Genomic DNA, 54,849 nt, shown 5'->3' with positions numbered 1-54,849 from the left:
GGATGTCGCAGCCTTCGCCTCTGCTGGCGGACTCGTAATCGATACAATTACACTCTTCGACTTGGTCATCAGAGTTCGCGAAGACCGAATCACCGCTGCTGGTGCCCGTGATCCACTACGAAACGCCACCGGCCGTTTCACCTTGAGCAACGAGGAGAATAGTGGACCTCAAGCAGTCAAGCCCGATGACGACTGAGGAGTAGAATAACGCCAAGGCTACGAGCGCCATGGCCGCACCCTAAGGCACCTCCGTTCTGTCAAGCCACATGTTCCGCGTTTGCGGAAGGGGTGCTCATTCCATGGCCTTACCATCACAGGGAAAGACCTGGAAATTCATTCACACAATGGGTAATTGGCCGTATATCAGCGACTATCGCCGTGACGTTGTCGGGGGCGTCGCAAGCAAGTGTTGCTTGGATCAGGCGTTCGACCGTCTCGTTGGGGTCGCTGATTGACGTCAGGGCCGAGTGGATGTCATGTAGGTCGACGAAGCTACTGAGGCCATCGGAGCAGAGCAGGAGGCGGTCGCCGGCCTTGAGTTCGCGAATGGTGAGATCGGGCGATCGGCCGTCTGCCCGTCCGTCGAGGAACCGGGCGAGCTTCGGCGCTAGGTCGACAATGGTCGCCGCGTCGGAGACCAGCCGCTCGTAGACGTGATCCTCACTGACCGCTGTGAGTTCGCCGTCGCGCAGCTGGTAGATGCGGGAGTCGCCGATGTTGCCGAATACGGCGTGGTCTCCGGACCACAGCACGGCTACCAGGGTTGTCCCCATGCCGGTCACGCTTGAATCGCCTGCAGCTCGGCTGCGCAGAGCGTCGCTGGCCTCGGAGATCGCTTTACCGAGCGTTTGGGCTAGGGACGTCGATCACTGTGCTGCTGGCGCTTGCGTGCGAGACCGACGTGGGTGTGCCGAGGGCGGCTTCGATGGCGAGACTCACGGTTGATCACTCGTTCGTTTCATCGTCGGGCCAAGGGGCCTGAGCGGGTTCATCACGGTGCAGGACATGCACGGTTTCGACGCGGTCGCTGGCCACGATGTACTCGGTCACCTCAATGGGCTTGCCGTCACCGCCAGACGTACCGACCCGCACGATCTCCAGCACCGGCAAGATCGACGGGATCTGCAGCAGTGCCGCCTCTTCTGCGGTGGGCATGCGAGCGCGGTGGATCTCCGTCCAGGAGATCGGCCAATGACCCGCCCGTTCCAGACGGTACAACCAGTCCCCCGGCGCCGGGGTCTGCGACGCCATCTCGGGGATGTCCTCGACTCCGCGGGGATGGATCCACGAGATGTTGATCTGGAACGGGGGCTCCGACACGGGCCCGGTGACACGGAACCGCCGCATCAACCTGCTGCCCACTGGGACACCCAGGAGGCCGGCTATCCGCGGGTCGTTCAGCGGCTCGAACGACGCTTGGGGCTTGATGTGGTGTTTCCACACCTCCTGGCCGGACGCGGGCGGGAAGGTGTAGCCGGGACTGCTGGTCGCGACGTTCCGCTTGACCAAGGTCCCCCGCGGCGTGCGCAACCGCATGGTCCCGTGGCGAACGATGATCCCGCGTTTCTTGACCACCTGGATCAGGCCGTCCGCTTCCAGCAGCGACAGCGCAGACCGCACCACGCCACGCCCGACACCGTACGCGCTGGTCAACTCGCCATAACCAGGCAAGTTGCCCCCGGGCGGATAGTGACCGCTCTCGATCTTCTCCCGAAGCTCAGCGGCGATTTCGCGGTATCTCGCAGTCATCGGACCTCCTCAGATTCGCCGCCTCCGCCGCGCCGCTGCTTCTGGAGGCACGAGCCGAGGGCACGGCAGTCAGGTCTTCCAGGACAACGATGGGTGAGGTTCCCTGGAGTGAAGCACCTCCGAGGGGAGGTCATGATGAGCGAGGAAGATTGTCGCACCTGCAACGGGCAAGGTGGATGGTGGGAGTTCGGCAATGGCCAGCCCGGCAAGTCCAAGCCCAAGCAGTGGATCAAGTGCCGTGACTGTGGCGGGAAGGGGAAGAAGTGACTGGCGACCCCTGGGAAGGCCCCGCCTGCACCGAGTGCAGAGGCGAAGGTGAGGTCGTTTTCACACGCGGGAACCACTGGATCAGCATCGAGTGCGCCCAGTGCCACGGCACCGGCCTGGCCGACGCGCCGCCCCCCGAACCCCGCTACCGAGCGGACGGCTACCGCGTACCCGAGGATGGCGAGGCATACGACCCCGAGCTGCACGGCCCCATGCCCCAATCAAAATGGGCACGTCCCGACTGACACTCCGGGGTCACTGCGAGTCCGTGCATTCGTCCACAAGTGGCATGCTCGGATACAAGACAAGGCCCGCTGGCCGTTGAAACAAAGCGCCTGATTGACGCCACGAACGGTCGACCGTACGGATATGTTTGAAGCCTTGCCCGAGGTAATACTCGTGAAGCTCTTCGTTCGTACGCCATGCGTCGAGGCGCACCCATTTCTTTTCCTCCTTCGCCGCACGACGGCTTACCCAGTCGAGCATTCGCCCGCCTAGCTGTCTCCCCGACCTGCTCCGCAGAACGGACATACGGCCGACATAGAGGGCCGACTGCGGCTCATCTTGCTCAGCCCAGAAATCCGGATCAGCATCCGGGGTCATCGTGATCGTCGCCACTGGCAGCCGCCCCGGTTGCTCCTCCACTAGGAACAGGCTCCCCCGTTCAATCGCAGCAGCGATCCGGTCCATACGCGGCGGATACTGCCACTGGTCTGTTCCTTTGGAAGCAAGCCATGTGGAGGCGTCCCTTAGCAGGTCAGCGATCGCTGGGGCGTCAGAGGCATTGGCCTGGCGAATTCGATGAGTTACTTCCACGTTTCGGGGACATCCAGTTCTAGAGCCATGACGTTACGATCCCCTGGGAAGATGGATACGGCACAGCGGATTGGCTGCCCTTCGGCCGTGAAGGTAGTCCTGACGTGTTGCGCCACTGGGGTTCCCTGCGGAAGACCGAGGCGCTGTGTCTCGGATTCGGTCGGCATTCGAACCCAGATCTCATCGAGATTTCGAGCTTGCTTGTAGCCATGATCTCGAAGGACACGCATCGCACCTTTAGCGATGTCTTCAGGGCGCATGATCTCGGTGTCCTTCACAATCTCGTATGGGAAGTAGGTGTCGTTCAGGTGCGACGCTTCACCATCGAGGAATCGGACACGACGTCGCACTACCGAGAGAGCGTCGTCCTCAAGCTGTAGGCGTTCGCGAACAAGGTCAGGAGGAGATGTCACTGCGACATCGATCGCCTGACTCGGCGTGCGCCCTTCCACCGAGAACCGCTGCAGAAATTGGTCCATCTCCGGATTGGTTGGCCGCGGCTCAAGTTCTTCCTGGATACGAAACACCATTGGCTTGTTGCTTCTGACCCGCCGTCGGCGGCCCTGGCCAGCCGTGATGAGTCCCTCGGAGATCAGGAGCTTGAACGCATCGCGCACGGTCTGACGCGAAACCCTGTGCTGATCACTCAGCTCCCCCTCAGAGGGGACGACGTCGCCGGGCTTGAGCTGGCCAGACATGATCTGCCTTCGCAGCTCTCTGGCCACTTGCGCATACAGAGCATCCGGCGACATTTGACCTCATCCTGTCCGGGTTGACCTGCTTCTCCGTACAAGAAACCTACCAACCCTCTTGACAGACGAACTAGCTTGGCCGGACACTCCAGCTTGTACGTACAAGACGGCCAAGTGCTGATGTTGAGGATCCCGCTGGGACGTTGACGGACGGCGAATTCCTCGGCAGATGCACGTCTGGAGGTACAAGCACCGTGACCACCCCTTCTCTTGAGGCGCCGTCGTCGGCGCGGCTCTACCGGGTCGATGAGGCGATGAAGTTGCTCGCGCTGTCCCGGAGCGTGATCTACGAGCTGATCCGTTCGGGGCGGCTGCGGTCGGTCCGTGAGGGCCGCTCGCGTCGGATCCCGGGGTCGGCGATCGCCGAGTACATCGCGCTGTTGGAACGCGAGGCCGGCTGATGGCGCGTGACCGGCACGCCGACTCCCCTGCCGGTTCGAAGCCCGCGTTGGGGCTGCGGATCCGGTTGATGGGGCTGCCGGAGGAGGTGTCGGCCGGTGCGGATGCCCTGGCCGAGGTCTTCGACGTGGTGGAGGTGTCGTCGCCCTACCCGTGCCGGGGCGCCTCGCAGAACGTGCGCGCCTATCTGCAGGTGCGCTTCAAGAGTTCGCAGACGTAAGGCGGCCCTCGTCCTGGCGACGCAACCGCCTGACGAGGGCCTTGATCGGACCCTTAGGAGGTCCAACCCGATGAACTCTCATTCTTGCACTTCGACGCCGGTGAGCGCCGATCAGGCGCGGCAGATCGGCCGTCACGTCAAGGCGGCGCTGCTGCACCTGGCGACCGCCGACCGAGCCGCCGAGGCCGCGGGCGTCGACCTGCTCGGCGATGATGGCGACTGGCGCGGCTATGTCACCGGGGCCGGGTTCGGTCCGGCGCGGGCTTTCCGGGCCGCGCTGGACGCGGTGGAGGAGCTGGACGACTGGGCGATCGGCAACGCTGGCGTCTGTGGCGCCGGTTCCGAGACCTATGCCGGTACCGAGCGGTGGTGTCACGCCGAGGGCGGTGTGCTGCCGATCGGCAGCGAGGCGGGCAAGGCGGTGTCGGCCGCGCGTATGCAGTCGATCGCTGCGCTCGCCGATGACCTCGCGCACGTGATTGATCAGGCCACGGCGGACTTCAGGTCGATGGCCGACAAGTACCCGGTGCCGGTCGGCCGCGGGACGGCCGATGAGATGGTGCGGCGGGCCGGGTTCCGGCTGCCGGACGCGGCCGGGCAGGCCCGTCAGATCGGCCATGAGATGCGCCAGACGGCCGTGACGCTGGAACGCATTGCGGCGGTGCCGGCCCAGGCGTGCCGGATCTCATGGCCGGCGTGCCCTGAGCACGGCAACACCATCTCCAGTACCGGCGGCCGGTCTTGGTGCCGCGTCCCGGAATGCGGACGTCGCTGGGATTACGACCGCGGCGACATCCCCTGCCCCGAGCCGGTGCACTGGCGGGTGACCGATCAGTACGGCGACGGCGGCCCGATGTGCAACGGCCACGGCCTCGACGCGCGCACGGCTCTGATCGGCGGCACCGTCGTCCCGCTCGGCGAGGACGAGCGGAGGCAGTCGTGATGAGCGCCGTCCTGCTCACCGTCCCGGTCAAGACTGTGCGGCCGTGTTTGGCGTGCGACGTCGCGTTGAGCGCATTGGGCTGTGATGCGGCGCTGGTGATGCTGGCCGACCGGGTGCCCGAGGCGTTCCCGCTGTGCCGGGCCTGCCGGGCTGGCGTGGTGTACCTGCTGCACTTCGCCCAGCCGTACAAGCACGCGCGGCACTACATCGGCTGGACCCGCGACCTGGCCGGACGGCTGGCCCAGCACGAGGCCGGGTCCGGTGCCCGCCTGCTGCAGGTCGTCAACGACGCCGGTATCGAGTGGCGGCTGGCGCGGCTGTGGCCCGGCGACCGCCGCCGCGAACGTGCCCTCAAGCGCCAAGGCGGAGCGGCCCGTTGCTGCCCGCTGTGCGGCATCCGTCCCCGTCCGATCACCCGACAGCGGCCGGGTGGTCAGGCACGTGCAGCGTTGGAGGTGTCGGCATGATCTTCTCCCGCGAGTCCAAGCCCATCCCCGTCGTCGATGTCGCTGAGATCAGCGACCCGGCCGAGCTGACCCGCGAGTTGGGGCGTGAACGCGAGCTCGCGGCCGCACGCCGCGATGACGAGCTTGCTCGACTGAGGGGCGAGGCCGGCCACGCGCGGGCCCGCGCCGACGTCGCCGAGAACGGTCGCCAGGCCGAGCTGGCCCGCGCCGAGCGCGAGGCCGAGGCGGCCGCGGCTGCCGAGCTGGCCAGGATGCACCGTCAGTTCCAGAGCGCCGGTGAACGCATCCGGATCAAGAGCGTGATGTCGAGGTCGGGTGAGGCCCGCGCGCTGCGCTTGGAGCGGCTGCGGTCCCTCAACATCAAGGTTTTGGTGCCGCTCCTGATCGGGTTCGGTGTCTGGTCGACCACTGGTGTTCAGCAGGGTGCGGCCCGATTGATGGCAGTCCCGGCGCACTCGCCGGTGTGGTGGGTGCTGTGGGGCCTGGAGGCCCTGCTGATCGGCACCGTGTGCTGGATCATCGTGGTCCGCGCACGCCTGGCCGCCTCGGGCGGAGAGTTGTCGGACTCGGCCGAGAAGATCGGCGTCGCCTGCCTGACCGTGTCGATCTTCCTCAATCTGATCGCCGCCGTCCCCACGAACGGGCTGCCGACATCGGGTTGGTGGGCGATCCCCGGCTCGATGTTCGCGCACGCGCTCGGCCCGGTCGGCGCCGCCGTCATCGCGCACCTGATCGGTTTGATCGACAAGAGCATCTCTGACGCCGACCCCTGGCACGACAAGGGCGGCCGGGAGGTCCCGCGGCTCGCCGCGATGGACCTGCGTCCGACCACGAGCGCCACGGCGACGAGCACTCCCGCAAGCAACCCGAACGCCGATGTTGAGGGCGCTTCTGAGAGCGCGGAGGAGCCCTTTGCGGTCGTGTGGCCGATCCGGAGCGGGGAGCGCTCCACGCTGCCGATCATCGCGCGCCCGGCGACCGCCAAGGCCGCTGAGGCAGCGCCGCGAACCGGTGATGACCGGCAGGGAGAACCCGACACGAAAGCGCCTCGCGAGCCGCACCCCAAGGCTCGCCGGCCGCGTCCGAACAAGGGTGTGCCGGTGCCCGAGAGCGCCAAGCCCGCGCCGCGTCCGTTGACCGACGACGACCACCTCGAACGTCTGGTGAAGGCGATCGACAAGGGCGACGTGCCTGAGGACGCATCGATCCGCCAGGTGCAGACCGGTCTCGGCCTGGGGTTCGACCGGGCCCGCCGGGTCCGGGACCTGTACCGCGAGCGGCTCGCCGAGCTGGACCGGCAGATCACTGAGTCGGCGCGTCCCGGCCTGGCCGTGGTGGGAGGTGAGCGGCGATGACGATCACTCACCCCAGTCAGGGTGTGCGGGACGCGGGCATGGCCGCGTCCCCGGTTGAGCTGGACGTGCGGCGCCTGCTGCGAGAGGCCCGCGAGGAACTCCGCGAGGTTCACGAGGAACTCGATGCCCGCCGTGAGCAGGAGACGGCGCTGCGCGAGCACCTGGAAGACCTGGCTGTTCAGGCTGGCGCGGCCGAGGTGTGGCGGGCGCGATACACCGAGTTGCACGTGGCCTACGTCGAGCTGTTGACGCGGGCCCGCGCCGAGGTGGCCAAGGCCAGGGCCGATACGCCGTTCCGGGTGTGTCACCTGGTCAGTCACCTGGAGAAAGTCGGGCTGATGCCCGCCGAGGGCGCGACGCCCGATCAGCTCATGGCCGAGGGCCTGGCGCTGGCCGCCAGTCTGGCCAAGCCCAAGACCTCGACGGCCGAGGCGGTGAGCAAGTCATGACCGATCGGCACCTGCCCAAGGTCGTACGGCGCGCCCGCCGAGTGGCTGCCGCCGGCGCCGGCGGGATCGCGTGCGCCTCGGTCCGCGAATACGTGCTGACCTGCACGTGTGCCGGAGTCTGGGAGGCGCACCCGTCCAAGCGGCTGGCCGATGCCGACCGCATAGAGCACTTGAACCAGGTGTGCCAGGTCCCCCTGGAACAGCAGTGCCGGCGGCCGCGTGCGCACAAGCGGGCCGCGGGCGAGTACTGCGAGCTGTGTGTGACTCAGATTGCCCTTGACCTGGGCATTCCCGGCCTGGACGACGGGGCGGTGAGTCTGTGATGACCATCGTGCATCCGGCCCGTGAGGTGTACCGGTCCGCCCCGGCCGGGGCGGCGGCGGCCCGCGCGTTCGTCGTGGACCAGGCGCACGCCGCCGACCTGCCGGGCGGACTGGTGGAGGACCTGGCGCTGGCGGCCTCCGAACTGGCCACGAACGCCATCCGGCACGGCACGCACGCGACCAACGGCGGCGCGTTCACCGTGTCGTCCGAGGTCATCGATGGTCACGCGGCCGTCCGCGTCGACAACCCCGGCCCCTCCCCCATCTCGATTCCGAACGGCCCGCGGATGCCCGGCGTCGACGCCGAGGGCGGCCGCGGCCTGGCGATCCTGCGCGACCTCGGCGCGCACGTCGACATCGCCCCTGGCGGCGTCACCGCGTCGTTCGACCTGGCCCGCTACAGCGCGTGTGAGCGCTGACTCTCCCCACCCAGTCCCCGGACCCCTTGAGAGGAGGAGTCATGGAGTTCCTGCTCGTCATCGCGGCCGTGCTGTTTGTGGCCAGCTTCGTCTTCGGCAAGTGACATCCCTGGCCCTGCCAGCGCAAACACCACCCCTGACGTCTCTGAAACGGAGCGGATTTCATGAAGCTCGTCCTCGCTATCGCGGCCGGGTTCGTGCTCTACGCACTGTGGCCCGACAGCGCCGGGTCGGTCGACCTGGCGGCCATCACGGCGGCCCTGCGGTGAGCCGGGGCCGGCCCCTTGCCCGGACCGGCCCCGCAACCCCCAACGGATCACCTGCAAGTTCCCCAGAGGAGGAACCCCCATCATGACCCTGTCTGTCGGCGCCGAGCCCACCGCCCGCCGCCGCCCTCGTCTGTCCACTCTCGCCCGCGCCGGTCTGATCCGACTTCCCGTGCTGGTCATCGCCGGTATGGCGTTGGGGTCGGCGCTGACGCTGATCGGTGTCGACGTACCGCCGCTGGTTCCGAACGAGGCCCATACGCCGAGCTTCGTCCCGGACCCGTTCCCCGACGTGTCGACGGTCGCGTTCGTCGCGGTCGCATGGGGGATGTCTGTGCTGGTCAACGCGGGTTTCGGCCCGTTCCGCCTGATGTCGCTGTGGGTGCTGGCCAGTGTCGTCGTCGCCGACTACGCCTTGCTCGGCGGCGGCCAGCTCGCCGCCCACCTGGGCACCGACGTCGACGCCGCCCCGGTCGGACGCGTCGTCGCGCCGGCGGCGGCTACGCCCGCCGCCGACGAGCCGATGCCGGTTCTGACGCTGACCAGCGATTTGTGAGACCCGGGGCCGGCTTCGCTAGCCCGGGGCCGGTCCCGCACCCCTCCCGATCCATCCAACCGAAGGACGTCATCATGACCACGACAAGCCCGGCCAGCCTCGCCGAGGCCGCCGTGCACGCGGCGGGTCTGGCCTCTCCAAGCCAGTCCGCCCAGGTCACCGCCCTGGCCGCCGCGCCGCAACAGCAGGCGGCGCCCGAGGTCGCACCGGGCCCCGGCGCCATCGCCGGCGGCACGGCGCTGGCGGTGCTCGTGATCGCCTTTTACTTGTACAACCTCGTCAAGCACAAGAAGCACAAGGTCCCGCCGCTGATCGCGGCGTTCGTCCTGGGCGTGCTCCTGGCCGGCAGCGCGGCCGGCCTGTTGGCTTCGCAGTTCGCCGGCACCGCCGGCCAGACCGCGGCCAGCCTGATGACCTCGGTCACCGGCGGCGGCTCGGGCGGTTCGGGCAGCGCCAGCGGCGGCGGGTCCCGCTCCGGATCCGGGACCGGCGCCAACGGCGGCTCGGACGGCACGTGGCAATACCCGCGCTGAGCCGGTGGCCGCTGACGGCGGGGCCGATGACCGGCCCCACCGACGGCCCGGGCAAGGCCCTCTCAGCCTCGCCCGGGCCGTCTCAGGGGGGCGTCTCACCCCGCCGTCTCAGGCCTCGTCTCACCCCCGCCAAAACCCCCTCTTGACAGGCCCCAAGGCGCGCGCGTATGCGCGCGCGCGAGATGCGTACTGAGACGCCCCACTTTTCGATCATCTGGAGGCCCTTGTGGTGAGCCCCGAACGGACGCCGCGCGAGATCGCGGCCGAGCTTCGCCGCATTGACAACCGCGGCGCGTTCTTCCGCGCCCGCCAGGACGCCGCCAAGGGCCCTCTTGAGCGCGCGGCGGTGGCGTGGGACCAGTGGCGGGCCCTGACCCGAGACGCCCGGCCCGCGCTGGCCGGCCAGCTCGCCGACGAACTGACCGAGTTGATCAATCAGCACATCCGGCAGATGGCCCGGGAGGACTGACCGATGGCCGACCACAACCCCGGCCCGCGCCGGGACGACCGCAGCAACCCGTACCGCGAGACCCTCGCCGACCGGCTCGGCGAGGCATGGGCCGCGCTGCGCGGCCGCCGCGAGGACAAGACCGCTGACGAGCTGTACGCCGAGGCGTACGGCAGCCCGCCGCCCGCCGATCCTGCCCAGGTCGCCCCGGCCAGCTCGCCTCGGGCGGTGGACATGACCAAGCCCGCCCCGGCCGCCGAGGGCACCGCGCAGGGCAAGGGTGAGGACGGCCAGGACACCGAGGTGGCTGGCGGCCTGGTCCGCCGGCACTGGGCACGGGTGACGTGCGGCGGCCGCGTCACCTCGGCGCGCGTCCGCGCGTGGGTGACCACTGCGGACGTGTCGGCGGAGGAGTTGGCCGAGAAGGTGATCGCTGATCTGGAGGCCGAGGCCGCCGCCGAGCGCGAGGCCTTGGAGGCCGACCGCGCCGAGTACGCAGGTCGGCGCGGCCGCGGTTACAGGCCGCGGCGCCGCCGCCCCGAACCCGAGCCCGAGATCGTGCCGACGCCCGCCGAGCTGGACAAGGCCCGTGGCCGCATGAAGTGGATGCGCGGCGGCGGCTTGGCCGTCCTGGTCGTGGCCGGCCTCCAGATGCTCGGCAGCAATGCGCGGACCGGTCAGTGGTGGCTGGGCCCGGTGCTGGCCGTGGGCGTCACGGTCTACTTGTGGCGGATCGGCGGCAAGGAGGCCGAGCGCCAGGCCGCCGAGGCCAAGGCCGACCAGGCTGCCGAGGCTGGCGCCGACGTCGACCAGGCGCCCGCCGCACCGGCCTCCCGGGCTGGCGCTGCCTCGGCGGCGCTGGCCACCGAGGCGGCGGGCGTGCGGCCGCTGGCTGAGGTGAACGGCGCGCCGGCGGCCGGCGGTGACCCGTGCGTCGAGTACGCGCTGCCGTCCGCTGATCTGTTGCGCAGTGAACCGCCGCGTACCGGCACCGAGCGCGAGGCTGAGCGCGTCCGCGACCGCATCGACAAGGTGCTGGCCGAATTCGGCGTGAAGGCGAAGGTGGTCCGGTACACCCGCGGGCCCACGGTCACGCTGTATGAGATCAAGCCCGAGCCCGGCGTCAAGGTCGAGAAGATCACTCAGCTCGGACGCAACTTCACTCTCGCGGTGAAAGCCGAGGTCCGCATGCTGGCCGCGGTGACCGGCAGGGACACGGTGGGCTGTGAGGTGCCCAACCAGGTCAAGGACCTGGTTCGCCTCGGCGACGTGCTTCGCTCAGAGATCGCCACGCGGGAGACGCACCCGTTGACGGCCGGCCTCGGCAAGAACATCGAGGGCCGGTACGTGGTGGCCAACCTGGCCAAGATGCCGCACATCCTGATCGCCGGCGCGACCGGCGCCGGCAAGTCCAGCTGCATCAACGGCCTGATCTGCTCGTTGCTGCTCCGGGCCAACCCCTGTCAGGTGCGGCTGATCTTGGTCGACCCCAAGCGCGTCGAGCTGACCCCCTACGCCGGGGTGCCGCACCTGCTCACGCCGATCCTCACCAACCCGCGTAAAGCGGCCGAGGCGCTGGGGTGGGTGTGCGGCGAGATGGACCGCCGATACGACCTGATGGAGCAGCACGGCGTACGGCACCTCGATGACCTGAACGCCCTGATCGCCAAGGGCAAGGTCCGCGGCGAGGACGGCCGGCCGAGGGAACCGCTGCCCTACCTGGTGACCGTGGTCGACGAGCTGGCCGACCTGATGATGGTCGCGGCGCGCGACGTCGAGGACTCGATCGTTCGCATCACCCAACTCGCCCGCGCCGCCGGCATCCACCTGGTCCTGGCCACCCAGCGGCCGTCCGTGGACGTGGTGACCGGCCTGATCAAGGCGAACGTGCCGTCCCGGCTGGCGTTCGCCACCTCCTCCCTGACCGACAGCCGCGTCATCATCGACCAGCCCGGCGCCGAGAAGCTCTTGGGCCAGGGCGACGCGCTGTTCCTGCCGATGGGCGCGAGCAAGCCCATGCGGTTGCAGAACGCGTTCGTCGCCGAGAAGGAGATCACCGCGATCGTCCAGCACTGCAAGAGCCAGGCCGGCAACATCCGCGCCATCTCCGGCGCCGTCCTGCCCGAGACGTCCGCCCAGGCCCCCGTCACCGAGCCGGCGTCGGCGGCCTCGGTGCCGTCGACCCCGGCCCGGCCCGACGACGATCGGCCCCCGCCGATCTCCCCCGTCGTCATCGAGGACACCCCGGCGCCCCTGGCCGGAACCGCCGCTGACATCGACCAGCACCCGCGCGACGTCGACCCCGACCAGGCCGCCGACGATCCCGAGGACGCCGCCGCCTCCGGCCCTGACCAGATCGTGGCCGCGCTGGCGGCCGCCAGCGGCGGCCCGCTGGACTGGCGGGAGCTGCACGACGCGACCGGTCAGGCCCGCGCCACGATCTACCGCCACACGCGGCGCCTGGCCGCCGAGGGCCGGGTGCGGATGTTGTCGAGCGGCGGGTGGGAACTGATCCCGGCTGAGGCCGCGCCCTCTGCGTCGTCGGCCTCGCCCGAGCACGTCGACCAGGCCGCCGCCATCGACCAGGTCGACGTCGAGTTGCTGGCCGCCGCCATCGAGCTGGTGGTGAGCACACAGTTCGGATCTACCTCGATGCTGCAACGCAAGCTGCGCGTCGGCTTCCGCGAGGCGGGCGCGCTCATGGCCGCGATGCAGGCCCGCAGCGTGGTGGGCCCGGCCGATGGCTCCAAGGCCCGCGACGTCCTGGTGACGCCGGACGGCCTGCCCGCCGTCCTCGCCGAGCTGCGCACCGGTACCGCCTGACCAAACCCCCTGACCGGCCGGCCGCCGCCGTGACGGCCCGGCACCCCGTCCAGAGAGGAGATCTGCACCATGCCCGCATTCCTGGAGGCCGTAGGACTGTCGGCCGATGACCTCACCCAGGTGATCAGTCAGTTCAAGGAGGAGTCGCACGCCGTGGCGGACATGGCTCTCTCCCTGGCCCTTCTGGCCACCGCGCTGGAATCCGAGGCGGTGCTGGACGCGGTGTATGCGGAGTCCGCGGACATGCGCCGCTCGGACGTGCGCGTTCTGGTGGCGCTGGCCGGCCACGCGTTCGAGCGCCTGGCCGACGGTGTGGCCGCCATCGAACTGGCGTCGCGCCTGCCTGCCGATGGCGAGGGATTTGGCCCGTGGAACGACGCCGTGCAAGCCCTCAGCGACGCCATCGAAGGCCTGGTGACCGAGCTCGGCCAGGCACCCACCGAACGCAACCGCGGCTGACCGCCAGCGCCACCTGATCCCCCCGTCCGCCGATCCCGTACCCGGCGCGGCCACGACGGCCGCGCCCTGCTGAGAAGGAGGAACCCCCATGTCGGCACTTGACGACCTGGACCTGTCCACCGAGGACGTCATCGACTTGATCCGCCAGCTCGAAGACGAGGCGCCCGCGGTGGCCGACCTCATGAGGACGCTGCACGATGCGGTCGTGGGACTGTCCGACGACGACGTGCTGGACGCCGTGTGCCCGCAGTCCACCGAGATGCGGCGGCCGCATCTGCGCATCGTGGTTGCGCTGTACAGCCACGCCCTTGAGCGGCTCGGCGCGTCGTTCGGGGCCATCGACATCGAGAGCCGGTTGGACAGCGACAACGAGCCGATTGAGCTGTGGGACTCGGCAATCGAGCTGGCGAAGACCGTCCTGAGCGACCTGGTGGACGAACTCGGGCAGGCCCGCGGCGAACGCGGCCGCACCTGACCGATCCCAGGCCCGGACCCGGTGCCCGCAGGCCGGTCCGGGCCTTTCTCAGCCCGCCAAGTCACATCTGCCTCACCGCCAACAGCCTCACGGCTGATCCGGTCTTGCTCTCGGAGGACTGATGAAAACTCGAATCGTTCCTGCCACGCCAGCTGCTCGACGGGACCGGCCTGCCGGCCCGAGCGTGGCCGTCCGATGAGCAAACCACCGCTGCGCGTGGTGGACGGTGGCCACGTACAGCCCGGCGATTCGGTTCGGCCGCTGCCCCACGACATCAGCGCTGAGCAGCAGGTGCTTGGTGCGATGATGCTGTCCGCCCGGGCCGTTGCCGAGGCCCGAGAAGTGCTGGACGGCGCCGAGTTCTATCGGCCGGCCCATCAAGTGATCTGGCATGCGATCTGTGTCCTGGCCGATCGCGGTGACCCGTGTGAGCCGACCGCGGTCGCCGCCGAGCTCGGCCCGCGCCAGCTCGGCAAGGTGGGCGGCGGTCCGTACCTGCACACGCTGATCAGCGAGACGGTCTCGTCCACTCAGGTGGCCTACTACGCACATCGGCTGGCCGATCTGGCCTACGCCCGCGCTGTGGCGATCACCGGCATCCGCCTGACCCAGCTCAGCCATCAGGCCGCCGACGGCGACACCGCTGATCTGCGCGGTGCAGTCGCCACCACCGTGCAAGACATCACCGGCCCCCAGGCACGCGGCTGGCCTGCCCCGACACCGCTGGAAGCGGCCCGCGATCTACCGGCCTTCCCGTTGCCGATGCTGCCGGACTGGATCGCCGAGTACGCGGCCCGCCTCGCCGAACAGACCCAGACGCCCAACGACCTGGCCGGATGCCTGGCGCTGACCGTCCTCGCGGTCGCCGCCGGCGGCAAGGTGTGGGTTCAGGCGCGCGGCTGGCGCGAGCCCACCAACCTCTTCGCCGTCGTAGCCCTCGGCCCCGGCAACCGCAAATCCGAGGTGTTCGCCGCGATGACCGCCCCGATCCGCGCCGCCGAAACAGCCCTGCGCGAGCAGGCACAGCCGCTCATCACCGATATCGCGTTGCAGCGGCGCGTCGCCGAGGCCGACATGGAAAAGGCCGAGAAAGCCGCGATCAACGCCATCGATGCGATCGTTCGCGAACAGCACTTGGCGGACGCACGCATCGCCGCTGAACGGTTGGAGGATCTGCAGGTTCCGGCCGAGCCTCGATTGTTCTCCGATGACGCCACTCCGGAGATCCTGACCTCGCTGTTGGCACAGCAGGGCGGCCGGATGGCGGTGCTGTCACCCGAGGGCGAGATCTTCTCCATTGCCGCCGGCCGCTACAGCGGCGCCCCCAACTTCGCCGTCCTCAAACACGGCCACGCCGGCGAAGGAATGCGCATCGACCGCGTTGGACGTCCCGCGGAAATCATCGAGTCCGCGCACGTCACCCTCGGCATCTGCACCCAACCCGACGTGCTGGCCGGACTGGCCGACACCCCGCAATTCCGCGGGCAGGGATTGCTCGGCCGGATCCTGTACTCGGTCCCGGCCTCGTTGCTCGGCTACCGCGACTACGCCCCCGAGCTCGTCCCCGCTCAGGTCGCCCAGACCTACGCCACCACTCTGATCAACCTGGTCACCCGGCTACATGCCCTCACCGAACCGGCCGTGCTCACCTTCACCGAGTCGGCCACGACCGCCGTACAAGACCTGCTGCGCGACACCGAACCGCGCTATCGCCCCGGCAACGACCTGGCGCACATGCCCGACTGGGGCGGCAAATTCCCCGGTGCCGTCGTCCGCATCGCCAGCCTGCTGCACCTGGCCCAACATCATCACGGCACCTGGAGCCGGCCCATCACCGCCGCAACGTTCGCCATGGCCCGGCAGATCGGGGACTACTTCCTCGCCCACGCCCAGGCCGCCTACGACCTCATCGGCGCCGACCCCGACCTGGCCGACGCCCGCGCCATCCGCGACTGGCTCATCCGCACCGGCACCCGCCGCTTCACCGCCCGCGACGCCGTACAAGCCCTACGACCCCGCTTCCGCAAGGTCGCCGACCTCGACCCCGGGCTGCGCGTCCTGGAGGCCCACGGCTGGATTCGGCGCCTTCCTTCCTCACCCCGAGGGCACAGCGCCGGCCGAGCTCCCGCGGCGGTCTACGAAGTCCACCCAGAGACCGAGCCGGAGGCCGCCTCATGACCGCCGAGTGCCATAACTCACAGTCACCGGCCAGCGTGACTGAGTCCCGTCCGCACCCCTGCACGCATGCACACAATGCACAGATACCAATTGATGTGCATTACGTGCATGCGTGCAGCCGCACAGAACCCCACCCCGTCCCCTGTGCCGCTTACCCACTGTGACGATCACATCAGGAGGAACGTAGCGATGACTGAGCACCTCTCCCCCGAGGAAGCAGGGGCCCCATGAGCAGCAAGCCACGGCGGGCCCACGGTGAGGGCGGCCTCAGTTGGGAGGCCTCCCGCGAACGTTGGGTGGCGTCCAAGACCGTCGGCTATCGCCCCAACGGACGACGGATCATCGTCCGAGGCAGAGGAAAGACGCAGACCGAAGCGCTCAACAAGCTCAAGGAGAACCTCAAGAAACGGGAGGAGAAGCAAGCCCCCAAGACGACCGCCGACATCACCATTGCCGAAGCGATCGCGGGTTTCCTGCGGTACGGGCTCATGGGACGCGATGAGGACACTGTCAAGAACGCCAAGAGCCTCGCCAAGCACCACATCGTTCCGCAGCTGGGCGAAACGACCGTCCGGGAGTTCACCGCCGACGACTGCGAACGGTGGCTTGAGGATCGGGCACAGTTCCTCAGCACGAAGTCACTACGTGAGGTCCGCTCCGTACTGCGGCGCGCAATCGAGAGGGTGATGCGGCGCGATGAGCGGGTGACGCGCAACGTGGTCGACCTCTGCCAGGTCCCTACCGGAAAGCGCGCCGGCCGGCCTTCAAAGGCGCTGAACTTCGCCCAGGCTGTGAAAGTCCTCGAAGCCGCCGAGCAAGCCCGATCCGACATGCGGCAATACGTCATCCTTGCCCTGCTGACGGGAGCGAGGACGGAGGAGCTCCGCAAGCTCGACTGGTCCCACGTCGTGGCCTACGACAAGGACCGGCAGGCATGGCGGCCCCTGCATGAGGCGGGCTGGAACCACGAGGAGTTCGCCGTCTACGTCTGGCGCTCTGTGCGCGCACGGGGCGATACGAAGACCAAGAAGTCCCGGCGCACGCTCAAGCTCCCAGAGCGCTGCGTGGTCGCGCTTCGGGACCTGTGGCTGAGCACGCCAGAGCCACCGAAGCCGAGCGCGCTAGTCTTCCCGGGGCCGGGCGGACAGGTTCGGGACGCTATGACCGTGCTGAGGGCATTCCGCAAGGAGGCGATCGGGCCGGCCGGGCTCGTGGCGCAGGACTGGACGCCGCGGGAGCTCCGCCACAGCTTCGTGTCGCTGCTCTCCGACAACGGGATGTCCCTTGATCAGATCGCGCTGCTGGTCGGCCACAGCGGGACACAGGTCACTGAGAAGGTGTACCGGCAGCAGATCCGGCCGGTGATCCAGGACGGAGCCACGGCCATGGATTGGATCTTCCCGACCACCGTGAGGACCCCCTAGGTACTCACTTTGGTACTCGCTCAAACGATCAGGCCCGTATCCCAGCCGGGATACGGGCCTGACCTCGCGTTTTGGGGGCGTAGCTAGAGCTCCCGCGATTGGACTCGAACCAATAACCTGCCGGTTAACAGCCGGCTGCTCTGCCGATTGAGCTACGCGGGATTGGCGCTCGCGAGGGGTTTCACGCCCTGCCAGCGGGTCTAGATTAGCGCATCCCGGGACCTGTTCGTGCCGGGGTGACTGGTCACACCGTTCGTGGGTATGTCTGGCAGACACGATTCCGCACCTATGGGGGTGGGCATGAAGCACCGCTCGATGTTCATCGTTGGCGCCGCTGTCGGCTATGTCTTCGGGACGCGGGCCGGGCGGGAGAGGTACGAGCAGATCATGCGGACCTCGAGACGGCTCGCTGAGAACCCGACCGTCCAGGAGACCGCCGGGGTCCTGCGGGCCAAGGGCGAGGAGATCGCCGGGGCGGCCAAGGTCAAGGGCGGTGAACTGGCCGACAAGGCCGGGCACGCCGTCAACCAGAAGCTGCACAAGGACTCGGAGTATGAGGACCCGCGCAGGGAGCCCGTGAGCTAGAGGCCGGTCTGGCGGCGCAGGTCTTCCAGGAGCTGCTCGGCCTGGGCCCGCAGGCCCGGGTCTGAGGGGTCGAGGCCTGCGTCGAAGACGAACGTCCACCGGATGTCGCCGCCCGTCGCCGGGCGGCGGCCGGCGATGCGGACGCCGCCGCCGTGCGGCAGCTTGGCCTGGTGGCTGAACGCGATGGTGGCCGTTACGCGTTCGCGTACCGTTTCGGGCACCGAGCCCGGGTCGGTGAGGCCTACGTGGTGCTCGGCTGTTGAGGTTTTCAGGTGGAGGTGGTCGTTCCTCCACGACGCCTGGTCGATCTGGTCCCAGGGGATGCGCAGGAAGCCGCCCTCGACCTTGGGTATGTGGAGGGCCGTGGTGGTGGCGACGACGTGCGAGCCGCCGCGGGTGGGTGCCTGGGTCAGGACGCGTTCACGGCGTTCGAGGTCGACGGGCGGGCGCATGCTCCGAGCGTAGGCGATCAGGCGGCGCGGGGGGCACGGCGGGCGCCGAGAAGGTCGAGGACGAGGGCGGCCGACCAGCTGTAGTCGTGGCTGCCGCGGCCGGTGCCGTCGAACGGGTCGAAGTACTCGCGGAAGCCCGACTGGCGGACCAGGCGGAGGGTGGAGCCGTAGAGGAGGTCGGCTATGACGGTGAGGTCGTGGCTCAGGGCTCCGTACCACAGGAGCCAGTTGGTGTTGATCCAGGTGGGGCCGCGCCAGTAGCCGCCCCGGTCGAAGGACGGGGCCTGGATGTCGCACGACGGGACGGGGTATCCCGCGGCGCCGGCGAACCGGGCCGAGAGCAGGAGATCGACCAGGTTGCGGATCACCGGGTGCGGCAGGTCGGGGTCCAGGAGCGGGCCGAACGACGAGACGGTGACCACGGGGAGCAGGCGGTCGGCGCGCAGGTCGCGGGCACGGAAGCAGCCGGTGTCACCGTCCCAGAGCCGGTCGAGCAGGCCGTAGTGGATGCGCTCGGCGGCCTCGCGGTGGGGACCGCTGTCGGTGTCGATGATCTCCGCGATCTCGGCGAGGGCGTGGGTGGAGGCCAGGTAGGTGGCGTTGACCAGGGGGTCCTGGACGGCGAACGGATGCTCCTCGCGGAGGTAATCGGCCTCGTAGCCCGCGTCCCGGAGGAGCGTCACGAGCCAGACGTAACGGTCGTAGTCCTCGCCGGTGGGCAGGTTGCGCGGGAATCTCCGGGGGGCGTAGCCGGTGGGCGGGAGCTGGAGGGCTCCGAGGGGCCTGTCCCAGGCGGGGCTGTTGTCGAGACCGGATTCCCAGGGGTGGCAGATGGCCATGAGACCGCTGCCGTCGAGGTCACGGGCTCGGGCCAGGTAGCGGTGCTGCGCGGCGAGCTGGGGATAGATGTGGGCCAGGAAGTCGCGGCTGCGCTCGGCGTCGGAGGCGCATTCATGCAGGCGGAGGGCGGCGAGGGCGTGCAGCGGCGGATGGGTGAGGCCGGACGTGCGGGTGCCGTTGGGGGCGGCCGGGTGCCGGTCCGAGCGCCACACGTCGGGGCCGGGGAAGTAGGCGAGCCGTGACTGGTCGGTGTTGAAGACGATGTGCGGCACGAGGCCGGTCTCCCACTGGCCGCGGAAGAGCGAGAGCAGTTCGTGCTCGGCGCGGTCTCGGCGGTACCGGGCCAGGCCCATGCAGATGAACGCCGAGTCCCAGCTCCACTGGTGCGGGTAGAGGCCCGGGGACGGAACGGTCGCCGCCCCGGTCCAGTTGGCGTCGAGCACCCGCGCCGCGGCCTGCCACAGCGTGCTCTCGTCGCCGGTCAGACGGGGACTCATAACCTGAGGGTGACCTCTCGATCGCGTTCTGGCCACCCCTATGAGGGGACCGGTTCACAGGTGATCTCGTGGATGCGGGCGACGAGGGCGGCCCAGGTGCCCGGATCCTGATGGAACGGTCCCATCAGGGTGACACGGCGGCAGAGGGCCCCGTAACGCCGGACGAGGAGTTCGGGGATCCGCACCGGCTCCCCGCGGACGGCGACCTCGTCGAGCAGGTCGTCGTCGATGAGGCCGGGCATCTGCTGCCAGCGGCCGTGCCGGGCGAGCAGGGCGAGCTCGTCCTGGAGGCCGGGCCGCCCCGCCGATTCCAGGACCCGCCGGTACGCGGGATTCGCGCCGTACAGGGCGATGGCCGTCCGGGTCTGGCGTTCCGACCGTTCGTACGCCTCGCTGGTGGCGCCGGTGATGAGGAAGGCCGGGGCGACCACCTCGATGTCGTCCCAGGACCGGCCTGAGTGGCGCAGCCCGCGTTCCAGCGCCGGGACGGTGGTCTCGCGCAGATGCCGGGCGGTGGTGAAGCCATGCAGGATCAGCCCGTCGGCGAGCTCACCCGCCAGCTGCGTCATGCGCGGCCCGACTCCGGCGAGGTGAATCCTGGGTGGGCCGAAGGGATGTGCTGGCAGCGCGAAGAGTGGCTGGTTTCGCCGTCGCCAGCTCTGGATGGCCTGGCCCTGCCGAGGCTGATCCTGCCTGGGCTGATCCGTGTGGGACTGGTCCTGCCAGGAGCGCCAGATCCCGCGGATCTCCCCGATCAGCTCGCGCATCCGCGCCACCGGCGGCTGGAAGGACGTGCGGTACTGCCGGCCGGGATGGGCCCGGGTCTGCGCCCCCAGCCCGAGCGTGAACCGTCCGCGCGAGTACTCCTGCAGGTCGTTGGCGAGGTGGGCGAGCGTCATCGGGCTGCGGGCGAGCGCCACCGCGATGGACGTGCCCAGCCCGATCCGGGTGGTGTGCTCGGCCGCCCGCGCGAGCGGCGGGAACGGATCGTGGCAGGACTCGGCGGTGTAGAGGCAGTCGAATCCGATGTCCTCAGCCAGCCGGGCGAGCACGGAGATCTGCCGGAGCTCCGGGCCGCCCACAGCGACGTCGACCTTCATGCCGCGCCTCCGGGTGGTCGCACACCGTGGATTACCGCGATTGTGACCTCAGAAGGCGCCTACGACGACCCCTAACGCGCTGTCGTTTCTCTTCATGTTGACCCGAAAGCCAGTGATTGTTCACGCCAAAGCGGGCGGCACTGTCTCCGGTTCCGCGGCGGCGGCGCGTTCCAGGAGCCAGCCGACGATCTCCTCACCGGCGGCGATGCCGCCCGCGGCGGTCACGGCGGTGCGGGGCGAACTCCAGCCGGTGTCGTGCAGTTCGCCGTGCGCGGGCCGGATCGCGGCGTCGGCGAATTCGAGCAGTTCGATGTCCAGCAGCGAGTCGCCGGCGGCGAGCGTGCGGCCGGCGCCGGTACGGCGGGCCACCTCCGCGGCCGCGTCGGCCTTGGTGAGCGTCTCGGGCAGGCAGTAGACCTTGCGGCCCTGGAGCGAGGTGCGCCAGCCGCGTTCGGCGCACCAGCCGGTCAGGTCGGCGATCCAGCCGGCCGGGAGCGCCGCCCGGTCGACGACGGCGTACGCGAAGAGACCGGCGGCGGTGCGCAGCTTCAGCACGAAGTCGCCGCCGACCCGGACGAGGTGGTCGTGCACCTCGTCGAGCCCCGCGCGGCCGTCGGCGACGCGTGCGCGCACCTGGGCGGACCATTCGGGGTCGTCGACGCCGTCCACGAGGATGTGGCCGCCATTGGCGCAGATCGCGTACTCGGGCGGCTTCTCCAACAGGTGCACGCGCGCGTACTGCTCGGGCGTCCGCGTCGTCGTCGGGACGAAGGTCGCAGTGGCCGCGAGGAGCTCCAACCCGCGCGCCGCCGTCTCGGTGACGAACGAGAGGGGCGCGGCCTGGTAGAGCTCCACGCACAGCAGCCTGGGCAGCGCCGCGTCGGGCCCTGCCAGCCCCATCGCCGCGGCCGAGTAGATCAAGGTGCGATCGAGGTCCGAGCAGACCAGCAGGGTCACTGAACGGCTCCCTTACCGAAGCGGGGGTGGATCAAGCCGACGCAGGCGTACGGTAGCGCGCCCGGTCCGCCTGAGACCTCCGGCACCTCCAGCACGGGGACGCCGCGTTCGGCGGCCAGCAGCCGGATGTGCCGCAGATCTTCTCCCGCGCCGGCCCTGACCAGGACCTTCCACGGGACGCGGCGCAGCAGCACCCGGGTGGTCTCTCCCACCCCGGGTTTGATCAGGTTGAGGTCATCGACGCCGTGCTCGCGGCCGATCCGGCGCACCGCCTCCCAGCCCGACCAGTCCGGCGCGCGGTCGGCGGCGAGCAGATCGGGCGCGTCCTTGGCCACCCGCTCGGCGACGTCCCCGAACCGCGCGCAGATCGTGTCGAGGAACAGCTCCGACACATCCGAGCCCGCCAGCTCCGCGTAGAACTTGGCGCCGTGGAAGTCACCGGGCCCGATCAGGTCGTCGTTCAGCACCGTGCGGCTGACCAGGCCGGACACCGTCGAGTTGAGGCATGCCGACGGGATCAGGAAGTCGTCGCGGGTGCCGTAGACCGGCGTGCACCGGCCCGGGTCGGCCAGCACCGCCAGCTCGTCGGAGAAGCGCTGGCCAGGATAGACGGCGGCATGCTCGTCGAGCGCCGCGGTGAGCTCGCGGGTGATGGCGCCCTTGCCGGTCCAGCCGTCCACGAACATCACGTTCGCCGGGTCGTGGTGCGCGGCCAGGTAGCGCAGCGCCACCGAGTCGATGCCGCGCCCGCGCACGATGCTGACGGCGTAGTGCGGCAGGTCGAGGCCGTGCGCGAACCGCGCCCAGCGCCGTACGAGCACCCCGACCGGCGTTCCGGCCCGCGCGAGCGAGACCAGCACGGCGTCGGGGCCGCGCGCCGCGAGGATCAGCTCCGAGATCAGGCCGACCGCGTACGCGAGGCGTTCGGCCGACGCGTCGAGGGCCTCGTGGAAGAGCCGCTGGTAGGCCTCCCCCGGCTGGTACTCGACCGGCAGGGACTCGGCGTAGTGGGCCCGGCCCGCCTGGATCGCGGCCTCGCGTTCCTCGGTGGGCGCCTCCAGCCGGACGTCCGACAGATCCTTCAGCAGCCACGCCACGTCCGCGCGCGCGTAGCTGCCGAAGTCAGGCCCGTAGAGCGGCGTGGGCAGCGCGTCGCCGGTCATAGCGGCCCCTCCCCGAAGGCGGGGACGGCGACGACGGTCACCGGCGCCAGCGCGCTCAGCTCCGCCAGCAGCCCGTCCCGCAGCGCCGCCGTGTCGGCGACATCGTCGATCACGAGGACGATCGCGTCGAATCGCGCGTCGACGTTGTAGGCGTACCTCTCCCCCGGCCCGTCCGCGGGGTCGTCGTGGGCCGGGAACGCCAGCCGCGTCCGGATCGCGTAGCCGGGATCGTCCACGGCGAGGACCGGTGAACGCGTCGTCGTCGAGTACCGCACGGCCACGTCCGGGAGCGCGTCCGCCAGCGCCTCAGCCAGCCGCAGCGGCGCGTACATCAGCTCCTCGAACCCGAGGACCAGAACGCGTCCGCGCCCCGCCAGCGCCGGAACGAGACGCGCCGCCATGGCGGGCAGCTCCTTCTCCAGGCGCTCCCGATGCTCAGGCGTGAAGCCGTGCCGTCCCCCATCGGGCAATCCCTCCGGCCATCCGATGCCGGCCCGCGAGACCGTATGCGTCGCCCGCCGCCGCTCAGGCTTCTCGCTCCGGACGGATTCGAGGTCGGCGACCAGCGCCGGGCCGGTCTCCAGAATGTCGTCCGGCAGCTCGACCCGGCCACTCGCGAGGGCGACGGCGTCGATGCGCACGCCCAGCTCGCCGGCAAGCTCGCGAACGCGCGCCCGATCTTCGTCGCCGCGCAGATCCACCAGCGCCGCGAGCACGTAGTGATGCCGTGGCCGGACGGCATGGAGCGCGCGGATGGTGTTGAGCACCGTGCGGCCCGTCGACAGCTCGTCGTCCACCAGCACCATCGGGACGTCGGCCTCGGCCGCCGCCGGATCGGCCGGCAGCAGGAGGTGGCTGGTGGCGTGGCTGTGCTCCTCCTCGAAGCCGCCGTACGTGGCGAAACCGGCGACCGGACGCCGCGTGGAGTGCAGGTAGTAGGCCCCGCCGAGCGCGTCGGCCACCGAGTGCCCGAGCGCGGTGGCGGTCTCGGCATAGCCCAGCACCACCGCGTCCATCGGCGGACGCGGCGCGCGCAGACGATCCCGCAACGCGGCGGCGGCCCCAGGACGCCCCTTGAGCGCCTCCGCGAGCAGCCCGTCCAGATCGTCCGGCCGCCGTCCGTCCAGGCACGCCCTCACCAGATCGCCCAGCAGCAGACCCGCCCCATGGACCAGCCGTGGATCGGTCGGCACGTGCTTGCCGAGCACCGTCGAAACGAGCAGGTGCGCGCGCTTCGGGTTACGCCGCACAGCCAGGCCCACCAGGTCGCTCAGGCCGACCCCGGCCGGCCGTTCGCCGTCGGCCAGCCGCACGTCCAGCCGCCGCGACACCCATTCCCCGGCCCAGCCCTCGACGGCGGACGAAGCGGCGCTCACCGGCCACCCGCCGCGTCGAGGAGCTCGACGAACGTGACGTCCTCGGCCGCCACCCCGAAGACGTGGGCGCGGAGCATGAGGCGCTCGGCCCAGGCACGGTGCGGCCCTGCCTCGTTCATCTTGTTCGCGTACGAGCTCGCCATCGCGCCGCCCCCGGACACGCCGAGGATGTCGGCGGCGTCGCAGTACTCCTCGTGGGTCACCACCGAGAGCGCGTGCACGGCCGCCACATGGCTGGGATGGATGACGGTCTTGCCGGTGAGCCCGTTGGCCTTGTCGAGATGGACCTCACGGATCAGCCCGTCGAGGTCGGACGTGATCAGCCGCTGGCGCAGCGGCGCGGCGCGCTGGGCGTCGAACGGCGACTGCCGCAGCTGGGGCTTGAACATGCGCTCGCCCGCCGAGAAGTACTCCCAGACGGGGCCGGTGACCACGAAGCCGGTGCCGTCGGCGCGGCCGAGGATGTTGACCACGTCGGCGATCACGCCGGCCACCGGCTGGATGTCGTAGATCGTCAGGTCGGGCGGGCGGCGCAGCCCGTACGCGGCGGACATGTCGGTCGCGCCGAGCCGGACGGCGAGGACGCGGTCCCGGTGCTTGGCCAGGAGCAGCGCCACGTCCTGGAGCAGCTCGCCGCGGGTCTCGCGGTAGACCGCCTCGCGGCTCTCGATCACCGGCATCGCCAGCAGCCGCCGGCCGGTGCGCTCGGCGGTCTCGGCGAGCGCGTCCAGGAACGCCTCGCCGCTCGCCGCGGTGAACTTCGGCAGTACGAACCCGCTGACGAGGCCGGCCGCGTCGCCGAGCCGGACGACCAGGTCGCCGATCTGCTCGGGGGTCCGGACCCGGACGAACAGCAGCGGCGCCTCGGCGCCCCCGGCGTGCACGCGGCTCAGATGCTCGACGACGTTGGCCTCGGCGGCGGCGACGTCGGCGTCGCCGATCGCGTCCTCCAGGCAGATGACCATGCTGGTCACGCCGCGCCCGTGGGCCTTGACGACGTCGTCGGCGAGGCTGCGCCGGGTGGCCGGGCTGTAGAGGGTCGCGCCCAGCGCGACCGCCAGCACCTCGGGGTCGGCGTGCCGGTCGAAACGGCGGGGCTGCCGGTAGAACAGGTGTTTGCGGTAGGCGGTATCGATGTGGTCAAAGTGCCGCATGCACGCTGGGTCCTTCCCCATCGTCGGGCCCGCACGCGGGCACGATATCCAGGGTATGTGGTGATACACCGCGAATCGGTCATACGAAAAACACCGACGACTACCAATCGATGCCCGTCGGTGCTTTTCGGCCGCGGTTTGTACGGAGTGGTGAGCGAGCGTGGCCTACCAGAGGGCCTACAGGTGGGGGGTCACCGCCGGGACGAGATGCTGCACCGTGCGGCCGGTGGCGATGGCGCCGATCGCGGTCATCGACCAGCCCTGCCCGTCCCGCGACACCTTGGCCATGATCTGGGCGTTGTGCTGCCCGGAGCCGCTCAGGTCGTAGCGGGCGAGCTCCTGGCCCGTCGCCTCGTCCACCAGCCGGCAGAACGCGTTCTCGATCTGCGAGAAGTCCTGCCCGGTGAACGAGTTGACGGTGAACACCAGCTGGGTGATGTTGGCCGGCAGGCCCTGCAGATCGACGTTGATCACCTCGTCGTCACCCTCGCCCGCCCCGGTGAGGTTGTCGCCGGTGTGCAGCACGGAGCCGTCCTTGCTGCGCAACTGGCGGAACCACACCGTGTCGGCGAGGTTGCCGCTGGCGTCGAAGAGCAGGCAGGACGCGTCAAGGTCGATCGACTGGGCCTTGCCCTTCTTGCCGAACAGGCCCTTCTTGGCGATCGCGTCCCAGCCCAGGCCCATCTTGACGCGCGTGAGACTGCCCCCGCCCGGCTTGGCCAGGGAGACCTTCTGCCCCTTTTGCAGTGAGATCGACATCATCCGCTCCTTTGGTGATGAGTTGGGTCACACGCGGGGTGCTGGTCTTCTGTCAACGGTCCGGGCGGGCCGGCGCCGTGCGGTCTCAGACGCCCGTGGAGTGCAGCTGCTTGTCGGCCGCGGCCTGGCCGCCGGCGTCGTCGATGCGGTTGCGGACGATCGAGCTGACGAACGCGGCGATGATCAGGCCGGCGCCGAGCCCGCCGGTGATCCACTCGGGCACGTGGTGGCCGATGCTGACCAGCATGCAGGCCGCGAGGGCGCCGATCGCCCACATCGCGCCGTGCTCCAGGTAGACGTACTCGTGCAGCGTGCCCTTGCGCACCAGGAAGACCGTCAGCGACCGGATGTACATCGCGCCGATGCCCAGGCCCAGCGCGATGATGATCAGGTTGGTGCTGATCGCGAACGCGCCGATCACGCCGTCGAAGGAGAACGAGGCGTCCAGGACCTCCAGGTAGAGGAACAGGAAGAACGCGGCCTTGCCGGTGGCGACGACCAGCCCGTTGGGGCCCTTCTTGACGCTCTCGTCGTCCTCGTCGAGCTCGCCCGCGCCCTCGAAGAGCTCACCGAGCCCGTTCACCAGGATGTAGGTGATCATGCCGAGCACGCCGGCGATCATCACCTCGCCGGGGTCGTCGGCGAAGTAGCCGCCCGCCAGGGCCAGCGCGGTGCCCGCGATGACGACCGAGAGCTGGTCGAGCTTGCCGATCCGGGCCAGCGGCCGCTCGAGCCAGGCCAGCCACTGGTGGTCGTGCTCCTCGAAGACGAAGTCGAGGAAGAGCATCAGCAGGAACATCCCGCCGAACGCGGCGATCATCGGGTAGGCCGACTCGAGGGCGTGGGCGTAGGCCTTCTCGTCGTTGAGCGCCAGGTCGAAGGCCTCGAACGGGCTCATCCCGGCGGTGACCGCGACGATGCCCAGCGGGAAGACCAGCCGCATGCCGAACACCGCGATCGCGATGCCGACGGTCAGGAAGATCTTCTGCCAGAACGGCGACATGCGGTCGAGCACCTTGGCGTTGACCACGGCGTTGTCGAACGAGAGCGAGATCTCCAGGACGGCCAGGATGGCCACCAGGAGGAGCGCCTCGGGGCCGTCGTAGAGGAAGGCGGCGAGCAGGCCGGCGGCGGTGACGCCGAAGGACCACCCGAAGGTGCGAAGAATCATGGATGTTTTTCTGCTAGGCGGGGTGACTGGCGCGGATCGTCGCTGATCAACCGACGTTCACGCCGAAGTCCATGGCGATGCCGGCCAGACCTGAAGCGTACCCTTGGCCGACGGCGCGGAACTTCCACTCACCGCTGTGCCGGTAGAGCTCCCCGAACACCATGGCGGTCTCGGTCGAGGCGTCCTCGGTCAGGTCGAACCGCGCGAGTTCGTTGCTGTCGGCCCGGTTGACGATGCGGATGAAGGCGTTGCGCACCTGCCCGAAGCTCTGGCCGCGGTTGTCGGCGTCATAGATCGACACCGGGAAGACGATCCGTTCGCACTCGGCCGGGACCCTGGCCAGGTCGACGTTCACGACCTCGTCGTCGCCCTCGCCCTCGCCGGTCAGGTTGTCGCCGGTGTGCTCGACCGAGCCGTCCGGGCTGCGCAGGTTGTTGAAGAACACGAAATGCTGGTCCGAGAGGACCTTGCCGCCGCTGTCGAGCAGCAGCGCCGAGGCGTCCAGGTCGAAGTCCGCGCCGGTGGTGGCGCGCACGTCCCAGCCGAGCCCGACCGAGACGGCGGTGAGGTCGGGTGCGGCCTTCGTCAGCGAGACGTTGCCGCCCTTGGCGAGCGATACTCCCATGATCGCGCTGCTCCTTGGCTCTCTCGTCGGCTCTCTCAGATGTTGACGCCGAAGTCCATCGCGATGCCGGCCAGACCCGAGGCGTACCCCTGTCCGACGGCCCGGAACTTCCACTCGGCACCGTTGCGATAGAGCTCGCCGAACACCATCGCCGTCTCGGTGGAGGCGTCCTCGGTGAGGTCGTACCGGGCGAGCTCGGAGTTGTCGGCCTGGTTGACCACGCGGATGAACGCGTTGCGCACCTGGCCGAAGTTCTGGCTGCGGGTGTCGGCGTCATAGATCGACACCGCGAACGCGACGCGCTCGGCCTGCGGCGGCATGACGCCGAAGTTGACCTTGATCTGCTCGTCGTCGCCCTCGCCCGCGCCGGTGGTGTTGTCGCCGGTGTGCTCGACACCGCCCTCGGGCGTGCGCAGGTTGTTGAAGAACACGAAGTGCTGGTCCGAGACGATCTTGCCGCCGGCGTCCAGGATCAGCGCGGACGCGTCGAGGTCGAAGTCGGTGCCGGTGGTGGTGCGCAGGTCCCAGCCGAGACCCACGGTCACCGCGGTCAGCCCCGGGGCCTGCTTGGTGAGGGAGACGTTGCCGCCCTTGCTGAGACTGACACCCACAGTGCCTCCAAGATCGCTTGCCGCACGACGGCGCCGCGTGGCGCCTCGCAATAAAGACGCTGGAAGTGATGCTATCCGTTCCCACAAGACCGATCAGACCTGTAGACATCGGTCACATCCGCAGAGAGTCGGCCACATCCGCCGGAGAAAGGGCAATCGACCGGCCCGTAGAGGTGAACTCGGCGGGCGGCCTGAGCGAGACTAGAGCGAGCACGATGGACGAGGAGGCAGCGTTGCGGGGACCGGGCGATCAGCGCCGCCGTGGCCGGGGGGCCGGGCGCGAGGCGGAGGCCCGCGCCGCGGCCGTCGAGGCCAAGCAGGACGCCGCCGCGGCCTTCTACGACATGGACCAGGCCCAAAAGTACCTGGACGGCCGGGTCACCGTCCTGACCGACCTCGACCAGGCCGCCGGTGCCGCCGCCCGCAGGGATCTCGACCGCCTGAACGGCTCCGCCGACGCCGCGTCCATCGGTTACATCGACGTCGTCGACGCCCATGACCTCGACTCCGCCGACCGTTCGGTCCCCGAGTACGACGCCGCGCGCCGCGCCTTCCTGGCCGTCGGCGGCCGGCTGCGCAAGATCACAGGTGATCTCGACCACTTCGCCGAGCGGCTGGCGCCGCAGATGGCGCGGCTGGAGACGGCGCTCGACCGGCTGCCGCCCCGGCTGGCCGCCGCCCGCGAGGCCGTGGCCGCCGCCGACGCGGCCATCGCCGCCGCCCAGAAGGCGGGAATGGACGCCTCTGAGCCGGAGGCCGAGCTCGCCAAGGCCAAGGAGGGCCTGACGGTGCTCGGCTCCCAGGGGCTCGGCGGGCTCGGACTGTCCGGCGCGATGGACAAGGCCGACGAGGTGGCCCGGATCGCCGCCGGCGCGCGGGAGGCGGCCGAGGAGCTGCCGCTCCTGGGCGAGAAGGTGCGCAACTCGCTGGCGTCGGTCCGTACGCGCGTGGACGTGGTGGCCGGACGCGTCGAGCCGGTGCGCCAAGCCATGAAAAAGCTGCTCGTCGGTTACTCGCAGGCCTGCTGGCAAGACCTCAAGGGCGCGCCCGAGGCGATCGACGGCGGTGTGACGCGCGCCCGCGAACGGCTCAACGAGGCGTCCGCGCTCCTGTCGCGCAACGAGTGGAAGCAGGCGCAGCAGGCCCTGACCGCCGCCCGTACCGAGCTGAACGCGGCCGACCGCAGGGCCGGCCAGGTCACCGGGCGGGTGACGGAGCTGGACGCCGTCCGCACCGACCCGGCGGCGCCCGCCGAGGCGGCCCGGTTCGTCGTGCGCGACGCCCAGAAGCTCGCGATCGCCCAGCCGGGCGGGCCCGCGCCGCGGCACGCGCGAGTGCTGGACGGCCTCGTCGAACGGCTCGAAGCGGCGCCCAAGCGGCTCACGGGCGCCCATCCCGACTACTGGGCGTACCTCCAGGAGCTGGAGGCCATCAAGACCGCCGCCGGTGACGTCGTGGCCCGCATCCGCGCCGAACGCGCCACGGGCGGCTGACCCCGCCTCTAGGTGAACCCTCTAGGTGAACCCTCTAGGTGAACAGGGTCTCGCCCCAGTAACCGCCCTGCTTGACGCCAGGCGGGCAGGCGTAGATGCCGGAGCCCACGTGCTGGATGTACTCGTTCAGGGCGTCGGTCGCCAGGGACGTCTGGACGGGGATGAAGCCGGTCCGGGGATCCCGCTGGAAGGCGATGAAGAACAGGCCGGCGTCCAGGCGGCCGAGGCCGTCGCTGCCGTCGGTGAACGAGTAGCCCCGGCGGAGGATGCGGACGCCCTTGTTGGTCTGCGGGTGTGCCAGCAGGACATGGGCGTCGGGCTTCATCTTGGCGAGGATGACCTTCTCGCGTTCCTTGGTGCGGCCGATCGGCGCGCCCTCCAGCTTGTCCCGGCCGATGATCTCCTCCTGCTCGCGCAGCGAGGTGCGGTCCCAGGTCTCGATGTGCATCCGGATCCGGCGGGCCACCAGGTAGGAGCCGCCGGCCATCCAGGCGGCGCCGTCCGCCGCCGTCGCCCAGACGTGCTTGCCGAGCAGGGCGGTGTCGGTGCCGGCGATGTTCTCGGTGCCGTCCTTGAAGCCCATGAGGTTGCGCGGGGTCTGCGCGTCCGGTGTGGTGGAGGAGGTCTTGCCGAACCCGAGCTGCGACCACCGCACGGACACCACGCCGAAGCCGATGCGCGCCAGGTTGCGGATCGCGTGCACGGCGACCTGCGGGTCGTCGGCGCACGCCTGCACGGCGATGTCGCCGCCGCTGCGGTCGGGGTCGAGCTTGTCGCCCGGGAAGTGCGGCAGATCGACCAGGGCCGCGGGCCGCTTGGCCTTGATGCCGAAGCGATCCTTGCCGTCCTTCTCGAACAGGGTCGGCCCGAACCCGATGGTGAGCGTGAGCCGCGAGGCGGGCAGGCCGAGCGCCTCGCCGGTGTCGTCCGGCGGCGCGACGGCGACCTTGCTGACCGCGCCCTCGCCGACCGCGTGCCCCTGCGTCATGGCCGCCGCCGCGGCGGTCCAGTCCTTGAGGAGCTGGACGACCTTGGCGCGGTCATCGGTGATGACGTCGAACGCGGCGAAGTGGAGCCGGTCCTGGACGGGGGTGGCGATCCCGGCCTGGTTGGCGCCGTGGAAGGGAATGGCGGCGACGGTGGCCGGCTCGTTCTCGGTGGAGGCGGCCGCCATCCGGTCGAGCCCCGCCCCGGCGGCGGCCCCGGCGAGCAGGCTCGCGCCGGAGAACCCCAGCATCCGGCGCCGGGACAGTCTCTCCCGCGATTCCGCTTCGTTCGGCTGGGCGTCTGTCGTCTTGGCATCTGTCACTTGGCCACCACTCCCCCAAGCTTGGACAGCGGCTCGCCCAGCGCGTTGACGGCGTCGGCGAGCTCCTTACGGTCGGCCTTGCCGACCGTGTCGTACGAGACGTAGCCGTCGCCCTTCTCGTACTTCTTCAGCAGCTTCTGCACCGCGGCGAAGTTGTCGTCCAGGGACTTGGCCAGCGTGGCGTCCTTCTCCTGGACGACCGGCTTGAGCAGCTCGTAGATCTTCTGGGCGCCGTCGACGTTGGCCCGGAAGTCGACCAGGTCGGTGTGGCTGAAGGCCTCCTCCTCGCCGGTGACCTTGCCGGTGGCGACCTCGTCCAGGAGTTCCTTGGCGCCGGCGGCCATGTCGTTGACCGGGTCGATGGTGAGGCCGGGCAGGCGCGACTTCAGGAGGGCGAGGTCCTTGAGGAGCTGGTCGCCGTACCGGCCCTTGCCCTTGACCGAGTCGTCCTTCCAGAGCGCCTTCTCCAGGACGTGCCAGCCGGACCAGTCCTTGCGCTCGGCCGCGGTCAGGTCGGCCTCGCGGGCGTCCACCTTGGGGTCGATGTCACCGAACTTCTCGGCGACCGGCTCGATGGTCTCCCAGCCGACGCGGGACGGCGCGTACAGCGACTTGGCCTTGGCGACGTCGTTCGCCTTGACCGCCGCCACGAACTCGTTGGTCTTGGCGATGGTGGCGTCGAGCCGCTCGATGACGAACGCCTTGTAGTCGGCGGCGGCCTTGGTGAGCCGCGCGTCGGCGCCGCCGCCCCCGGCCGCGCCGGTCACGGTGACCTGCTGGGACGGGCCCTTGCCTGTCTGGCCCGCGCTGCACAGCGCCGTGTAGGTGCCGGCGGGCAGGTTGACCACGAAGTCGACCGTGGTGCCGGGGCCGATGTTCTCCCGCTCGGAGAGGATCTTGCCGTCCGGCTTGATCAGCTCGAACTCGTTGACCTTGCCGCCCTTGTTGGTGATCTTGAACGTGAGCTTGCCCGCGGCCAGCTCCTTCTTGGCGACCTCACAGGACGAGTCGGTCGCGGTCACCGCGATGGAGTCCCCGGAGCCGGCGTCCGCCTTGTCGTCACCGCCGCACGCCGTGAGAACGGACATCGACAGGGCGGTGACGCCCGCGAAAGCGAGCGCGTGGGCAGGACGCATCAAGGTCTCCAGTGGCAAGGACTCGGTAAGGCTCGCCTAAATTAGCTAATGCTAACCTCAGTTAGTCAAGCCGGACGTCCTGCCGACACCGGTGACCCCCGCCACTCCCACCTGGGAAGATCAAGAGCGGTCCGCGGGGGCGCGGTCAGCGGGGGCGGTCGTGCAGACCGATGGTCAGATTGCGCGCCGCCATGGGCGGGCCGCCCGGCTGCGGGTCCGGGTACGGCTTGCCGCCCTGGCCGGCCTGCTGCGGCATGGTGCCGGACTGCGGCTGGGCCGCGGCGGCCTTCGCCGGCTCGGCCCACACGGCGGTGCCGTACGCGCAGACCTCATGGCCTCCCCCGGCCAGCTGCGCGGTGTCGAAGCACATCCCCACCACGGCGTTGGCGCCCTTGCGATGAGCCTCTTGGGCGAGCCGGTCGACGGCCTCCCGGCGGGTCGCCGCCAGGCCTGCGCCCGGCTGCTCGCCCGTCACGCGGAACGTCGCACTGCTCGACGACTGCCCCACCGGCCGGCTCTGATCGGTCTGGACGGCCACCCCGAGGACCTCGCCGAGCACGGAACGGATGTCGTACCCCGCCAGCCCGTCTGTCGTCACGATCAGCATGCTTCAACGGTAATGGAACTACGTCGGAAATGTGACGTCAGAACCCTTCCGCTACTTCTTCCACCGCGCTGACCCCGGAACCGGGCTTGGACTCCCACTCCCACGTCTCGTCCAGCCGAAGCCGTCCGTCGGGCAGGACCGAGATGGCGGACGCGCAATGCCCGTTGTTGGTCTCGCCTTCCGCGTTGAGCTGGCTGTAGCGGAAGTCGAGCATGTCGCCCGTACGGGTGCCGACGAGATGGCCGCGCCGGATCGCGCCTCCCGCGTACTCGGCCCAGATCTCGCCGTCGCTCTCGTGGTAGGTGAAGAGCGTCTCGGGCACGATCTCGCCCCCGGCCACGTCGGCGACGGCACGGAACCGCCGTCCGTCGATCGAGGGGGCCTTCCGGGTCGCGTGCGCGGAGTCAGCGGTCATGGCCGGCAGCCTATGCGAGCCGCGCGCCCGCCGGATCATGGCCCCTGCCTGTTCATGGCCGACCGGAAACAGCTCTCCGCCGTGATCACACGACCGGGGTGGCGATCGGGCGATCACGGCGGAGAGCCGTGTCAGTCCGGACTTCGGACGTCCGGACTTGGTGTCAGTCCAGATATTCTCGGAGCATCTGCGCGCGGGACGGGTGACGCAGCTTGGCCAGGGTCTTGGATTCGATCTGGCGGATGCGTTCCCGTGTCACGCCGAACTCGCGGCCGACCTCTTCGAGAGTCCGCGGATGGCCGTCGGTCAGGCCGAAGCGCAGCTGGATGATGCGCTGCTCCCGATCGGACAACGTCCCCAGGATGTCCTCGAGCTGATCCTGAAGCAGGATGAACGCCGCGGCCTCGATCGGCACGACGGCGTCCGCGTCCTCGATGAAGTCACCCAGGTCGGAGTCTTCCTCTCCGATGGGCGACTGCAGGGACACCGGCTCTTGGGCTATCCGCTGGATCTCCACGACCCGGACGGGCGACAGGCCCATCTCCAGGCCGATCTCCTCGGGCGCGGGTTCCCGGCCGAGGTCCTGGTGGAGCTGGCGCTGCACCCGGACCAGCTTGTTGATGGTCTCCACCATGTGCACCGGAATGCGGATCGTCCGGGCCTGGTCGGCGATCGCTCTCGTGATCGCCTGGCGGATCCACCAGGTGGCGTACGTCGAGAACTTGAATCCCTTTGTGTAGTCGAATTTCTCGACCGCGCGGATGAGTCCGAGATTTCCCTCCTGGATGAGGTCGAGGAAGAGCATTCCCCGGCCCACGTACCGTTTGGCGATCGACACCACCAGGCGCAGGTTGGCCTCGATCAGGCGTTGCTTCGCCCGCACTCCGTCGCGGGCGAGCAGTTCGAGGTCGAGTTGTTCCATCCGGGAGAGGATGGCGGTGTGCGCCAGCTTCTCCTCGGCGAACAGCCCCGCCTCGATCGATTTCGCTAGTTCGACTTCATCTTCTGCCGTGAGAAGCGGTACGCGACCGATTTCTCTCAGGTAAATCCTGACCAGGTCGCTCGTCGGCGCCCGCTTGCCGAGGTCTCCCTCATCCGCTCGCGTGACGTCCTCGGTCTCCTGTTGAGACTCGAGAACCTCTACCCCCTGCTCTGCGAGCATCCGGACGACTCGTTCCAGTGAATCGTCCGGCAAGTCGGAGCGATCGAGTGCAGCAGCGACATCATCGACGGTCACACCGCCGCGTTCTCTGCCACGTGCGACTAGGTCTGCCACCTGATCAACCGATGGCGCCTCGCTAGGCAGCACCGAAGGGCCCACGGGGACAGTCTGCGTCAATCGGACCCTAGATCACGAGACCCATTTTGCGGTCTCTTGACTTACTGTGACCCAAGCCCGCGCTCGCGCAACTCCCGTCTCTGCTGCTCAAGCGCGACAAGATCACCGAAGAGCCTGTTGTATTCGTCACCCTGCTCGACCGGATTCAGCCGTCCGAGTTTAGATTTCACGTCGGCGATCATGCGGGTGAGCTGGCGTTCCTGGATCCGGGCGAGCAGCTCGATGGCATAACGGTCATCCGATTCCTGTGCGGACCGTGTCGGCTCCACCGCGAGCTGCGTGATCAGGCCTCTGAGCTGCTCGTTCGGCGCGTGCTCGTGCAGCAGCGCGACCCATTCGGCCGCCCCTGCCACCACAGCGACCCCACCAGCCGCAGCGATGACCTCCCGGACGGCGGCGTGCGGCGGCGCGATGAACGCCTCGGCCGGCACCCCGTCGAAGACCGGTCCGAGCAGCGCGGGCCGCTGCACCGCGATCTTCAGAAGCTCCCGCTCACGCTGCACCTCGGGATCGTTCGGGTCGTAGGCGGGCCGCTCGGCCGTCGCGCCCGCGCCCCCGGGGCCGGCGTCCCCGCCGGGCCGCCCGTTGCGCTTGCCGTGCTCGCGTGCCGCCAGCTCGCGGACCCGCCGCAGCACGAACTGCTCGTCCATGATGCCGAGCCACCGGTCGAGGCTGACCGCGTACATCTGCCGCAGCGCCCGGTCTTTGATCTTGGCGACCACCGGCGCCGCCGCGTCGAGCGCGGCCAGCCGCCCCTCGGCGGTGTCGAGGTTGTGCTGGGAGATCGCGCTGCGCACGGCGAACTCGAAGAGCGGCTGCCGGGAGGCCACCAGATCCCTCACGGCCGCGTCGCCATGACGGATGCGCAGGTCACAGGGGTCGAGCCCGTCCGGCTGCACGGTCACGAACGTCTGCGTCACGAACTTCTGCTCGTCGGCGAACGCCCGCAGCGCCGCCTTCTGCCCGGCCGAGTCGCCGTCGAAGGTGAAGATCACCTCGCCCCGGAACTCGTCCTGGTCCATCAGCAGCCGGCGGAGGATCTTGATGTGGTCGTCCCCGAACGAGGTGCCGCAGGTGGCGATGGCGGTCGGGATCCCGCTCAGATGGCACGCCATGACGTCGGTGTAGCCCTCGACGACCACGGCCTGCCGCCGCCGCGCGATCTCCTTCTTGGCCAGGTCGGCGCCGTACAGCACCGAGCTCTTGTGGAAGATCGGCGACTCCGGCGTGTTGAGGTACTTCGGGCCGTCGTCGTCCTCGTAGAGCTTGCGCGCGCCGAACCCGATCACGTCACCGCTCAGGTCACGGATCGGCCACATCAGCCGGCCGCGGAAGCGGTCCATCGGCCCGCGCCGGCCCTCCTTGGCCAGCCCGCCCGCGATCAGCTCCTTGTCGGCGAAGCCCCGCCCGCGCAGGTGCCGGACCAGCCCCTCCCACTCCCGGGGTGCGAACCCCACCCCGAAGTGCGCCGCGTCCGAGGCCTCGAACCCCCGCTCCGACAGGAACTTGCGCCCGATGATCGCCTCGGCGCCGTTGAGCTGCTCGGTATAGAACTCGGCGGCGGCCTTGTGCGCCTCGACCAGCCGGGCCCGCTGCCCGCCGTCCTGCCGGGGCGTGAAGCCGCCCTCCTCGTACCGCAGCTGGATGCCGGCCTTGGCCGCCAGCCGCTCCACCGCCTCGGAGAACGGCAGGTGATCCATCTCCTGAACGAACTTGATGACGTCGCCGCCGACGCCGCATCCGAAGCAGAAGTAGAGATTGCGGGCGGGCGTCACGTTGAACGACGGCGACTTCTCGTCGTGGAACGGGCACAGGCCCTTGAGGTTGCCCCCGCCCGCACTCCGCAACTGCAGGTACTCGCCGATGACCTCGGCGATGGGTGATCGCTCCCGTACGAGCGCGATGTCCTCATTACGAATCCGGCCTGCCACGGCGGCGAGTCTAATCTCGCCCCACGACATCCGGCGCATCACGCCGGAACACGTACCCCCCGCTCACCGCCCGTGTCCGGCGCCGAAAGGGTTCGATGTCGGTGGCCGGGGCTAGCGTGAGGGGATGACGTCGATCGTTTGGGTCAAGCCCGAAGGCGCCGAGCTGGCCGAGATCGAGCTCCGGGAGGGCCGGTTGCGGGCCACGGGGTCGGCCATCGGCGGTGATCCGCTGCCCTACCGGCTGGAGTACGAGCTGACCACGGGCGAGCGATGGATCACCGCCCGGCTGCTGGTCGAGACGTCCGGCGACGGCTGGCGGCGATCGCTGGAGCTGATCAACCGGCCGGAGGGCGAGTGGACCGTCACCGCCAAGGCGGAGGGGCACGTGGAGCTGCCGCCGCCCGGCGGAGACGCCGCGGCCCTGACCGGCGCCCTGGACTGCGACCTCGGGCTGTCGCCGCTGACCAACACGATGCCGGTGCTCAGGGGCGGCTATCTGGAGGGCGGCGAGGGCACGCATCTGATGGCGTGGGTGTCGGTGCCCGATCTCGTGGTGACGCCGGCCCGGCAGACGTATCGGCACGTCCGCCGGGGCGTCGTCAACTACGCGGATGAGGGGTTCACCGAGGACATCGTCTTCGGCGCGGACGGGCTCGTGGAGGACTACCCGTCGATCGGGCGCAGGGTCAGACCCTGATCCGTCAGACCCTGAAGCGGTCGAAGAGGCGGTACATGAACTCGGTGCCCTGCTGCAGCGCGGCCACGGAGATGCGTTCGTCGTTGCCGTGCATGCCGATGAGCTGGTCGTTGTCCAGGACGTACGGGTAGACGCCGTAGCCGGGAACGCCCCGGGAGGTCCACGGCGCCAGGCTCGTGCCCGCTTCGAAGAGGGCCGGGGCGAAGGCGGCCTGGGGGTAGGTCTTGCCCGCGGCGTCCTTGATGGCGGCGAAAAGGGGGCTGTCGATGGAGGACGGGGGCTTGGCGAACGTCTCGTCCAGCCGCTTGAGAGCGGCCTCCTCGGTCTCGCCGGCGTTGCCGATCAGCTTGACCCGCACGTCGCGGTCGGCGAGCTTCCGGCGGACCTGGGCGAGGAAGTCGCGGGGACGCTGGCCGCCGGGCACGCCCCGGCAGTTGACGCGGACGGTCGCCGACGACGGGATGACGTTCTCCTTGTAACCCGCGTCCTCGATCACGAAGGCGTGGGTCGTGCGGAGGAGGGCGCGGTGCAGCCAGGGGTAGGAGCTGCGCTTGACGACCAGGGCCGCGGCCCGTTCGCGCGAAGCAGCGGACTTGGCGTTCAGGAGCAGCTGGATGGCACGCTTGAAAGGACGGTCGTCGGTGGCGCGGGCCAGGGCCGCGAAGTACTCGCGGGTGACCGGGGTCAGCGTCACCGGGGCCAGCCAGCCGTCGAGCTCGGCGACCGCGCGGGCGAGCTTGGCGATGGCCGAGTCGGGGTTGGGCTTCGAGCTGTGCGTCGCGGTGCCGTCGGCGACCAGGTCGAGGTTGAAGTAGACCTTGTCCTGGCGGGTGACGGTGATGAACATCGGGGTCGTGCGGTCCTTCTGGGCCAGGAACCAGCCGCCCTCGGTGAGCACCATGCCCGCGTCGATCTTGTTCCAGTGGTTCTCGGCGAGCCAGCGCGAGCCGTACTGGCCGGCCTCCTCGTCGCAGTCGGTGAGAACGATGATGTCGCGGTCGAAGCGGCCCTTCTCGTTGATGTGGCGGAGCAGGGCCGTGATGAACGCGGCGTTGGCGCCCTTCATGTCCAGCGCGCCGCGGCCGTAGATCTCACCGTCCTTGACGACGCCCGCGAACGGGTCGACGGTCCATTTCGAACGTTCCACCGGGACGACGTCGGAGTGGCCGAGGAGCAGCAGGGGCGGAGCGCCGGTGGTGCCGCGGACGCGGGCGACCAGGTGGACGTTGTCCTTCTTGGGCGTCGGAATGATCTCCGCGCTGACGTCGGCCGCGTCCCACATCGCCTTGAGCATCTCGGCGTGCGGGCGGGTGACGCCGCCCTCGCCGAAGTTCTGCGTGTCGAACGCGAGCATCTTCTTCAGCAGGGTGAGCGGATCGAGGTCGGCGGGAGCGATGGCCGGTGCGGTGCGGGCGATGGCGGACCCGCCGCCGATGGCGAGGCCGCCCGCGATGAGGGCGGCCCCGGCACCGGTGCGGCCGAGGAACGCGCGGCGGGTGAGTGCGGCCGAAGTCGGAGAGGTCGGGGGGAGCTCTGACATGGATCTCCTTTGAGGCCGGCTGCCTACGGGCAGTCGTTGATCTGCTACAAGACACTGATCGCTCGTGCCCCGGTTTGTCGAGACCCCGCGGCCGGCGACCTCGCGAGAAGTCGATCTATGACGGGCGTGTTTCGGACGACACAGGGTTGTGAAATGGCTGTTAAAGCCCCGGCCCGGCCGTTCCGCCGCCGCTCGTACCGCGGTTAGCGTGCGAGTGTGCTGATCACTCCACACGAGCAGGAACGGCTGCTGATCCACGTCGCCGCGCAGGTGGCCCGGGACCGGCGGGCACGCGGGCTGCGGCTCAACCATCCCGAGGCGACCGCCATCATCGCGGTGCACATCATGGAGGGCGCCCGCGACGGGCGTACCGTGGCCGAGCTCATGGAGTCGGGCCGCGCCGTGCTCTCGCGGGACGACGTCATAGAGGGCATCCCGGAGATGCTCGACTCGGTCCAGATGGAGGCGACCTTCCCCGACGGCACCAAGCTCGTCACCGTGCACAGGCCGATCCCATGAGCGGGATCGTTCCGGGTGAGATCGTTCCCGGTCCCGAGCCCGTCGAGCTCAACCCCGGCCGCCCGCGCGTCGCCGTCACCGTGGTCAACACCGGCGACCGGCCCGTACAGGTCGGCTCGCACTACCACTTCGCCGTGGCCAACCCGGCCCTCGACTTCGACCGGGAGGCCGCCTGGGGCCGCCGTCTCGACGTGCCCGCCGGCACGGCGGTGCGGTTCGAGCCCGGCATGACCCGCGAGGTCTCCCTCGTGCCCCTGGCCGGGCATCGCGTCGTCCCCGGCCTGCGCCTGGAGAGGACGGGCCCCCTCGATGACTGATCCCTCGACGCCCCGGCCCACGGCGCTGTCCCGGGCCCGCTACGCCGAGCTCTACGGCCCGACCGCCGGTGACCGCGTGCGGCTCGCCGACACCGATCTGCTGATCGAGGTGACCGAGGACCGCAGCCGCGGCCCGGCGGGCGCGGGCGACGAGGCGGTGTTCGGCGGCGGCAAGGTGATCCGCGAGTCGATGGGCCAGGCCCGCACGACGCGTGCCGAAGGCGCGCTCGACCTGGTCGTCACCGGCGCGGTCGTCCTCGATCACTGGGGCGTCGTCAAGGCGGACGTCGGGATCCGGGACGGCCGGATCGTGGCGCTCGGCAAGGCGGGCAACCCCGACACGATGGACGGGGTCCATCCCGATCTCGTCATCGGCCCGTCCACCGAGGTCCTCGCCGGGAACGGCAAGATCCTCACCGCGGGCGCGGTCGATTCCCACGTCCACCTGATCTGCCCGCAACTGCTCGAAGAGGCCCTCGGCGCGGGCGTCACCACGCTCGTCGGCGGCGGCACCGGACCCGCCGAAGGCACCAAGGCCACGACCGTGACCGGCGCCTGGTACCTGCACCGCATGCTGGAGGCGCTCGACGCCTGGCCGGTGAACGTGGCGCTGCTCGGCAAGGGCAACACGGTCGGCGAGGAGGCGCTCTGGGAGCAGCTCCGCGCCGGGGCCTCCGGTTTCAAGCTGCACGAGGACTGGGGCACGACGCCCGCCGCGATCGACGCGTGCCTGCGCGTCTGCGAGGAGTCGGGGGTCCAGGCCGCGCTGCACTCCGACACCCTGAACGAGGCCGGGTACGTCGAGTCGACCCTCGCCGCCATCGGCGGGCGGGGCATCCACGCGTACCACACCGAGGGCGCGGGCGGCGGGCACGCTCCGGACATCATCACCGTCGCCGCGCGGCCGAACGTGCTCCCGTCCTCCACCAATCCGACGCGCCCGCACACCGTCAACACGCTCGACGAGCACCTCGACATGCTGATGGTCTGCCATCACCTCAACCCGTCGGTGCCCGAGGACCTGGCGTTCGCCGAGTCGCGGATCCGCCCGACGACGATGGCGGCCGAGGACATCCTGCACGACCTCGGCGCCATCTCGATGATCGGCTCGGACTCCCAGGCCATGGGCCGCATCGGCGAGACCGTCATCCGCACCTGGCAGACCGCGCACGCCATGAAGAAGCGCCGCGGCGTCCTTCCCGGCGACGGCGCGGCCGACAACCTGCGGGCCCGCCGCTACGTCGCCAAGTACACGATCAACCCGGCGATCGCGCACGGTCTCGACGACCAGGTCGGCTCCGTCGAGCCCGGCAAGCTGGCCGACCTCGTCCTGTGGGATCCGGCGTTCTTCGGCGTGCGTCCGCGGGTGGTGCTCAAGGGCGGCGTGATCGCCTGGGCCGCCATGGGCGACGCCAACGCCTCGATCCCGACGCCGCAACCCGTGCTCCCCCGCCCGATGTTCGGCGCCGTGCCCGCCGTCGCCGCCATGGCCTCCGTCCACTTCGTGTCGCAGGCCGCGCTGGACGCCGGGCTGGGCTCGCAGATCGGCGTACGCCGCGCCCTCGTCCCCATCAAGAACACACGCCGCCTCACCAAGGCGGACATGCCTCTGAACGACGCGCTGCCCCGCATCGAGGTCGACCCTGACACGTTCACCGTCTCCATCGACGGCGACGAGGTGGAGCCTGCCCCAGCCACTGAGCTTCCTATGGCCCAGCGCTACTTCCTCTTCTGATGAAGGCGACGTTGCTGCTGCTGGCGGACTCCCGGCTCCCCGCCGGGGGCCACGCGCATTCGGGCGGGCTGGAGCCCGCCGTCACGGCCGGCGCGGTCGAGGACGTCGCCGGGCTGGCCGATTTCCTGCGCGGACGGCTCGCGACGACCGGCCTCGTCGCCGCCGCGCTGGCAGCGGCGGCCTGCGCGCATGCGCTCATCGACGGCCGCTCCTGGGAACGGCTGGACGCCGAGGCCGATGCCCGGACGCCGTCACCGGCTCAACGCCACGCGTCCCGCGCCCAGGGCCGCTCCCTGCTCCGGGCCGCCCGGACGACCTGGCCGCATCCCGCCCTCGACACGCTCGCCACGGCCGTCCGCGAGCCGCACCACCCGATCGTGCAGGGCGCGGCGGCCGCGGCGGGCGGCGGGACGCCGCTCGACGCGGCCACCATCACGGCCCACGGCACGATCACCGGGCCCGCTTCCGCCGCCGTACGGCTGCTCGGCCTCGATCCGCTGGCCGTGCACCGGACGCTGGCCGAGCTCGCCGCCGACGTGGACGCGATCGCCGCCGAGGCCACCGGCGCGAGCGACGGTTGGGCGGCGCTTCCGGCCCCGTCCGCGCCCGTCCTCGATCTCTACGCGGAACTCCACCTGCGCGCTGACCTGCGCAATTTCGAATCCTGACGACCGACCCAGGAGGTGCCCGATGGGAGCCGACCACGCTCACGACCCGCACGACGCCGCGCCCGCGCACGGCCGCGCCCTCCGCCTGGGCATCGGCGGCCCGGTCGGCAGCGGCAAGACGGCCCTGACCGCCGCGCTGTGCCGCACGCTGCGCGGCGAGCTGGAGATCGCCGTCGTGACCAACGACATCTACACCACCGAGGACGCCGACTTCCTGCGGCGCGACGCGGTGCTGCCGGACGACCGGATCACGGCCGTCCGGACGGGATGCTGCCCGCACACCGCCATCCGCGACGACATCTCCGCCAACCTGGACGCGGTCGAGGCGTTGGAGGAGCGCCACCCCGGCCTGGACCTCATCATCGTGGAGAGCGGCGGCGACAATCTGACGGCGCTCTTCAGCAAGGGCCTGGCCGACCGGCAGATCTTCGTGCTGGACGTGGCGGGCGGCGACGACGTGCCGCGCAAGGGCGGCCTGGGCGTGGCGGCGGCCGATCTGCTGGTCATCAACAAGACCGATCTGGCCCCGCTGGTCGGCAGCGACCTGGACATGATGGCTCGCGACTCGGCGCGGGTCCGCGACGGCAGGCCCGTCGCGTTCACGTCCCTGCGCGAGCGGCCCGCCGCCTCCGAGGTGGCGGACTGGGTGCGGTCCGTCCTGCGCGAGGCCCGGCGTGAAGGCCGGCACCACGGCCGCACGGCCGTCTCGTGACCCGTGGCTACGTGGCCCGCGCCGCCGCGTCCGCCGAGCGCGACACGGGCGGCCGGACACGGCTGACCAGGCTCCGCTCCGACGGCCCGCTCGCGCTGCGCGAGACCGCCGAGGCGCTCTACCTGGTCGGTGCCGCCGCCGGCCCGCTGGGCGGCGACGACTTCGCGCTCGCCCTGGAGATCGGGCCGGGCGCGCGCCTGGCGGTCAGGTCCGTCGCCACCACGCTCGCCCTGCCCGGCAAGGGCGAGTCCCGGATGGCCGTCAGGGCCAGGGTCTCGGCAGGCGGCCATCTCGACTTCGCGCCGGAGCCGACCGTCGCGGCGGCCGGTTGCCACCATCGCTCGGCGGCCGCCATCGAGCTCGCCGAGGGAGCCACCCTGCGCTGGTACGAGGAGCTGATCCTCGGGCGTCATCTGGAGCTTCCCGGCAAGCACACCAGCCGCTTCGACGTGACCCTCGGCGGTGTCCCGATCCTCCGCCACGAGCTGCGCCTCGACGACCCGGCGGTCTTCGGCAGCCGTGCCGTGATCGGCGACGCCAAGGCCGTCGGCAGCGTTCTCCTCGTCGCCCCGGGCCTGTCCCGCGAGCCGTACGCCGCCGCCTCGGACGGCTTGGCCGTCCTTCCGCTCGCCGGCCCCGGCGTCCTCATCACGGCCGTGGCAGGCAACTCCGCGACGCTGCGCCACCGCCTCGCTCAGGGCGAGGAACTGGCCGGATCCGGAACGAGCCGGAACGCGATGAACGCGGGGGCCTCCTCCAGCTCGGCGTAGTCCTCCGGGTAGCGCGTGGCCATCTCCTCGTCCGGCCGAGGTTCCACGAGCTCGTCGACGAGGAACCCCGCCGCCCGGAACTCCCCGAAGATCGCCGTCAGCGGCCGCCGCCAGACCCGGACGGGCCAGTCGTTCTCCGAGCTCAGCGACACCTCGACCGCGCCGGTCGTGAAGTACGAGCCGCCGAACTCCCGCCAGTCCGAGACCGGATGGTGGGTCGAGATCACGACCGCCCCGCCCGGCCGCAGCACTCGCCGGAATTCCCGCAGCATCCCCACCCGGTCGTCCACGTAGTGCAGCGCCAGCGCGAGGACGACGAGATCGACCGAGCCGTCGCCCAGCCAGTGCAGCGGCTCGGCGAGATCGTGCACGCGCAGGTCCCCGTCCGCGCCGAGCCGTTCCCGCGCGAGCCCCACCAGCGTCGGGCTCTGGTCGAACGCGATGACCCGGGCCCCTCGCCGCCGCAGCTCCGCCGCGTACAGCCCCGGCCCGCACGCCGCGTCCAGCACGGTGAGCCCGCTCACGTCGCCCGCCAGCCCCAGCACGGCGGGCCGGTCGTAGAGGGCGTTGTGGGCGCTGTCCGCCGCGTGGTCGGCATACTCGGCGGCGAACGGTTCGTAAATGGGTCTGTCAGGCATCCTCCGACTCTCCCACGAGAGATCAACATTGAAACCCCAGGCGAACATGCATGAAACGCCCCCTGGACAAACCGGCACGTGCACGATGGGATCAGCAGGTTGTCATCCCCGTCACATCACAGGGGGACCCCGATGACGGACGTTGTGCTCGACGGCGTGAACAAGATCTATCCCGGTGGCCAGCACGCGGTGCACGACCTCCGCCTGCGCATCGAGGACGGTGAGCTGTTCGTCCTGCTGGGCCCGTCCGGCTGTGGCAAGTCCACGGTGCTGCGCATGATCGCCGGCCTGGAGGAGATCACCTCGGGCGACCTCTGGCTCGGCGGCTCCGTGGCCAACGGCCTGTCCCCCCGCGACCGCAACGTGGCCATGGTCTTCCAGGACGGTGCGCTCTACCCGCACCGCAGCGTGCGCGGCAACATGATGTTCCCGCTGGAGATCACCAAGGACGATCCCGAGACCGCCCGCGGCAAGGTCCGCGAGCTCGCCCGCGCCCTGGGCCTCGACAGTATGCTCGACCGGCTCCCGCGCACCCTGTCCGGCGGCCAGCGCCAGCGCGTCGCCATGGGCCGCGCCCTGATCCGCGAGCCGTCCCTCTTCCTCATGGACGAGCCGCTGTCCAGCCTCGACGCCGGCCTGCGCGCCGAACTCCGCGTCGAGATCGCCGCCCTCGTCCGCGCGACCGGCGCGACCACGGTGTACGTGACGCACGACCAGGTCGAGGCCATGACGATGGCCGACCGCATCGCCGTCCTCCGCGAAGGCGTCCTGGAGGACGTGGGCACCCCCGAGCAGATCTACCACGACCCCGCCACGGTCTTCGTCGCCGCGTTCCTCAGCTCACCCCCCATCAACCTCCTGCGCGCTACGGCCTGGGCCGTCCAAGACCAGGGCGTGGTCCTGGACCTGGGCCCGCAGCGCCTCACGCTTCCCTGGAACGACCCCCGCGCGACGGCCCTGATCAGCCATCACGGCGCCCCCGTCACCATCGGCGTCCGCGGCGACGCCCTCACCCAGGCGACCGGCGAGCCCACCGGCCAGGAGCTCGTCGGCCAGGTACGGACCCTCGAATTCCACGGCCACGAATGGCTGGCCTACGCCGAGGCGGGCATCCCCTCCGTCGACCCCGCCGAGTTCACCCAGCGCCCCGTCCAGCCTCCCGCGCCGGTCCAGCCGTCCCGGATCCGCGCCCTCTTCGGCCGCCCCGCGCCCGCCCCCGAGCCGGAGCCCGAACGCACCGGCCATCACCGGCGCACCGACCTCATCTTCCGCATCACCACCGGCCCGCGTCCCAGCCGCGGCGACGACGTCCGCCTGGCCGTCGCCCTCGACCGCCTGCTGGTCTTCGACAACGCGGGCCGTCGCATCGACCCCATCTCCCGCTGACCCGCAACGGCTCCGGACGGCTCATCCAGCACACCTGCCCGGTTTCCGATGGCGGCGACGCCGGCGACCTAGGCGAGGTCCCGGTAGAAGCCGATCTTCCACTGGATGTGCTCCTGCTGGGTCTTCAGCACGGCGATCTGCTCCTCGACGCGCCGGTCGTGGGCCTCCAGCAGCTCGACCCGTTCCTTGAAGGTCTCCTCGCCGCCCCGCAGCAGCTCCGAGAACCGCAACATCTCCGCGATGGGCATGCCGGTCTCGCGCAGGCAGCGCAGCATGTGCAGCCAGGCGAGATCGTCGTCGGTGAACACCCGCCGCCCGGCCGCGTTGCGCGCGATGTCCGACAGGAGGCCGATCTTCTCGTAGTAGCGGAGGGTGTCGATGCTGAAGCCGCTCTTCTCGGCGGTCTCGCCCGGGGAGTAGAAGCTCACGTACCCCAGCATTCCACCTGGAGCGCACTCCAGGTCAATCGGCGGAGATCTGACCGGGGCCGGGGCGGCCCCCGGCCCCGGTCAGCTGCGGGGGCTAGCGGCGGGAGACGCGCCGGACGTGCCACCCGCCGTCGATGGGCTTGACGATCATCCGGGTGAAGCCGCGGCTGGTGACCTTGTCGCGGCAGTTGTCGTAGACGGTGACGCGCTTCCAGTTGGCCTGCTTGGTCTTCACCTGGTAGCGGATCTTGAGGTACTTCTTCTTCGGGATGCTGAACGACGCGGTCTCGGTCGCCTCCAGCGACGCCGAGAACTCCAGGTTCACGTCGACCTTGGCCTCGAAGTCGGCCTCGATGATCTTCTTGATCTTCGCGCTGGCCGAGCCGCCCGCGCTGACGCTGATGCTGCCCTTCGCGGTCGCGCCCGCCTTGATCGAGACGCGGGCCTTGCCGGGGCCGGGACCGCTCGTGTAGATCTTGCCGATGCCGACCCACGCGGTCTTGGTGCCGGTGAAGACGGTCTTCTGGCGCAGCGGCTTGCACGCGAACGCCTTGGCCGTCCCGGCCGACGCCGTGGCGGTCGCGGCGGCGGGCGCGGCCGACGCCGTGCCGACGGCCGAGGCCCCGGTCAGGGCCAGGCCCGTTCCCAGCACGCCTGTCACGGCCAGGGTGGACACTTTTCGCATAGGGGATTCTCGCCTCTCCGAGAGGGGATCACGTTCCGTGGACGAACGCTACGAACCGTTGATCATTTCCCTCTAGGGCCCCGGGGCCCTAGAGGGGACCCCGAAACCGGAATGCTCCAGGGACGCTTGACCTGGAGTGCACTCCAGGAAGCAGAGTGGACACCATGCGCATCGGACTTCAGATTCCCAGTTTCACCTTCTCCGGAGGCCCGGAACGGATCGGCCCGGAGTTCGGCCGGATCGCCCGCGAGGCCGATCAGGGCGGGCTGCACTCGCTCTGGGTGATGGACCACTTCTTCCAGATCTCGGTCGTCGGCCCCGCCGAGGAGCCGATGCTGGAGGGCTACTCCGCCCTGGCGTACGCGGCCGGGATCACCGAGCGGATCACGCTCGGCACCATGGTCACCGGGGTCACCTACCGGCACCCGAGCGTCCTGGTGAAGACCGTGACGACGCTGGACGTGCTGTCGGGCGGCCGGGCCTGGATGGGCGTCGGCGCCGCGTGGAACGACGAGGAGTCGCGCGGGCTCGGCATCCCGTTCCCGCCGACGGCCGAGCGCTTCGAACGGCTGGAGGAGACCCTGCGGATCGCCAAGCAGATGTGGGCGGGCGACGAGAAGCCGTTCGAAGGCGGGCACTACCAGCTGGAACGCCCGCTCAACTCGCCCCAGTCGATCCGCCGCCCGCACCCGCCGATCCTGATCGGGGGGACGGGAGAGAAGAAGACGCTGCGGTTCGTGGCGAAGTACGCCGACGCCTGCAACATCTTCGACTCCGACGAGCTGCCCCACAAGCTCGACGTGCTGCGCGAGCACTGCGAGCGCGAGGGGCGCGACTACGCCGAGATCGAGAAGACCTCGCTGACGTTCATGGCGGACGGCAAGCCCTCCGTCGACCAGGCCGTCGACACGATCGGCCGCCTCGCCGAGCGGGGCGTCGACCACGTGATCTTCTCGCAGGGCACCGGCCAGGACCTCGCCGGCACGCTGGCGCAGGCCCTGACCCAGGCCGAGAAGATCACCCCCGCCGGTCGCTGAGCGGACGGAGCCGGGCGGCCGGATTCGCCGGTCGCCCTGTTCCGCGCGTCGCGATGACGAGAGATCACATATTGGCGCTCTGGAAGACGTACTGGCCGATCAGGCTGAGCGCGCCCAGGATGATGAAGACCATGAGCAGCACCCGCCCGTTCGAGCCGAGCAGCAGCGGCCGTGTCGGCGACACCCGCGGCTCGACGAGGCCCTCGTCGCCGAACAGCCGCTTGGGGTAGGCCGACGTCAGCAGCATCGAGTACGCGTTGTAGCGCACCGAGTAGCGCTGGACCGCCGCGGTCGCGTCGAAGAGCGCCGGCGGCGCGTGCCCGCTGATCAGCACCGCCAGCCAGATGACGAACGACGCGGCCGCCCAGCCGGAGGCGACGACCTGGGCGACGATGGCCGCCGGGATGACGAGGATGAACCGGAAGAACACCGCGATCCGGTTGAGCGGTCCCGGCCGCACCTCGATCCGCACCGGGTAGTCCGGCGCGTTCATGGCGAACGGCGGGTAGTCGTCCAGCAGCAGGTAGCCGTAGGACGTCACCCGCGTCCACCAGGCGAGATAGCCCTCCAGGAACCGCGCGATCCCGTCCGGGAGGCGGCCCAGGAACAGCGCCGCGACCCAGCCGGCGATCGACACGAAAAAGGCCGCGATGCTCAGGAAGATCAGCACGATCACGTGCGGGATCACCATGATGATCCGCAGTGCCACCGTCCAGCGCGCCTGTTCGGCGGGGCCGTCGATGTCCAGCTCGGGCAGGAACTCGGTGCCGCCCGCGGTGGGGGCGGAGGCTGTCGCCATGGCGGTCTCCCTGTGATCCTGAAGAAGGGTGCCGGGAGCGTACATCCGTGCACACGGGGTCACGAACGGCCGCGTCCGGCAGCGGTCAGCGCGCGTCCGCTTCCGGCCTCCGCCCGTTCGCCGGGGGGCTCCAGCAGAATCGGATCATGCGTTCCTTCCGCCATCCCGGCACCGTCCTGACCGATCACCGGTTCGCCGTCCCGCTCGACCACGCCGATCCCGGCGGGCCGCGGATCGAGGTGTTCGCGCGCGAGGTGGCCGCCGCGGGCAAGGCGGACCGGACGGACCTGCCCTGGCTGCTGTTCCTGCAGGGCGGCCCGGGCAACGGCTCGCCCCGCCCGGTCGGCCGCGAGAGCTGGCTCGACCGCGCGCTCGACGACTACCGCGTGCTCCTGCTCGACCAGCGCGGCACGGGCCGGTCGACACCCGCCCACCGGCGGTCGCTGGCCCGGATCGGCGACGCCGCGGCGCAGGCCCGGTATCTGGCCTGCTTTCGCGCCGACTCGATCGTGCTGGACGCCGAGCTGATCCGGCGGGAGCTGATCGGCAACGCGCCGTGGAGCGTGCTGGGGCAGAGCTTCGGCGGTTTCTGCGCCACCACGTACCTGTCGTTCGCGCCGGAAGGGCTCCGGGAGGTGTTCATCACCGGGGGGCTGCCCGGCCTGGACGCCACGGCCGACGACGTGTACCGCGCCACCTATCCGCGGGTGGCCGTCAAGAACCGCGAGTACTTCGAGCGCTATCCCGGCGACGTGGAGCACGTGGCGCGGATCGCCGATCACCTGCGCGACCACGACGAGCGGCTGCCGGGCGGCGGGCGGCTGACCGTCGAGGCGTTCCAGTCCCTCGGGCTGATGCTCGGCGCCGGGTCCGGTGGCCACCGGCTGCACTACCTGCTGGAGGACGCGTTCGACGACACCGCCGGCGCCGGCGGGCCGGAGCTCACCGACACGTTCCTCGCCCAGGTCGAACGCCATCTGAGCTTTACCACGGCACCGCTCTACGCGCTCCTGCACGAGGCGGTCTACGCGCAGGGAGAGGGCTCCGCGACACGCTGGGCCGCCGAGCGCGTCCGCGCCGAGTTCCCCGAGTTCGGCCCCGGCGAGCGGCCGCTGCTGTTCACCGGCGAGATGATCTATCCCTGGATGTTCGAGAACGATCCGTCACTGCGGCCGCTGCGCGAGACGGCCGACCTGCTCGCCGAGCGCGGCTCGTGGCCCGTGCTGTACGACGCGGCCCGGCTGCGCGGCAACGACGTCCCGGTCGCGGCCGCCGTCTACCACGACGACATGTACGTCGACCACGGCCTGTCGATGGAGACGGCGGGGACGATCCGCGGGCTGCGCGCCTGGGTGACCAGCGAGTACGAGCACGACGGCCTGCGGGCCGGCGGCCGCCACGTACCGGACCGCCTGATCTCCATGATCCGCGGCACCGCCTGAGCGCTCACCGGCGGGCCGCGCGGCCGACCGCCGGGATCACTCCTCCATCAGGTCCTTCATGCGGTTGATCTCGGCCAGCTGGGTGGATTGGACGTCGCGCGCCATCTCCTGCACGACCACGTCGGTGCCCTTGTACAGCACGTCCTTGACCATCGTCAGCGCGCCCTGGTGATGGGTGATCATCAGCTGCAGGTAGAGCTTGTCGAACGCGGCGCCCTTCGCCTCCCGCAGCTGCGCCATCTGCGCCGGCGTGGCCATGCCCGCCATGCCCGCGTGCGAGGCCTGCGGGCTCTGCTTGCCGCCGTGGCCGCCGTGCCCACCGCCGCCGCTCGTGGTGGGCTTGCCGACCTTCTTCAGCCATGACTGCATGACCGAGATCTCGCCCGCCTGGCCCTTGTCGATGCGGTCGGCCAGCGCCTTCACCTTGGCGCTGGACGCCTGCCCGGGCGCCAGCACCGACATCTCCACCGCCTGCTGGTGGTGCGGGATCATCATCTGGACGAACCGGACCTCCGCGTCCGCGGGCGGCGTGGCCGGCGACGGCCCGAGGACGGCGGTCTTGTTGGGCTCGCCAGGGCGCCCGGGCTGCAGCACCGTCGCCTTCGGCGCGGCATCCGGCCCCTTGTCGTCGCCTCCGGAACATCCCGCCAGGCCACAGGCGGCCAACGCCGCCGTCACCGCCACCACCGCGATCCGGCGTCTCATCACCGCTCCTCCATGCTGCTCCCGGTAGCCGGACCGTATCCGCTCCAGGCCGCACCGCAAAAGGGAACTAGATCTCGAGATGCTCACAGATGCACACGGGCCTGGTCAAAACACCCTGCTAGCACCCATACTGCCGATGATCAATGACATATCAACGGGGGCAGTACGCGAAGGAGTCAGGGTGGCGCCAGTCCTCAAACACAGGACCCGACGCAGAACAGTGATCGGCGGCATCGCGGCCTGCGTGGTCGCGGTCTCGACCGCGTTCGTCGCTCCCGCGGCCTCGGCCTCGGGCGACATCCCGCCCCGGGACCAGATCGCCAAGAGCTCGAACATGCACCATCTGGCGAACATCCCCAAGCAGGGACCGATGGCCTCGGAGACGGCCTACGGCTCCGACTGGGCGTTCAAGGGCAAGTACGCCTTCGGCGGCAACTACGAGGGCTTCACGGTCTACGACATCAGCAGGCCGGCCAGGCCCAAGGTCGTCACGGTCGTGCACTGCCCGGGTTCCCAGAACGACGTCTCGCTCGCCGGGAACCTGCTGTTCCTGTCCACCGACTCGTCGCGCAGCGACGACTCGTGCCAGAGCACGCCCAAGCCCGCGACGGAGAAGTCCGCGTGGGAGGGCATCAAGATCTTCGACATCAGCGACCCGGCGGCGCCGAAGTACGTCAAGGCCGTCGAGACCAAGTGCGGCTCGCACACCAACACGATGGTCCCGGGCAAGCGCGGCACCGCGTACATCTACGTGTCGTCGTACTCCCCGGACGCGACCTACCCGGACTGCAAGCCGCCGCACGACCTGATCTCGATCATCAAGGTGCCGCTGAAGAACCCCGCGGCCGCCGCCCTGGTGGCCGAGCCGGTGCTCTTCCCGGACGGCGGCAACCCCGGTGACAACCTGCCCTACCCCGAGGGCACCCGGGCGACCAGCGGCTGCCACGACCTCACCGCGTACCCGGACAAGGACATCATGGCCGGGGCCTGCATGGGCGACGGCGTGCTGTTCGACATCTCCGACCCGCTGAAGCCGCGCACGATCCACAGCGTGCGCGACGACACGAACTTCGCGTTCTGGCACTCGGCGACCTTCAACAACAAGGCCAGCAAGGTCGTCTTCACCGACGAGCTCGGCGGTGGCTCGGCCGCCACGTGCAACGCCACGATCGGCCAGCTCAAGGGCGCCAACGCGATCTACGACATCGTCGGCAAGGGCAAGAAGCGCAAGCTGGAGTTCCGCAGCTACTACAAGATCCCGCGCGCCAACGCCGACACCGAGAACTGCGTCGCCCACAACGGCTCGCTGATCCCGGTGAGGGGCAAGGACATCATGGTGCAGGCCTGGTACCAGGGCGGCATCTCGGTGTGGGACTTCACCAACTCGCGCAAGCCGAAGGAGATCGGCTTCTTCGAGCGCGGCCCGCTGTACGACGACAAGCTCGTCCTCGGCGGCTCGTGGTCGGCGTACTACTACAACGGCTTCATCTACTCGAACGACATCCAGAAGGGCCTGGACGTCATCGACATCAGGGACAGGCGTACCGACAAGGGCAAGCGCGTGTGGCTCCCCGAGCTGAACGCGCAGACCCAGCCGGACTACTTCGACTGATCCTGACGTCCGGCACGACGCGTCACCTGTGAAGGGCCTCCGGCGGTGAGACCGCCGGAGGCCCTTCCGCGTCACCGGGTCAGGCGGGCCGCGCCCAGCGTCAAGCAGGTCAGGCGGGTCAGACGGGTCAGACGGGTTCAGACGGCCGCCGGGGTGAAGACCCACTTGCGGTACGACCAGTAGCGGAACGCCGAGCCGAGGCCGAGGCCGGCCAGCAGCGCGATGTTGTAGGAGATCCCGCCGGTCAGGCCCAGCGTGTAGAAGGTGAAGCCGGTGATCAGCACCTGGATCGACATCCCGATGCCGTTCAGCCCGAAGAAGATCACGACCTCGCGGCCGGAACCGTCGCTGTCGCGCTCCCGGAACGTCCAGAAACGGTTGGCGAGGTAGGAGACCAGGGTCGACGCGACAGTGGGCACGACCACGCTGGTGACCGGGCTGCCGCCCAGCCAGTGCCGGAGCAGGTTGGCGCCGCCGATGGTGATCACCGTGCCGACGAACCCCACGAACCCGAAGCTCAGCAGCTCACGAAGGAACGTGCGGTGTGTGGTGGCGGTCACGACCGTTTTGCTTGGCCTTGACCGCTGCATGGTGCTCACTCGCCCAGACCTTACCTGAGCGCTATATATGTACTGGCCACAGAGGCCAAATTGAGATCAACGTCGCGTCAGACCTCGGTGAGGGCGATCTTGGCGTCGGCGAGGCGGTCCCGGTCGACCGGGCGCCCGGCGCGGATCAGCGCCTGGATGTCGTCGGTCACGTCCCAGACGTTGACGTTCATGCCGGCCACGACCTTGCCGCCCGCGAGCCAGAAGGCGATGAACTCCAGCTCGTCGAGATCGCCGCGGAAGACCACCTCGTCGTACTCGCCCGGCGAGAACGCCCCGGCCATCTCCATGCCCAGCTCGTACTGGTCGCTGAAGAAGTACGGGATCTTGTCGTAGGAGACCTCCTGGCCCAGCATCGAGCGGGCCGCGGCCGGACCGCCGTCCAGGGCGTTCGCCCAGTGCTCCACCCGGATCCGCCTGCCGAGCAGCGGGTGGTAGGCCGCCGCGACGTCGCCCGCCGCGAAGATGTCGGGGTCGGACGTGCGCAGCGCCTCGTCGACGACGATGCCGTTGGACACCTCCAGCCCGGCCTCCTCCGCCAGCGCCGTGTTGGGCCGCACGCCGATGCCCACGATCACCACGTCCGCCGGGATCTCGGCACCGCCCGAGGTGACCACGGCCGACACCTGACCGGCGCCCCAGAAACCGGCGACGCCCTGGTCCAGCCGCAGATCGACCCCGTGCTTGCGATGCAGCCCCGCGAAGATCTCACCGACCTCCGGGCCCAGGACGCGGTGCAGCGGGGCCGACTCGGGCTCGATCACCGTCACGTCGTTGCGGTACGTCCTGGCGGCCGCGGCCGTCTCCAGGCCGATCCAGCCCGCCCCGGCCACCACGACACGGCGCCCGCCGTGCGCGATGGCCTCCCGCAGCTTCGCCGAGTCGCCCATCGACCGCAGGTAGTGGATGCCCTCCAGCTTCGAGCCGGGGACGTCGAGCTGGCGCGGCGAGGCCCCGGTGGTCAGCAGCAGGCGGTCATAGCCGATCGGCTCCCCGCCGGCGGGCCACACCTGTTTCGCGGCCCGGTCGATGCGGGCGGCGGCCATGCCGAGCCGCAGCTCGACGTCGTGCTTGTCATACCAGTCGGCCGGATGGACGTGCGCCTTCTCCCGGGCCTCCTGGCCGAGCAGGAAGCCCTTGGACAGGGGAGGCCGCTCGTAGGGACGCTCGATCTCCTCCCCCATGAGCACGATCCGCCCCGCGAAGCCCTCCTCCCGCAGGGTCTCCGCCGCCTTGGCTCCGGCCAGGCTCGCGCCGACGATGACGAACGTCTCCTCGGGCATGGCGACCTCCAGTCGCTGGGCACCGCGTCGTGCTTGACATCCCTACGGGTCGTTCTTGCTATCCCTACAGCGGCGTTCCCAAGGAGACAAGGGGGCACACTCCCGCCCATCGGTCCCGCTCGGTCAGGGACGGTCCGCGAGACGCCGATATCGGGCGATCGCGGACGCATCGGTGAGCGAGGCGATCTGGTCGACGACCGCGCGCAGCCTCCCCGCGTCGTCGCCCGCCTCCAGATGGGCGCTGCGGAACGCCGGGTCGAGCGTGCCGGGCGCGCCGCTCACCATCAGATCGGCCAGCTCGATCAGCAGCTCCCGCTGCCGGGCCCGCCGCTGCTCGTGGCTGATCCACACGTAGTGCGCCGTGACCCCCTTGAGCAGCGCGCATTCCAGGCGCTGGGCCCGCGGCACGATCAGGTCGGCGGCGTAA

60 protein-coding genes, 1 tRNA gene and 1 pseudogene (2 of these 62 only partly in view) are annotated in these 54,849 nt (G+C 70.1%); 31 read left to right on the top strand and 31 right to left on the bottom strand.

The genetic code is table 11. The features are described 5' to 3' along the window. Positions 1–196 carry the 3' end of a hypothetical protein gene (locus tag ACGFNU_RS11370; RefSeq protein WP_392592454.1) on the top strand. It extends 1,049 nt beyond the left edge of the window, so 196 of the gene's 1,245 nt are visible here — the last part of the coding sequence; its start codon lies beyond the left edge, outside the window; the stop codon is at positions 194–196. A 115-nt stretch (positions 197–311) separates the two neighbouring features. Here the strand turns inward: ACGFNU_RS11370 and ACGFNU_RS11365 are convergent. Together ACGFNU_RS11365 and ACGFNU_RS11360 are read right to left on the bottom strand one after the other, a co-directional pair. Beyond that, positions 312–845 (bottom strand): annotated as a pseudogene (locus tag ACGFNU_RS11365) (PP2C family protein-serine/threonine phosphatase); the annotation flags it as partial. Positions 846–945: 100 nt separating this feature from the next. Next, positions 946–1,749, bottom strand: a complete 804-nt coding sequence (locus ACGFNU_RS11360; protein ID WP_392592452.1) for a GntR family transcriptional regulator — start codon at positions 1,747–1,749, stop codon at positions 946–948. Positions 1,750–2,012: 263 nt separating this feature from the next. Between ACGFNU_RS11360 and ACGFNU_RS11355 the strand changes: the two genes are divergently transcribed. After that, the gene (locus ACGFNU_RS11355) at positions 2,013–2,261 is read left to right on the top strand and encodes a hypothetical protein (protein WP_392592450.1); all 249 of its coding nucleotides are present in this window, start codon (positions 2,013–2,015) and stop codon (positions 2,259–2,261) included. 10 nt (positions 2,262–2,271) lie between these two features. On the opposite strand, the gene ACGFNU_RS11350 is transcribed toward ACGFNU_RS11355, so the two are convergent. Continuing rightward, the gene (locus ACGFNU_RS11350) at positions 2,272–2,832 is read right to left on the bottom strand and encodes a GNAT family N-acetyltransferase (RefSeq protein ID WP_392592448.1); all 561 of its coding nucleotides are present in this window, start codon (positions 2,830–2,832) and stop codon (positions 2,272–2,274) included. After that, positions 2,823–3,584, bottom strand: a complete 762-nt coding sequence (locus ACGFNU_RS11345; RefSeq protein ID WP_392592446.1) for a GntR family transcriptional regulator — start codon at positions 3,582–3,584, stop codon at positions 2,823–2,825. The genes ACGFNU_RS11350 and ACGFNU_RS11345 overlap by 10 nt, the downstream gene beginning before the upstream one ends. Positions 3,585–3,778: 194 nt before the next feature. Between ACGFNU_RS11345 and ACGFNU_RS11340 the strand changes: the two genes are divergently transcribed. The 16 genes from ACGFNU_RS11340 to ACGFNU_RS11265 all read left to right on the top strand — a co-directional run bounded on the left by ACGFNU_RS11340 (position 3,779) and on the right by ACGFNU_RS11265 (position 17,321). Then, entirely contained in the window at positions 3,779–3,985 is a 207-nt protein-coding gene (locus ACGFNU_RS11340) for a helix-turn-helix domain-containing protein (protein WP_392592444.1), read from the top strand. Continuing rightward, positions 3,985–4,203 carry a hypothetical protein gene (locus ACGFNU_RS11335; RefSeq protein WP_392592442.1) on the top strand — a complete coding sequence of 73 codons (219 nt, stop codon included), beginning with the start codon at positions 3,985–3,987 and terminating at the stop codon, positions 4,201–4,203. Before ACGFNU_RS11340 ends, ACGFNU_RS11335 begins: the two co-directional genes overlap by 1 nt. Positions 4,204–4,273: 70 nt before the next feature. Next, positions 4,274–5,146, top strand: a complete 873-nt coding sequence (locus ACGFNU_RS11330; RefSeq protein WP_392592440.1) for a hypothetical protein — start codon at positions 4,274–4,276, stop codon at positions 5,144–5,146. After that, on the top strand, positions 5,146–5,613 hold the full coding sequence (locus ACGFNU_RS11325) for a hypothetical protein (protein WP_392592438.1): 468 nt from the start codon (positions 5,146–5,148) through the stop codon (positions 5,611–5,613). Before ACGFNU_RS11330 ends, ACGFNU_RS11325 begins: the two co-directional genes overlap by 1 nt. Beyond that, a complete protein-coding gene (locus ACGFNU_RS11320) occupies positions 5,610–6,968 on the top strand; it encodes a hypothetical protein (RefSeq protein ID WP_392592436.1) in 1,359 nt (452 codons plus the stop codon). Before ACGFNU_RS11325 ends, ACGFNU_RS11320 begins: the two co-directional genes overlap by 4 nt. Then, the gene (locus ACGFNU_RS11315; protein WP_392592434.1) at positions 6,965–7,417 is read left to right on the top strand and encodes a hypothetical protein; all 453 of its coding nucleotides are present in this window, start codon (positions 6,965–6,967) and stop codon (positions 7,415–7,417) included. The genes ACGFNU_RS11320 and ACGFNU_RS11315 overlap by 4 nt, the downstream gene beginning before the upstream one ends. Continuing rightward, the gene (locus ACGFNU_RS11310; RefSeq protein WP_392592432.1) at positions 7,414–7,740 is read left to right on the top strand and encodes a hypothetical protein; all 327 of its coding nucleotides are present in this window, start codon (positions 7,414–7,416) and stop codon (positions 7,738–7,740) included. Before ACGFNU_RS11315 ends, ACGFNU_RS11310 begins: the two co-directional genes overlap by 4 nt. Continuing rightward, the gene (locus tag ACGFNU_RS11305; RefSeq protein WP_392592430.1) at positions 7,740–8,159 is read left to right on the top strand and encodes an ATP-binding protein; all 420 of its coding nucleotides are present in this window, start codon (positions 7,740–7,742) and stop codon (positions 8,157–8,159) included. The genes ACGFNU_RS11310 and ACGFNU_RS11305 overlap by 1 nt, the downstream gene beginning before the upstream one ends. Positions 8,160–8,510: 351 nt before the next feature. After that, positions 8,511–8,981: a hypothetical protein gene (locus tag ACGFNU_RS11300; RefSeq protein ID WP_392592428.1), complete on the top strand. Its 471-nt coding sequence runs from the start codon at positions 8,511–8,513 to the stop codon at positions 8,979–8,981. A gap of 74 nt (positions 8,982–9,055) precedes the next feature. After that, positions 9,056–9,514, top strand: coding sequence for a hypothetical protein (locus tag ACGFNU_RS11295; RefSeq protein WP_392592426.1), 459 nt, complete (start codon positions 9,056–9,058; stop codon positions 9,512–9,514). A 229-nt stretch (positions 9,515–9,743) separates the two neighbouring features. Then, the gene (locus tag ACGFNU_RS11290; protein WP_392592424.1) at positions 9,744–9,983 is read left to right on the top strand and encodes a hypothetical protein; all 240 of its coding nucleotides are present in this window, start codon (positions 9,744–9,746) and stop codon (positions 9,981–9,983) included. Between the two features lie 3 nt (positions 9,984–9,986). Beyond that, complete coding sequence (locus ACGFNU_RS11285; protein WP_392592422.1) at positions 9,987–12,785, top strand: DNA translocase FtsK; 2,799 nt, start codon at positions 9,987–9,989, stop codon at positions 12,783–12,785. A 69-nt stretch (positions 12,786–12,854) separates the two neighbouring features. Then, positions 12,855–13,244 (top strand): hypothetical protein, encoded by a 390-nt coding sequence (locus ACGFNU_RS11280; RefSeq protein WP_392592420.1) that lies wholly within the window; start codon positions 12,855–12,857, stop codon positions 13,242–13,244. An 88-nt stretch (positions 13,245–13,332) separates the two neighbouring features. After that, positions 13,333–13,719, top strand: coding sequence for a hypothetical protein (locus tag ACGFNU_RS11275; RefSeq protein ID WP_392592418.1), 387 nt, complete (start codon positions 13,333–13,335; stop codon positions 13,717–13,719). Positions 13,720–13,914: 195 nt separating this feature from the next. Then, complete coding sequence (locus tag ACGFNU_RS11270) at positions 13,915–15,897, top strand: DUF3987 domain-containing protein (protein WP_392592416.1); 1,983 nt, start codon at positions 13,915–13,917, stop codon at positions 15,895–15,897. Positions 15,898–16,124: 227 nt separating this feature from the next. After that, entirely contained in the window at positions 16,125–17,321 is a 1,197-nt protein-coding gene (locus tag ACGFNU_RS11265) for a tyrosine-type recombinase/integrase (protein ID WP_392592414.1), read from the top strand. A gap of 89 nt (positions 17,322–17,410) precedes the next feature. Here the strand turns inward: ACGFNU_RS11265 and ACGFNU_RS11260 are convergent. Next, a tRNA-Asn gene (locus ACGFNU_RS11260) sits at positions 17,411–17,483 on the bottom strand. A 138-nt stretch (positions 17,484–17,621) separates the two neighbouring features. On the opposite strand from ACGFNU_RS11260, the gene ACGFNU_RS11255 reads away from it, so the two are divergent. After that, positions 17,622–17,906 (top strand): YtxH domain-containing protein, encoded by a 285-nt coding sequence (locus ACGFNU_RS11255; RefSeq protein WP_392592412.1) that lies wholly within the window; start codon positions 17,622–17,624, stop codon positions 17,904–17,906. Here the strand turns inward: ACGFNU_RS11255 and ACGFNU_RS11250 are convergent. From ACGFNU_RS11250 to ACGFNU_RS11200, 11 genes are all read right to left on the bottom strand, one after another. Next, positions 17,903–18,358, bottom strand: coding sequence for a hypothetical protein (locus tag ACGFNU_RS11250; RefSeq protein ID WP_392592410.1), 456 nt, complete (start codon positions 18,356–18,358; stop codon positions 17,903–17,905). The two genes, ACGFNU_RS11255 and ACGFNU_RS11250, sit on opposite strands and share 4 nt — an antisense overlap. Before the next feature lie 17 nt (positions 18,359–18,375). Next, positions 18,376–19,695 (bottom strand): hypothetical protein, encoded by a 1,320-nt coding sequence (locus ACGFNU_RS11245; protein WP_392592408.1) that lies wholly within the window; start codon positions 19,693–19,695, stop codon positions 18,376–18,378. 38 nt (positions 19,696–19,733) lie between these two features. Then, a complete protein-coding gene (locus tag ACGFNU_RS11240) occupies positions 19,734–20,795 on the bottom strand; it encodes a TIGR03617 family F420-dependent LLM class oxidoreductase (protein ID WP_392592406.1) in 1,062 nt (353 codons plus the stop codon). A gap of 120 nt (positions 20,796–20,915) precedes the next feature. Further along, entirely contained in the window at positions 20,916–21,752 is an 837-nt protein-coding gene (locus ACGFNU_RS11235) for an HAD family hydrolase (protein ID WP_392592404.1), read from the bottom strand. Beyond that, positions 21,749–22,915, bottom strand: a complete 1,167-nt coding sequence (locus tag ACGFNU_RS11230) for a cysteine protease StiP family protein (RefSeq protein WP_392592402.1) — start codon at positions 22,913–22,915, stop codon at positions 21,749–21,751. Before ACGFNU_RS11230 ends, ACGFNU_RS11235 begins: the two co-directional genes overlap by 4 nt. Further along, positions 22,912–24,291, bottom strand: coding sequence for a phosphoribosyltransferase family protein (locus tag ACGFNU_RS11225; protein WP_392592400.1), 1,380 nt, complete (start codon positions 24,289–24,291; stop codon positions 22,912–22,914). The genes ACGFNU_RS11230 and ACGFNU_RS11225 overlap by 4 nt, the downstream gene beginning before the upstream one ends. Continuing rightward, positions 24,288–25,445, bottom strand: a complete 1,158-nt coding sequence (locus ACGFNU_RS11220) for an HpcH/HpaI aldolase/citrate lyase family protein (protein ID WP_392592398.1) — start codon at positions 25,443–25,445, stop codon at positions 24,288–24,290. Before ACGFNU_RS11220 ends, ACGFNU_RS11225 begins: the two co-directional genes overlap by 4 nt. 177 nt (positions 25,446–25,622) lie before the next feature. Next, positions 25,623–26,204 (bottom strand): TerD family protein, encoded by a 582-nt coding sequence (locus ACGFNU_RS11215; protein ID WP_392592396.1) that lies wholly within the window; start codon positions 26,202–26,204, stop codon positions 25,623–25,625. An 85-nt stretch (positions 26,205–26,289) separates the two neighbouring features. Then, entirely contained in the window at positions 26,290–27,375 is a 1,086-nt protein-coding gene (locus tag ACGFNU_RS11210; RefSeq protein ID WP_392592394.1) for a DUF475 domain-containing protein, read from the bottom strand. A gap of 46 nt (positions 27,376–27,421) precedes the next feature. Then, positions 27,422–28,000, bottom strand: coding sequence for a TerD family protein (locus ACGFNU_RS11205; protein ID WP_392592392.1), 579 nt, complete (start codon positions 27,998–28,000; stop codon positions 27,422–27,424). 35 nt (positions 28,001–28,035) lie between these two features. Continuing rightward, positions 28,036–28,611 carry a TerD family protein gene (locus tag ACGFNU_RS11200; RefSeq protein WP_392592390.1) on the bottom strand — a complete coding sequence of 192 codons (576 nt, stop codon included), beginning with the start codon at positions 28,609–28,611 and terminating at the stop codon, positions 28,036–28,038. 215 nt (positions 28,612–28,826) lie between these two features. Between ACGFNU_RS11200 and ACGFNU_RS11195 the strand changes: the two genes are divergently transcribed. Continuing rightward, positions 28,827–30,104, top strand: coding sequence for a molecular chaperone DnaJ (locus tag ACGFNU_RS11195; RefSeq protein WP_392592388.1), 1,278 nt, complete (start codon positions 28,827–28,829; stop codon positions 30,102–30,104). Between the two features lie 34 nt (positions 30,105–30,138). On the opposite strand, the gene efeB is transcribed toward ACGFNU_RS11195, so the two are convergent. The 6 genes from efeB to dnaG form a co-directional block, all read right to left on the bottom strand. Beyond that, a complete protein-coding gene (efeB, locus tag ACGFNU_RS11190; RefSeq protein WP_392592385.1) occupies positions 30,139–31,413 on the bottom strand; it encodes an iron uptake transporter deferrochelatase/peroxidase subunit in 1,275 nt (424 codons plus the stop codon). Continuing rightward, positions 31,410–32,549 (bottom strand): iron uptake system protein EfeO, encoded by a 1,140-nt coding sequence (gene efeO / locus ACGFNU_RS11185; protein ID WP_392592383.1) that lies wholly within the window; start codon positions 32,547–32,549, stop codon positions 31,410–31,412. Before efeO ends, efeB begins: the two co-directional genes overlap by 4 nt. Positions 32,550–32,694: 145 nt before the next feature. Then, positions 32,695–33,156: a YbjQ family protein gene (locus ACGFNU_RS11180; RefSeq protein WP_392592381.1), complete on the bottom strand. Its 462-nt coding sequence runs from the start codon at positions 33,154–33,156 to the stop codon at positions 32,695–32,697. A gap of 37 nt (positions 33,157–33,193) precedes the next feature. Further along, positions 33,194–33,571: a hypothetical protein gene (locus ACGFNU_RS11175; protein WP_392592379.1), complete on the bottom strand. Its 378-nt coding sequence runs from the start codon at positions 33,569–33,571 to the stop codon at positions 33,194–33,196. Positions 33,572–33,734: 163 nt separating this feature from the next. Continuing rightward, on the bottom strand, positions 33,735–34,880 hold the full coding sequence (rpoD, locus tag ACGFNU_RS11170) for an RNA polymerase sigma factor RpoD (protein ID WP_392593501.1): 1,146 nt from the start codon (positions 34,878–34,880) through the stop codon (positions 33,735–33,737). A gap of 71 nt (positions 34,881–34,951) precedes the next feature. After that, positions 34,952–36,841 carry a DNA primase gene (dnaG, locus tag ACGFNU_RS11165; protein ID WP_392592377.1) on the bottom strand — a complete coding sequence of 630 codons (1,890 nt, stop codon included), beginning with the start codon at positions 36,839–36,841 and terminating at the stop codon, positions 34,952–34,954. A 124-nt stretch (positions 36,842–36,965) separates the two neighbouring features. On the opposite strand from dnaG, the gene ACGFNU_RS11160 reads away from it, so the two are divergent. Then, a complete protein-coding gene (locus ACGFNU_RS11160) occupies positions 36,966–37,538 on the top strand; it encodes a putative glycolipid-binding domain-containing protein (RefSeq protein ID WP_392592375.1) in 573 nt (190 codons plus the stop codon). A gap of 4 nt (positions 37,539–37,542) precedes the next feature. Here the strand turns inward: ACGFNU_RS11160 and ACGFNU_RS11155 are convergent, their stop codons facing one another. After that, positions 37,543–39,078 carry a M20/M25/M40 family metallo-hydrolase gene (locus ACGFNU_RS11155; RefSeq protein WP_392592373.1) on the bottom strand — a complete coding sequence of 512 codons (1,536 nt, stop codon included), beginning with the start codon at positions 39,076–39,078 and terminating at the stop codon, positions 37,543–37,545. 216 nt (positions 39,079–39,294) lie between these two features. On the opposite strand from ACGFNU_RS11155, the gene ACGFNU_RS11150 reads away from it, so the two are divergent. From ACGFNU_RS11150 to ACGFNU_RS11125, 6 genes are read left to right on the top strand one after another with little or no spacing between them, the layout of a single operon-like run. Next, the gene (locus tag ACGFNU_RS11150; protein WP_392592371.1) at positions 39,295–39,597 is read left to right on the top strand and encodes an urease subunit gamma; all 303 of its coding nucleotides are present in this window, start codon (positions 39,295–39,297) and stop codon (positions 39,595–39,597) included. Positions 39,598–39,602: 5 nt separating this feature from the next. After that, positions 39,603–39,914, top strand: coding sequence for an urease subunit beta (locus ACGFNU_RS11145; protein WP_392593499.1), 312 nt, complete (start codon positions 39,603–39,605; stop codon positions 39,912–39,914). Next, complete coding sequence (locus ACGFNU_RS11140; RefSeq protein WP_392592369.1) at positions 39,907–41,649, top strand: urease subunit alpha; 1,743 nt, start codon at positions 39,907–39,909, stop codon at positions 41,647–41,649. Before ACGFNU_RS11145 ends, ACGFNU_RS11140 begins: the two co-directional genes overlap by 8 nt. Further along, positions 41,649–42,317 (top strand): urease accessory protein UreF, encoded by a 669-nt coding sequence (locus ACGFNU_RS11135; RefSeq protein WP_392592367.1) that lies wholly within the window; start codon positions 41,649–41,651, stop codon positions 42,315–42,317. Before ACGFNU_RS11140 ends, ACGFNU_RS11135 begins: the two co-directional genes overlap by 1 nt. A 22-nt stretch (positions 42,318–42,339) precedes the next feature. Next, the gene (gene ureG / locus ACGFNU_RS11130) at positions 42,340–43,029 is read left to right on the top strand and encodes an urease accessory protein UreG (protein WP_392592365.1); all 690 of its coding nucleotides are present in this window, start codon (positions 42,340–42,342) and stop codon (positions 43,027–43,029) included. Next, the gene (locus ACGFNU_RS11125) at positions 43,026–43,799 is read left to right on the top strand and encodes an urease accessory protein UreD (RefSeq protein WP_392592363.1); all 774 of its coding nucleotides are present in this window, start codon (positions 43,026–43,028) and stop codon (positions 43,797–43,799) included. Before ureG ends, ACGFNU_RS11125 begins: the two co-directional genes overlap by 4 nt. On the opposite strand, the gene ACGFNU_RS11120 is transcribed toward ACGFNU_RS11125, so the two are convergent. After that, on the bottom strand, positions 43,724–44,437 hold the full coding sequence (locus ACGFNU_RS11120; protein WP_392592361.1) for a class I SAM-dependent methyltransferase: 714 nt from the start codon (positions 44,435–44,437) through the stop codon (positions 43,724–43,726). The genes ACGFNU_RS11125 and ACGFNU_RS11120 overlap by 76 nt on opposite strands. A gap of 132 nt (positions 44,438–44,569) precedes the next feature. Here ACGFNU_RS11120 and ACGFNU_RS11115 point away from each other — a divergent pair, with 132 nt between their 5' ends. Beyond that, positions 44,570–45,823, top strand: coding sequence for an ABC transporter ATP-binding protein (locus tag ACGFNU_RS11115; RefSeq protein WP_392592359.1), 1,254 nt, complete (start codon positions 44,570–44,572; stop codon positions 45,821–45,823). Positions 45,824–45,891: 68 nt separating this feature from the next. On the opposite strand, the gene ACGFNU_RS11110 is transcribed toward ACGFNU_RS11115, so the two are convergent. Together ACGFNU_RS11110 and ACGFNU_RS11105 are read right to left on the bottom strand one after the other, a co-directional pair. After that, positions 45,892–46,251 (bottom strand): MerR family transcriptional regulator, encoded by a 360-nt coding sequence (locus tag ACGFNU_RS11110; protein WP_392592357.1) that lies wholly within the window; start codon positions 46,249–46,251, stop codon positions 45,892–45,894. Between the two features lie 94 nt (positions 46,252–46,345). Next, positions 46,346–46,936, bottom strand: a complete 591-nt coding sequence (locus ACGFNU_RS11105; RefSeq protein WP_392592355.1) for a hypothetical protein — start codon at positions 46,934–46,936, stop codon at positions 46,346–46,348. Positions 46,937–47,100: 164 nt separating this feature from the next. Here ACGFNU_RS11105 and ACGFNU_RS11100 point away from each other — a divergent pair, with 164 nt between their 5' ends. Further along, positions 47,101–47,973, top strand: coding sequence for an LLM class F420-dependent oxidoreductase (locus ACGFNU_RS11100; protein ID WP_392592353.1), 873 nt, complete (start codon positions 47,101–47,103; stop codon positions 47,971–47,973). 64 nt (positions 47,974–48,037) lie between these two features. On the opposite strand, the gene ACGFNU_RS11095 is transcribed toward ACGFNU_RS11100, so the two are convergent. Then, on the bottom strand, positions 48,038–48,772 hold the full coding sequence (locus tag ACGFNU_RS11095; RefSeq protein ID WP_392592351.1) for a DUF4389 domain-containing protein: 735 nt from the start codon (positions 48,770–48,772) through the stop codon (positions 48,038–48,040). Between the two features lie 146 nt (positions 48,773–48,918). Between ACGFNU_RS11095 and ACGFNU_RS11090 the strand changes: the two genes are divergently transcribed. Then, positions 48,919–50,214 carry an alpha/beta fold hydrolase gene (locus ACGFNU_RS11090; protein WP_392592349.1) on the top strand — a complete coding sequence of 432 codons (1,296 nt, stop codon included), beginning with the start codon at positions 48,919–48,921 and terminating at the stop codon, positions 50,212–50,214. A gap of 36 nt (positions 50,215–50,250) precedes the next feature. Here ACGFNU_RS11090 and ACGFNU_RS11085 read toward each other — a convergent pair whose 3' ends face one another. Continuing rightward, entirely contained in the window at positions 50,251–50,919 is a 669-nt protein-coding gene (locus ACGFNU_RS11085) for a DUF305 domain-containing protein (protein ID WP_392592347.1), read from the bottom strand. A gap of 181 nt (positions 50,920–51,100) precedes the next feature. On the opposite strand from ACGFNU_RS11085, the gene ACGFNU_RS11080 reads away from it, so the two are divergent. After that, the gene (locus ACGFNU_RS11080; protein WP_392592345.1) at positions 51,101–52,531 is read left to right on the top strand and encodes an LVIVD repeat-containing protein; all 1,431 of its coding nucleotides are present in this window, start codon (positions 51,101–51,103) and stop codon (positions 52,529–52,531) included. A gap of 137 nt (positions 52,532–52,668) precedes the next feature. Here ACGFNU_RS11080 and ACGFNU_RS11075 read toward each other — a convergent pair whose 3' ends face one another. From ACGFNU_RS11075 to ACGFNU_RS11065, 3 genes are all read right to left on the bottom strand, one after another. After that, positions 52,669–53,091 carry a GtrA family protein gene (locus tag ACGFNU_RS11075; RefSeq protein ID WP_392592343.1) on the bottom strand — a complete coding sequence of 141 codons (423 nt, stop codon included), beginning with the start codon at positions 53,089–53,091 and terminating at the stop codon, positions 52,669–52,671. Positions 53,092–53,198: 107 nt separating this feature from the next. Next, entirely contained in the window at positions 53,199–54,422 is a 1,224-nt protein-coding gene (locus ACGFNU_RS11070) for an NAD(P)/FAD-dependent oxidoreductase (RefSeq protein ID WP_392592341.1), read from the bottom strand. A 123-nt stretch (positions 54,423–54,545) separates the two neighbouring features. Continuing rightward, positions 54,546–54,849: the 3' portion of a deoxyguanosinetriphosphate triphosphohydrolase gene (locus ACGFNU_RS11065; protein WP_392592339.1), read on the bottom strand. Its footprint extends 953 nt past the window's final position; 304 of the gene's 1,257 nt are visible here — the last part of the coding sequence; the start codon falls outside the window, past its right edge; it ends in the stop codon at positions 54,546–54,548.

This window comes from Spirillospora sp. NPDC048911, from assembly GCF_043198015.1.
Classification (GTDB): domain Bacteria; phylum Actinomycetota; class Actinomycetes; order Streptosporangiales; family Streptosporangiaceae; genus Spirillospora.
The sequence above is the reverse complement of the archived record's forward strand: the minus strand, read 5'-3'. Positions and strand labels throughout refer to the sequence as shown.

Coding starts and splice junctions, on each gene's coding strand:
- ACGFNU_RS11255 (WP_392592412.1), top strand. CDS start 17,622: ATGAAGCACCGCTCGATGTTCATCGTTGGCGCCGCTGTCGGCTATGTC.
- ACGFNU_RS11275 (WP_392592418.1), top strand. CDS start 13,333: ATGTCGGCACTTGACGACCTGGACCTGTCCACCGAGGACGTCATCGAC.
- ACGFNU_RS11265 (WP_392592414.1), top strand. CDS start 16,125: ATGAGCAGCAAGCCACGGCGGGCCCACGGTGAGGGCGGCCTCAGTTGG.
- ACGFNU_RS11345 (WP_392592446.1), bottom strand. CDS start 3,584: ATGTCGCCGGATGCTCTGTATGCGCAAGTGGCCAGAGAGCTGCGAAGG.
- ACGFNU_RS11295 (WP_392592426.1), top strand. CDS start 9,056: ATGACCACGACAAGCCCGGCCAGCCTCGCCGAGGCCGCCGTGCACGCG.
- ACGFNU_RS11105 (WP_392592355.1), bottom strand. CDS start 46,936: ATGCGAAAAGTGTCCACCCTGGCCGTGACAGGCGTGCTGGGAACGGGC.
- ACGFNU_RS11325 (WP_392592438.1), top strand. CDS start 5,146: ATGAGCGCCGTCCTGCTCACCGTCCCGGTCAAGACTGTGCGGCCGTGT.
- ACGFNU_RS11300 (WP_392592428.1), top strand. CDS start 8,511: ATGACCCTGTCTGTCGGCGCCGAGCCCACCGCCCGCCGCCGCCCTCGT.
- ACGFNU_RS11310 (WP_392592432.1), top strand. CDS start 7,414: ATGACCGATCGGCACCTGCCCAAGGTCGTACGGCGCGCCCGCCGAGTG.
- efeO (WP_392592383.1), bottom strand. CDS start 32,549: ATGCGTCCTGCCCACGCGCTCGCTTTCGCGGGCGTCACCGCCCTGTCG.
- ACGFNU_RS11195 (WP_392592388.1), top strand. CDS start 28,827: ATGGACGAGGAGGCAGCGTTGCGGGGACCGGGCGATCAGCGCCGCCGT.
- ACGFNU_RS11315 (WP_392592434.1), top strand. CDS start 6,965: ATGACGATCACTCACCCCAGTCAGGGTGTGCGGGACGCGGGCATGGCC.
- ACGFNU_RS11175 (WP_392592379.1), bottom strand. CDS start 33,571: ATGACCGCTGACTCCGCGCACGCGACCCGGAAGGCCCCCTCGATCGAC.
- ACGFNU_RS11330 (WP_392592440.1), top strand. CDS start 4,274: ATGAACTCTCATTCTTGCACTTCGACGCCGGTGAGCGCCGATCAGGCG.
- ACGFNU_RS11205 (WP_392592392.1), bottom strand. CDS start 28,000: ATGGGAGTATCGCTCGCCAAGGGCGGCAACGTCTCGCTGACGAAGGCC.
- ACGFNU_RS11180 (WP_392592381.1), bottom strand. CDS start 33,156: ATGCTGATCGTGACGACAGACGGGCTGGCGGGGTACGACATCCGTTCC.
- ACGFNU_RS11240 (WP_392592406.1), bottom strand. CDS start 20,795: ATGAAGGTCGACGTCGCTGTGGGCGGCCCGGAGCTCCGGCAGATCTCC.
- ACGFNU_RS11115 (WP_392592359.1), top strand. CDS start 44,570: ATGACGGACGTTGTGCTCGACGGCGTGAACAAGATCTATCCCGGTGGC.
- ACGFNU_RS11220 (WP_392592398.1), bottom strand. CDS start 25,445: ATGCGGCACTTTGACCACATCGATACCGCCTACCGCAAACACCTGTTC.
- ACGFNU_RS11100 (WP_392592353.1), top strand. CDS start 47,101: ATGCGCATCGGACTTCAGATTCCCAGTTTCACCTTCTCCGGAGGCCCG.
- ACGFNU_RS11360 (WP_392592452.1), bottom strand. CDS start 1,749: ATGACTGCGAGATACCGCGAAATCGCCGCTGAGCTTCGGGAGAAGATC.
- ACGFNU_RS11215 (WP_392592396.1), bottom strand. CDS start 26,204: ATGTCGATCTCACTGCAAAAGGGGCAGAAGGTCTCCCTGGCCAAGCCG.
- ACGFNU_RS11305 (WP_392592430.1), top strand. CDS start 7,740: ATGACCATCGTGCATCCGGCCCGTGAGGTGTACCGGTCCGCCCCGGCC.
- ACGFNU_RS11210 (WP_392592394.1), bottom strand. CDS start 27,375: ATGATTCTTCGCACCTTCGGGTGGTCCTTCGGCGTCACCGCCGCCGGC.
- ACGFNU_RS11250 (WP_392592410.1), bottom strand. CDS start 18,358: ATGCGCCCGCCCGTCGACCTCGAACGCCGTGAACGCGTCCTGACCCAG.
- ACGFNU_RS11090 (WP_392592349.1), top strand. CDS start 48,919: ATGCGTTCCTTCCGCCATCCCGGCACCGTCCTGACCGATCACCGGTTC.
- ACGFNU_RS11320 (WP_392592436.1), top strand. CDS start 5,610: ATGATCTTCTCCCGCGAGTCCAAGCCCATCCCCGTCGTCGATGTCGCT.
- ACGFNU_RS11280 (WP_392592420.1), top strand. CDS start 12,855: ATGCCCGCATTCCTGGAGGCCGTAGGACTGTCGGCCGATGACCTCACC.
- ACGFNU_RS11270 (WP_392592416.1), top strand. CDS start 13,915: ATGAGCAAACCACCGCTGCGCGTGGTGGACGGTGGCCACGTACAGCCC.
- ACGFNU_RS11230 (WP_392592402.1), bottom strand. CDS start 22,915: ATGACCGGCGACGCGCTGCCCACGCCGCTCTACGGGCCTGACTTCGGC.
- ACGFNU_RS11070 (WP_392592341.1), bottom strand. CDS start 54,422: ATGCCCGAGGAGACGTTCGTCATCGTCGGCGCGAGCCTGGCCGGAGCC.
- ACGFNU_RS11160 (WP_392592375.1), top strand. CDS start 36,966: ATGACGTCGATCGTTTGGGTCAAGCCCGAAGGCGCCGAGCTGGCCGAG.
- ACGFNU_RS11095 (WP_392592351.1), bottom strand. CDS start 48,772: ATGGCGACAGCCTCCGCCCCCACCGCGGGCGGCACCGAGTTCCTGCCC.
- ureG (WP_392592365.1), top strand. CDS start 42,340: ATGGGAGCCGACCACGCTCACGACCCGCACGACGCCGCGCCCGCGCAC.
- ACGFNU_RS11335 (WP_392592442.1), top strand. CDS start 3,985: ATGGCGCGTGACCGGCACGCCGACTCCCCTGCCGGTTCGAAGCCCGCG.
- ACGFNU_RS11285 (WP_392592422.1), top strand. CDS start 9,987: ATGGCCGACCACAACCCCGGCCCGCGCCGGGACGACCGCAGCAACCCG.
- ACGFNU_RS11245 (WP_392592408.1), bottom strand. CDS start 19,695: ATGAGTCCCCGTCTGACCGGCGACGAGAGCACGCTGTGGCAGGCCGCG.
- ACGFNU_RS11155 (WP_392592373.1), bottom strand. CDS start 39,078: ATGTCAGAGCTCCCCCCGACCTCTCCGACTTCGGCCGCACTCACCCGC.
- ACGFNU_RS11120 (WP_392592361.1), bottom strand. CDS start 44,437: ATGCCTGACAGACCCATTTACGAACCGTTCGCCGCCGAGTATGCCGAC.
- ACGFNU_RS11135 (WP_392592367.1), top strand. CDS start 41,649: ATGAAGGCGACGTTGCTGCTGCTGGCGGACTCCCGGCTCCCCGCCGGG.
- ACGFNU_RS11140 (WP_392592369.1), top strand. CDS start 39,907: ATGACTGATCCCTCGACGCCCCGGCCCACGGCGCTGTCCCGGGCCCGC.
- ACGFNU_RS11085 (WP_392592347.1), bottom strand. CDS start 50,919: ATGAGACGCCGGATCGCGGTGGTGGCGGTGACGGCGGCGTTGGCCGCC.